At 33.7% G+C, this 57,671-nt stretch carries 44 protein-coding genes (2 of these 44 cut by a window edge); 15 read left to right on the top strand and 29 right to left on the bottom strand.

Annotation, left to right across the window (positions count from 1 at the left end):
* The 3 genes from BMX64_RS08210 to BMX64_RS08220 all read right to left on the bottom strand — a co-directional run.
* A protein-coding gene (locus BMX64_RS08210; RefSeq protein ID WP_167543042.1) for an AbiJ-NTD4 domain-containing protein crosses the window boundary here: on the bottom strand, positions 1 to 126 show its beginning. It extends 729 nt beyond the left edge of the window; 126 of the gene's 855 nt are visible here — the first part of the coding sequence; the start codon lies at positions 124 to 126; the stop codon falls past the left edge of the window.
* A gap of 77 nt (positions 127 to 203) precedes the next feature.
* On the bottom strand, positions 204 to 1,034 hold the full coding sequence (ygiD, locus tag BMX64_RS08215) for a 4,5-DOPA-extradiol-dioxygenase (protein WP_091169940.1): 831 nt from the start codon (positions 1,032 to 1,034) through the stop codon (positions 204 to 206).
* 98 nt (positions 1,035 to 1,132) lie between these two features.
* The gene (locus tag BMX64_RS08220) at positions 1,133 to 2,554 is read right to left on the bottom strand and encodes an ATP-dependent DNA helicase (RefSeq protein WP_091169943.1); all 1,422 of its coding nucleotides are present in this window, start codon (positions 2,552 to 2,554) and stop codon (positions 1,133 to 1,135) included.
* Between the two features lie 164 nt (positions 2,555 to 2,718).
* On the opposite strand from BMX64_RS08220, the gene BMX64_RS08225 reads away from it, so the two are divergent.
* Both BMX64_RS08225 and BMX64_RS08230 read left to right on the top strand, forming a co-directional pair.
* A complete protein-coding gene (locus tag BMX64_RS08225) occupies positions 2,719 to 3,528 on the top strand; it encodes a DUF3822 family protein (protein WP_091169947.1) in 810 nt (269 codons plus the stop codon).
* Positions 3,525 to 4,121: an RsmD family RNA methyltransferase gene (locus BMX64_RS08230; RefSeq protein WP_091169951.1), complete on the top strand. Its 597-nt coding sequence runs from the start codon at positions 3,525 to 3,527 to the stop codon at positions 4,119 to 4,121. The genes BMX64_RS08225 and BMX64_RS08230 overlap by 4 nt, the downstream gene beginning before the upstream one ends.
* Before the next feature lie 74 nt (positions 4,122 to 4,195).
* On the opposite strand, the gene BMX64_RS08235 is transcribed toward BMX64_RS08230, so the two are convergent.
* The 4 genes from BMX64_RS08235 to BMX64_RS08250 all read right to left on the bottom strand — a co-directional run bounded on the left by BMX64_RS08235 (position 4,196) and on the right by BMX64_RS08250 (position 9,276).
* Positions 4,196 to 4,753: a hypothetical protein gene (locus BMX64_RS08235; RefSeq protein WP_091169955.1), complete on the bottom strand. Its 558-nt coding sequence runs from the start codon at positions 4,751 to 4,753 to the stop codon at positions 4,196 to 4,198.
* Between the two features lie 292 nt (positions 4,754 to 5,045).
* Positions 5,046 to 5,666 (bottom strand): L-threonylcarbamoyladenylate synthase, encoded by a 621-nt coding sequence (locus BMX64_RS08240; RefSeq protein WP_091169958.1) that lies wholly within the window; start codon positions 5,664 to 5,666, stop codon positions 5,046 to 5,048.
* A gap of 83 nt (positions 5,667 to 5,749) precedes the next feature.
* Positions 5,750 to 8,086: an ATP-dependent helicase gene (locus BMX64_RS08245; protein WP_091169962.1), complete on the bottom strand. Its 2,337-nt coding sequence runs from the start codon at positions 8,084 to 8,086 to the stop codon at positions 5,750 to 5,752.
* Between the two features lie 422 nt (positions 8,087 to 8,508).
* Complete coding sequence (locus BMX64_RS08250) at positions 8,509 to 9,276, bottom strand: sulfite exporter TauE/SafE family protein (protein WP_091170197.1); 768 nt, start codon at positions 9,274 to 9,276, stop codon at positions 8,509 to 8,511.
* A gap of 131 nt (positions 9,277 to 9,407) precedes the next feature.
* Here BMX64_RS08250 and BMX64_RS08255 point away from each other — a divergent pair, with 131 nt between their 5' ends.
* Positions 9,408 to 9,929, top strand: a complete 522-nt coding sequence (locus tag BMX64_RS08255; RefSeq protein WP_091169967.1) for a DUF7935 family protein — start codon at positions 9,408 to 9,410, stop codon at positions 9,927 to 9,929.
* Positions 9,930 to 10,029: 100 nt separating this feature from the next.
* Here the strand turns inward: BMX64_RS08255 and BMX64_RS08260 are convergent, their stop codons facing one another.
* Complete coding sequence (locus BMX64_RS08260; RefSeq protein WP_091169970.1) at positions 10,030 to 12,093, bottom strand: M1 family metallopeptidase; 2,064 nt, start codon at positions 12,091 to 12,093, stop codon at positions 10,030 to 10,032.
* 102 nt (positions 12,094 to 12,195) lie between these two features.
* Here BMX64_RS08260 and BMX64_RS08265 point away from each other — a divergent pair, with 102 nt between their 5' ends.
* On the top strand, positions 12,196 to 12,933 hold the full coding sequence (locus BMX64_RS08265) for a Dph6-related ATP pyrophosphatase (protein WP_091169974.1): 738 nt from the start codon (positions 12,196 to 12,198) through the stop codon (positions 12,931 to 12,933).
* 20 nt (positions 12,934 to 12,953) lie between these two features.
* Here the strand turns inward: BMX64_RS08265 and BMX64_RS08270 are convergent, their stop codons facing one another.
* The 5 genes from BMX64_RS08270 to BMX64_RS08290 form a co-directional block, all read right to left on the bottom strand.
* Positions 12,954 to 14,174: a sensor histidine kinase gene (locus tag BMX64_RS08270; RefSeq protein WP_091169979.1), complete on the bottom strand. Its 1,221-nt coding sequence runs from the start codon at positions 14,172 to 14,174 to the stop codon at positions 12,954 to 12,956.
* A gap of 288 nt (positions 14,175 to 14,462) precedes the next feature.
* A complete protein-coding gene (locus BMX64_RS08275; RefSeq protein ID WP_091169982.1) occupies positions 14,463 to 15,947 on the bottom strand; it encodes an aminopeptidase P N-terminal domain-containing protein in 1,485 nt (494 codons plus the stop codon).
* Positions 15,948 to 16,196: 249 nt separating this feature from the next.
* Positions 16,197 to 16,622: a hypothetical protein gene (locus BMX64_RS08280; RefSeq protein WP_091169985.1), complete on the bottom strand. Its 426-nt coding sequence runs from the start codon at positions 16,620 to 16,622 to the stop codon at positions 16,197 to 16,199.
* A 208-nt stretch (positions 16,623 to 16,830) separates the two neighbouring features.
* Positions 16,831 to 17,379, bottom strand: coding sequence for a DUF1697 domain-containing protein (locus BMX64_RS08285; RefSeq protein ID WP_091169989.1), 549 nt, complete (start codon positions 17,377 to 17,379; stop codon positions 16,831 to 16,833).
* A gap of 28 nt (positions 17,380 to 17,407) precedes the next feature.
* On the bottom strand, positions 17,408 to 18,295 hold the full coding sequence (locus tag BMX64_RS08290; protein WP_091169992.1) for a hypothetical protein: 888 nt from the start codon (positions 18,293 to 18,295) through the stop codon (positions 17,408 to 17,410).
* 200 nt (positions 18,296 to 18,495) lie between these two features.
* Between BMX64_RS08290 and recG the strand changes: the two genes are divergently transcribed.
* The 6 genes from recG to BMX64_RS08320 all read left to right on the top strand — a co-directional run bounded on the left by recG (position 18,496) and on the right by BMX64_RS08320 (position 28,542).
* Positions 18,496 to 20,601: an ATP-dependent DNA helicase RecG gene (gene recG, locus BMX64_RS08295; protein WP_091169995.1), complete on the top strand. Its 2,106-nt coding sequence runs from the start codon at positions 18,496 to 18,498 to the stop codon at positions 20,599 to 20,601.
* Positions 20,602 to 21,027: 426 nt separating this feature from the next.
* Entirely contained in the window at positions 21,028 to 22,086 is a 1,059-nt protein-coding gene (locus BMX64_RS08300) for an efflux RND transporter periplasmic adaptor subunit (RefSeq protein WP_091169998.1), read from the top strand.
* A 79-nt stretch (positions 22,087 to 22,165) separates the two neighbouring features.
* On the top strand, positions 22,166 to 25,261 hold the full coding sequence (locus tag BMX64_RS08305; RefSeq protein ID WP_091170002.1) for an efflux RND transporter permease subunit: 3,096 nt from the start codon (positions 22,166 to 22,168) through the stop codon (positions 25,259 to 25,261).
* A 77-nt stretch (positions 25,262 to 25,338) separates the two neighbouring features.
* Positions 25,339 to 26,652, top strand: a complete 1,314-nt coding sequence (locus BMX64_RS08310) for a TolC family protein (protein WP_091170005.1) — start codon at positions 25,339 to 25,341, stop codon at positions 26,650 to 26,652.
* 27 nt (positions 26,653 to 26,679) lie between these two features.
* Entirely contained in the window at positions 26,680 to 27,543 is an 864-nt protein-coding gene (locus tag BMX64_RS08315) for a bestrophin family protein (RefSeq protein ID WP_091170009.1), read from the top strand.
* 75 nt (positions 27,544 to 27,618) lie between these two features.
* Positions 27,619 to 28,542 carry an AraC family transcriptional regulator gene (locus BMX64_RS08320; RefSeq protein WP_091170012.1) on the top strand — a complete coding sequence of 308 codons (924 nt, stop codon included), beginning with the start codon at positions 27,619 to 27,621 and terminating at the stop codon, positions 28,540 to 28,542.
* A gap of 6 nt (positions 28,543 to 28,548) precedes the next feature.
* Here the strand turns inward: BMX64_RS08320 and BMX64_RS08325 are convergent, their stop codons facing one another.
* The 3 genes from BMX64_RS08325 to BMX64_RS08335 form a co-directional block, all read right to left on the bottom strand.
* On the bottom strand, positions 28,549 to 28,923 hold the full coding sequence (locus tag BMX64_RS08325) for a DUF779 domain-containing protein (protein ID WP_091170016.1): 375 nt from the start codon (positions 28,921 to 28,923) through the stop codon (positions 28,549 to 28,551).
* Positions 28,924 to 29,002: 79 nt separating this feature from the next.
* A complete protein-coding gene (locus tag BMX64_RS08330; RefSeq protein WP_091170019.1) occupies positions 29,003 to 30,070 on the bottom strand; it encodes a 2,3-butanediol dehydrogenase in 1,068 nt (355 codons plus the stop codon).
* Positions 30,071 to 30,133: 63 nt separating this feature from the next.
* Positions 30,134 to 31,639 (bottom strand): aldehyde dehydrogenase family protein, encoded by a 1,506-nt coding sequence (locus BMX64_RS08335; protein ID WP_091170024.1) that lies wholly within the window; start codon positions 31,637 to 31,639, stop codon positions 30,134 to 30,136.
* 264 nt (positions 31,640 to 31,903) lie between these two features.
* Between BMX64_RS08335 and pheT the strand changes: the two genes are divergently transcribed.
* Positions 31,904 to 34,324 carry a phenylalanine--tRNA ligase subunit beta gene (gene pheT, locus BMX64_RS08340; protein ID WP_091170028.1) on the top strand — a complete coding sequence of 807 codons (2,421 nt, stop codon included), beginning with the start codon at positions 31,904 to 31,906 and terminating at the stop codon, positions 34,322 to 34,324.
* Positions 34,325 to 34,385: 61 nt separating this feature from the next.
* On the opposite strand, the gene BMX64_RS08345 is transcribed toward pheT, so the two are convergent.
* The 9 genes from BMX64_RS08345 to lon all read right to left on the bottom strand — a co-directional run bounded on the left by BMX64_RS08345 (position 34,386) and on the right by lon (position 49,272).
* On the bottom strand, positions 34,386 to 36,515 hold the full coding sequence (locus BMX64_RS08345; RefSeq protein ID WP_091170031.1) for an OmpA family protein: 2,130 nt from the start codon (positions 36,513 to 36,515) through the stop codon (positions 34,386 to 34,388).
* Positions 36,516 to 36,525: 10 nt separating this feature from the next.
* Positions 36,526 to 37,461 carry a PorP/SprF family type IX secretion system membrane protein gene (locus BMX64_RS08350; RefSeq protein ID WP_091170037.1) on the bottom strand — a complete coding sequence of 312 codons (936 nt, stop codon included), beginning with the start codon at positions 37,459 to 37,461 and terminating at the stop codon, positions 36,526 to 36,528.
* 30 nt (positions 37,462 to 37,491) lie between these two features.
* Complete coding sequence (locus tag BMX64_RS08355) at positions 37,492 to 40,146, bottom strand: T9SS type B sorting domain-containing protein (protein WP_091170040.1); 2,655 nt, start codon at positions 40,144 to 40,146, stop codon at positions 37,492 to 37,494.
* A 208-nt stretch (positions 40,147 to 40,354) separates the two neighbouring features.
* Positions 40,355 to 40,909 carry a fasciclin domain-containing protein gene (locus BMX64_RS08360; protein WP_091170044.1) on the bottom strand — a complete coding sequence of 185 codons (555 nt, stop codon included), beginning with the start codon at positions 40,907 to 40,909 and terminating at the stop codon, positions 40,355 to 40,357.
* A gap of 370 nt (positions 40,910 to 41,279) precedes the next feature.
* Entirely contained in the window at positions 41,280 to 43,061 is a 1,782-nt protein-coding gene (gene rpsA / locus BMX64_RS08365) for a 30S ribosomal protein S1 (protein ID WP_091170049.1), read from the bottom strand.
* Between the two features lie 388 nt (positions 43,062 to 43,449).
* On the bottom strand, positions 43,450 to 44,826 hold the full coding sequence (locus tag BMX64_RS08370) for a nucleoside permease (RefSeq protein WP_091170052.1): 1,377 nt from the start codon (positions 44,824 to 44,826) through the stop codon (positions 43,450 to 43,452).
* Between the two features lie 74 nt (positions 44,827 to 44,900).
* Entirely contained in the window at positions 44,901 to 45,596 is a 696-nt protein-coding gene (gene cmk, locus BMX64_RS08375; protein WP_091170056.1) for a (d)CMP kinase, read from the bottom strand.
* Positions 45,597 to 45,633: 37 nt separating this feature from the next.
* Positions 45,634 to 46,653, bottom strand: a complete 1,020-nt coding sequence (gene porQ, locus BMX64_RS08380) for a type IX secretion system protein PorQ (RefSeq protein ID WP_091170060.1) — start codon at positions 46,651 to 46,653, stop codon at positions 45,634 to 45,636.
* A 168-nt stretch (positions 46,654 to 46,821) separates the two neighbouring features.
* Entirely contained in the window at positions 46,822 to 49,272 is a 2,451-nt protein-coding gene (gene lon / locus BMX64_RS08385; protein ID WP_091170063.1) for an endopeptidase La, read from the bottom strand.
* 307 nt (positions 49,273 to 49,579) lie between these two features.
* Between lon and BMX64_RS08390 the strand changes: the two genes are divergently transcribed.
* Genes BMX64_RS08390 through BMX64_RS08405 form a run of 4 tightly spaced genes read left to right on the top strand, consistent with a single transcriptional unit; the run spans position 49,580 to position 52,466 of the window.
* The gene (locus BMX64_RS08390) at positions 49,580 to 50,134 is read left to right on the top strand and encodes an RNA polymerase sigma factor (RefSeq protein WP_091170067.1); all 555 of its coding nucleotides are present in this window, start codon (positions 49,580 to 49,582) and stop codon (positions 50,132 to 50,134) included.
* Positions 50,131 to 50,667 (top strand): anti-sigma factor, encoded by a 537-nt coding sequence (locus BMX64_RS08395; protein ID WP_091170071.1) that lies wholly within the window; start codon positions 50,131 to 50,133, stop codon positions 50,665 to 50,667. The genes BMX64_RS08390 and BMX64_RS08395 overlap by 4 nt, the downstream gene beginning before the upstream one ends.
* Positions 50,651 to 51,715 (top strand): hypothetical protein, encoded by a 1,065-nt coding sequence (locus BMX64_RS08400; protein ID WP_091170074.1) that lies wholly within the window; start codon positions 50,651 to 50,653, stop codon positions 51,713 to 51,715. Before BMX64_RS08395 ends, BMX64_RS08400 begins: the two co-directional genes overlap by 17 nt.
* A gap of 16 nt (positions 51,716 to 51,731) precedes the next feature.
* Positions 51,732 to 52,466 carry a head GIN domain-containing protein gene (locus tag BMX64_RS08405; protein WP_091170077.1) on the top strand — a complete coding sequence of 245 codons (735 nt, stop codon included), beginning with the start codon at positions 51,732 to 51,734 and terminating at the stop codon, positions 52,464 to 52,466.
* Positions 52,467 to 52,500: 34 nt separating this feature from the next.
* Here BMX64_RS08405 and BMX64_RS08410 read toward each other — a convergent pair whose 3' ends face one another.
* The 4 genes from BMX64_RS08410 to glgB form a co-directional block, all read right to left on the bottom strand.
* Positions 52,501 to 53,826: an MFS transporter gene (locus tag BMX64_RS08410; RefSeq protein ID WP_091170081.1), complete on the bottom strand. Its 1,326-nt coding sequence runs from the start codon at positions 53,824 to 53,826 to the stop codon at positions 52,501 to 52,503.
* A 188-nt stretch (positions 53,827 to 54,014) separates the two neighbouring features.
* Positions 54,015 to 54,830 (bottom strand): M48 family metallopeptidase, encoded by an 816-nt coding sequence (locus BMX64_RS08415; RefSeq protein ID WP_091170086.1) that lies wholly within the window; start codon positions 54,828 to 54,830, stop codon positions 54,015 to 54,017.
* Positions 54,831 to 54,918: 88 nt separating this feature from the next.
* The gene (locus BMX64_RS08420; protein WP_091170089.1) at positions 54,919 to 57,318 is read right to left on the bottom strand and encodes a glycoside hydrolase family 31 protein; all 2,400 of its coding nucleotides are present in this window, start codon (positions 57,316 to 57,318) and stop codon (positions 54,919 to 54,921) included.
* A gap of 196 nt (positions 57,319 to 57,514) precedes the next feature.
* Positions 57,515 to 57,671, bottom strand: the 3' portion of a protein-coding gene (glgB, locus tag BMX64_RS08425; RefSeq protein WP_091170093.1) for a 1,4-alpha-glucan branching protein GlgB. 1,751 nt of this gene lie beyond the right edge of the window; 157 of the gene's 1,908 nt are visible here — the last part of the coding sequence; its start codon lies beyond the right edge, outside the window; it ends in the stop codon at positions 57,515 to 57,517.

Below are 57,671 nucleotides of genomic sequence, written 5' to 3' on the forward strand. Positions count from 1 at the left end.
ACCAATTACGTCAAAAAAATTAATTTGAATAGTATTCCAAAGTCTATTTTCTAATTTTTCATCAATTGATTCTATTTGTATGGAATCTCTAACTGAAGTTTTACCTATTCTTTGTGAAAATCTCATTATTTATATGTTTATTTTTTCGTAAACTAAATTCAAAAATTATTTCACAAATATAAGATTTTTTACACAAATCTATCCTACATAATCTTCACTGAAGTCATACTCAACGAACCCGCCAATAACTTATCATTAAACAAACTGAGTTCTTCGGATTTTCCTTTTAGTCCTAAAGTATAAATTAAAGGTAAATAATGTTCTGGCGTAGGAATCGCTAATTGAAACGCCTTGCTTTGTTTTTCAAAATCAATCAATGGTTGAAAATTCCCGTCCAATAAATAATCATTAATTGTTGATCTTGCTTCAATTGCCCAATCATAACCATAATTATCTTTTTCGAAATTGCGATAATCGACCAATCCCAAATTATGAACAATGTTTCCGCTGCCTACAATCAAGATTCCTCTGGTACGCAAAGCACTTAGTTTTTGAGCCAAATCAAAATGGTATTGTCCAGATTTTGTATAATCAATACTCAACTGAATCACGGGAAAATTCGCCTCGGGATATAAATGTTTAATAACACTCCAAGCTCCGTGATCCAAACCCCAATGTTCGTCCAGCTCTACTTCTACCGGAGTCAACAATTGTTTGGTTTCTAATGCTAATTCTGGACTTCCTTTTGCAGGATATTGCACATCGAACAATGCTTGCGGAAAACCGCCGAAGTCGTGAATCGTTCTAGGCATTTCCATTGCGGTAACCTTTGTCCCTTTGGTAAACCAATGCGCCGAAATACACAAAATGGCATTTGGTTGCGGTAACGTTTTAGCCAAATTTCGAAAACCCATCACAAACTGATTTTCTTCTATGGCATTCATCGGGCTTCCGTGTCCCAAAAATAAAACCGGCATTTTTTCAGTATTTGAAAAAGAGCTTGAAATTTTATGTAGGTCATTTAAAGTATTCATAACCAGACTATTTTAAAATTATTGAACCATATAAGTCATATAAGGTCATTTAAGTTTTTCTTTAATTTTAGCTTAAATAACTTATATGTTTATCAAATTTACTCCACAAAATTCTCATCCTTAAATCCTATCAAATATAATTTATTTTTGGCTCGGGTCATTGCAGTATACAACCAGCGAATATAATCTCGATTGATTCCATCAGGCAAATACGGTTGTTCTATAAAAACCGTATTCCATTGACCACCTTGGGACTTATGACAGGTTATTGCATACGAAAATTTAACTTGCAAACCATTGAAATATTCGTTGGCTTTCACTTTTTGGAATTGTTTGAATTTGGTTTCGCCTTCGTAATCTTTCAACACTTCCTGATACAATCGGTTGGATTCTTCATAGGTCAACGATGGTGATTCGCTTTTTATGGTGTCCATTAATAATACCGTTTCAAATGGAATCTGATTGGGGTAATCGATCATTCGAATTTTTACTTTGGCAAACTTAAAACCATACAATTCTTTGATATTGAAAATTTCCAATATTTCTATAATATCACCATTGGCAATAAAACCCGCTTCATCGGAATCTTTCAACCAAAAATAATTGTTCTTCACCACCATCAGAAAATCACCTGTGGACAATTCACTTTCTTTGTCTAGGATTTTGGTTCTGATTTGCTCATTGTATTGATTCGCCCTTTTATTGGAACGAACAATAAAAGCGGTGTCTTCTATACTATAATTACTGTAGGCGGAATTGATGGCATCCTGAATATCGTACCCATCGGTCAACCGAACTATATCTTTGAATTTTTTAAGATCAAATTTGAATTCATCAATAAAGGAATCCTTCAATAATTCCCGAAGCTCCGTTGCATTATGCAAAATCCCTGAATTTTCTTCCTGACGCATCACTTCATCCAACTCAATATGTTCTACTTCCTTATCATAATTCATTCCCAAAGTGCGAATGTCCAGTGCGGGACTAATATCTAAATTCACCGGAGGCAACTGAGCCGTATCTCCCAATAAAATCATTTTGCAATTGGTTCCAGAATATACATATGAAATCAAATCATCTAATAAAGAACCGTTTTCATATAACTTAGAATCAGAGTTAGTATCAGAAATCATAGAAGCTTCATCGACGATGAAAATAGTGTTCTTATGCTTGTTTTGTTGCAACGTAAACGAAACGCCACCACCGGAAGATTTCTTGGGGAAATATATTTTTTTATGAATTGTAAAAGCCGGTTTGTTCGAATAATTGGCAATTACTTTAGCCGCACGACCCGTTGGTGCCAGCAAAACATATTTTTTATTAATGTCTAATAAACTATTTACAATCGTAGAAATCACAGTTGTTTTTCCAGTTCCTGCGTATCCTTTTAAAACAAAAATGGTTCTATTATCGATTTCAGTCAAAAAAATAGCAATTTTTTGAAAAAAAATATCCTGTTTATACGTGGGTTGAAAAGGGAATTTTTTTTGTAAAAGACTATAAAACAGGGAGGAATTCATTTCGTGTTATTTGATTGCAAAGTAAAGAATGTTTTTTCAATTTCAAGGTCAATAGCAATTTCAATTTTCAAATACTGTTATTGTTTTTTTGCCACTGTGAGTGATATTGATAATGAAATTGATTTTTAAATTTGTAAGTTTGCGTTGTTGAAAAAATCAATAGTATGATAAACATAGCCGAAAAAAAATATAAAAAACTTTCCATTCAAGTTTCCTTGACAGGACTTTCTTTTTGTTGTTTTGACACGCTAAATAATACCGTAATTTCATTCAACGAAGTGCATTTTGATACCTTTCACAAGGCTACAAAAATTGAAGATTTGTTTGCTGATGCTTTCAACAATCATCCAGAATTAAAGAATTCCTATGATGAAATTCTAGTGATTCACAATAATAATCTTTCAACATTTGTTCCGGAACCGTTATTTGACGAAAACTTTTTAGGCAGTTATTTGCAATACAACACTAAAGTTTTTGAAACTGATTTTTTCGCTTTTGATGAAATTCCAAACTATCAAATGAATGCGGTTTATATTCCGTATGTGAATATCAATAATTTTTTTATTGACCAATTTGGAGCTTTCGATTACAAACATGCGAATAGTATTTTGGTTTCAAAACTTTTGGTTGCCTCCAAAAATAAGGATGAGAAAAAAATGTTTGTACATATTAATACAGGTCATTTTGAAATCATTGTGGTTCAGAACCAAAATTTATTACTTTTCAATTCTTTCGATTACAACACGCCGGAAGATTTCTTGTATTACATCTTATTCACGGCAGAGCAATTGAACTTAAATCCCGAAAACTTCGCATTGGAATTAATCGGAAATGTTAATACCGAAAGTGATTATTTCAAAATCGCTTACAAATACATTCGTAACGTTTCCCTTATTGATGTGGAAGATTTGCGATGGAACAATTATTTTTCTGAGGCCGAAAACAGAAATCATTTTATACTTTTCAACTCATGAGAATCATTTCAGGAAAATACAAAGGAAGACGCATTTTTCCACCAAAAGGTTTACCCGTTCGTCCCACAACCGATATGTCTAAAGAAGCATTATTCAATGTTTTGAACAACCATTTCAGTTTTGAGGGACTTAAAGTATTAGATTTATTTGCAGGAACAGGAAATATCAGTTACGAGTTTGCATCAAGAGGCTGTACTCCAATCACATCAGTTGATGGTGATTTTGGCTGTGTGAAATTCATCAAGCAAGTCGCAGCCGAATATGATTTTAATATTGCCGCCACAAAAAGTGATGTTTTCACGTATTTAGAAAGATGTAAAACGTCCTACGATATTATTTTTGCAGATCCACCGTATGCTTTGGACCAAAAAACTTTCGAAAAAATTATCTTATTAGTTTTCGAAAAAGAATTGCTTAGTGAAGACGGAATGATGGTAATCGAACATTCGAAATATACCAAACTGGATCACATGATTCACTTTTCGTTCCAGAAAAGTTACGGAGGTTCCATTTTTAGTTTCTTCGAAATTGGAGCTGATGATTCAGAAGATTCTGAAAACGAATCAGACCAAAATGATGGTGAAGAAGAATAATCTTGATAGAATATAAAACAGAAAAGCTCTTGTAATTACAAGGCTTTTCTGTTTTTACTAACCATTTAAAGCAACTATTTGCCAATTACCCAACCCAAAGTAAAGTTTAAAACCGGTACTAAATCACTGTCGTTTTTGTCAAAATTATAACCAACACCTAAATTCAAATCAAGATTAAAATTCCCTTTGTATGTTCGTTGAAAACCCCAAACCGGTGCTAAAGTAATCGATGCATTTTCGGTTGAAAAGTTATCATTTGTAGAAATTGATCTGAAATTATAAAAAGCGGACATAGCAACAAATCCTCCTGAGTTATGGGAAGTAACTTTTCCCTTTTCAGCTCTTTTCTCTAAATTATAGTAATGACGAAACTGTTCATTAATGTAAGGATAAAAGGTCCATGTTTTACCAAAACCATTTGATGTATATCCGTAACCTGAACTCAATTCCGAGTAAAGCGTATTTTTATCGCTTAAACCATGTTCGTAAACAAATCCCGGAAGCAACACATTTATCTTAAATTGACTTTTTGCTACTGCTGGTTTTTCTTGTGCGTTTGAATGTGAAATTGTTATTAAAATAAAAACAGATAAAATAGCTGCTTTACCGTTTTTAAATACTGATAATTGCATGTATAATTATTATTAGGTTGTCGATATATCATTTGATTTATATCCGGAGCAAACATAATAATTAAATTCTAATTTGTCAGAATTTTATCTTTTTTATAATCATTGCTTTTTTTGCATAAAAAAGCAGGTCAATTGACCTGCCCTTTATGTATCCTTAATTTTTCTTTAACAACCAATTAAATATAATTAAGAATAGCATGTGTATATCATTAATAATCAGTAAGTATTTTAATTTTAGGTAAATATAAAAATTAATATTAATTCAGCAAATATTTTGCCAAAAATTTAAATTTTACAAAATATCTAAACTTCCTTTTCCTTCTCTCACTACAATTGGTTCGTCACCCGATAAATCAATAATAGTAGATCCAACATTATTACCATATCCACCGTCAATTACCAAATCAACCAAGTTTTGCCATTTCTCAAAAATAAGTTCCGGATCAGTGGTGTATTCTATCACATCATCATCATCATGAATCGATGTAGAAACAATAGGATTCCCTAGCAACTTTACAATTTCTAAAGCAATAGCATTATCAGGAACCCTTATTCCGACAGTCGTTTTCTTTTTGAATTCCTTAGGTAAGTTATTATTTCCAGGTAAAATAAAGGTATATGGTCCCGGTAATGCTCTTTTTAAGATTTTAAAAGTGGTTGTGTCAATTTGTCTCACATAATCAGAGATATTACTTAAATCATGGCAAACGAAGGAAAAATTAGCTTTATCGAGCTTCACTCCTTTGATCTTTGCAATTCGCTCCAACGCTTTTGTATTGGTAATATCACATCCCAAACCGTACACCGTATCCGTTGGATATATCACCAAACCTCCTTCCTTTAGAACCTTAACCACTTTAGCAATTGCAGCTTCATTGGGTTTGTCTTCGTATATTTTTATAAATTGAGCCATTTTTTTTAGTTTAAAGTTTAAAATGTTTAAGGCTTAAAGTTCTTTTAACTGACAACTTTAATTCTTAAACTTGAAACAAATTTTTATCCTATAATATCCAGTTTCGCAAAACGCAAAAGTAATTTTTTGATTCCGCCAACTTCAAATTTGATTTCGGCTTTTTTATCTGCTCCTACTCCTTCAAGGTTTAAAACTTCGCCTTTACCAAAACGTTCGTGCATTACAATATTCCCGGCAACGAGTTTATTATCAAATAAATTAGCACTTCCTGAAGCAGTATTATTGCTGACAGGCTTCAATTTACGAATATTTATCTCTGCTTTTGGTTCATTATCTGAACTATATTTGGTCGGAGGAGTTCCATTCGCTGGTTTTGCCAGACGCAATTTAGACTTATCTACATCTCCAAAAATATCGCTGTCAATCATCGGTTTGTACCTGTAATTATTTTCAGGAGGTGTCATATATTCCAGATATTGACTGTCGATTTCCTCAATAAAACGGGAAGGTTCACTGTCGGTCAATTTCCCCCAACGGTAGCGTGACTGTGCATACGTTAAATACGCTTGGTGTTCTGCTCGGGTCAAAGCTACATAAAACAAGCGTCGTTCCTCTTCTAATTCACTTCTCGTACTCATACTCATGGCACTTGGGAACAAATCTTCTTCCATTCCCACCACAAAAACATGTGGAAACTCTAATCCTTTAGCCAAGTGAATCGTCATCAATGCCACACGATCTTCATCGCTTGTATCTTTGTCTAAATCCGTTGCCAAAGCCACATCTTCCATAAATTCAGACAAAGCGCCACGAGCTCCATCTACTTCTTTTTGGCCATCGGTGAAATCTTTGATTCCGTTTAATAATTCCTCAATGTTCTGAATTTTAGCCATTCCTTCCGGAGTAGCATCTTTTTTTAATTCCTGAATCAATCCTGTTTTTTTGGCAACATGATCAGCCAGATAAAACGCATCCTGGTTTTCATTTATAGCCTGAAAACTCTGAATCATCGTAACAAAATCGAGGAGTTTTTGCTTGGTTCCTGAATTCAATTTTAAATCAATTCGTTCTATGTTTTGCATGACTTCAAAAATCGATCGCTTGTAGTGATTGGCTGCAATAGTCAGTTTTTCGATAGTTGTATTCCCAATTCCACGTGCCGGATAATTGATTACCCGAACCAAAGCTTCTTCATCTTTTGGATTAATAACCAATCGCAAATAGCACAAAACATCCTTCACTTCTTTTCTTTGGTAAAATGAAAGTCCGCCATAAATTCGGTACGGAATGTCTCTTTTTCTCAACGCATCTTCCATTGCGCGGGATTGTGCATTGGTACGGTACAAAATAGCAAAAGCGCCATTAGGCAACTGACTTTGCATTTTTTGCTCCCAAATAGTACTAGCAACAAAACGGCCTTCTTCATTATCTGTTAAACTGCGGTGGACTTTTATCTTTGGACCAAAATCATTCGCAGTCCAAACTATTTTGTCCAGTTTTACTTTATTTTTATCAATAATCGTGTTTGCAGCTTCAACAATATTCTTTGTAGAACGGTAATTTTGTTCCAATCTAAAGGTTTTTACGCCTTCATAATCTTTCTGAAAATTAAGGATGTTATTGATGTTAGCACCACGAAACGCATAGATACTTTGCGCATCATCACCAACCACACAGATGTTCTGAAATTTATCTGATAATGCTCGAACGATTAAATACTGAGAGTGATTGGTATCTTGGTACTCATCCACCAAAATATAGCGGAAACGGTTTTGATATTTGGCCAGAACTTCAGGAAAGCGAGTAAGTAATTCATTTGTTTTTAATAATAAATCATCAAAATCCATGGCGCCTGCTTTGAAACATCGATCCACATAATTTTGATAAATCTCACCCATTCGAGGCTTTTTAGACATCGCATCCGCTTCTTGTAGCTCCGGATTATTGAAATAGGCTTTTACAGTAATCAAACTGTTTTTGAAATTTGAAATTCGGCTTAAAACCTGTTTTGGTTTGTACACATCTCGATCCAATTGCATTTCTTTGATGATCCCGGAAATGGCACGCAACGAATCCTGAGAATCATATATGGTAAAGTTGGAAGGATATCCAAGATGTTCGGCTTCCGAGCGCAAAATTCGAGCAAAAACCGAGTGAAATGTCCCCATCCAAAGATTTTTTGCTTCACCCGCACCCACGATATCCGAGATACGTTTTTTCATTTCACGAGCCGCCTTGTTGGTAAATGTAAGCGATAGGATACTGAACGCATCGATACCCTGACTCATCAAATAAGCAATTCTAATAGTCAACACCCGCGTTTTTCCGGAACCTGCACCCGCAATAATTATCATGGGTCCGTCTTTTTGGAGAACGGGTTCGCGTTGGGCTTCATTAAGTTGATCGATATATTTGTGCATGGAAATTTTTATAGAATTCTATGCAAAAATAAGCATTAAAGATGTATAATTATACTTTTATATGAAGCTAAAAAACCGTTCTTAATTTGTGGAACCAGATACGGAATATCAGTTCGCTCTAATGCTATTTTAACACTGTATTTTTAAATAAACAGCATTTAATTTTAAACATATAAGTCATATAAGTTAATGAAACTAATTTTTCAAATAATTGATTTAAAAGGGAATATAAGCTGAATATTTCTTCGTAAGGCTATCTGCTTGCCTAAATGAACTATCGGTTTTTACTTGTCTTTATTCAAACTAAAAACTTATATGACTTATATGTTTAACACATATCGCTGTAATATTAAAATTAATCGGACTTTAAAGAAAAAGTAATTAAATAAGAGACAAAATTTAGCTGATAATGTATTAAAAAATTATTTAAAAAATACATCATACGCAAAGCGGATTAAGGTTCCTACAACGACAACCAAAAAGAAAACCCGAATGAAGCTATTTCCTTTATTAATGGCCAATTTTGCACCTATCCAGCCACCCAGCGCATTACTGGCAGCCATTGGCAGTGCTATTGCCCATATAATTTTCCCTTTTAAAATAAACAAACAAATAGAACCAAAATTTGTCGCCAGATTCACCATTTTAGCATTTGCGGAAGCATGCAGAAAATCGAAACCCATAATGGCAATAAAAGCCACTACCAAAAAACTTCCGGTTCCCGGTCCGATAAATCCATCGTATAACCCAACTACAAAACTGATTCCGACAGCATTCCAAATTTGAGTTCTCGGGGAATGATTTTTTTCAATGTGCTGCCCGAAATTTTTTTTAGCGTAGGTATAAATCACTAAAAAAGAAAGAACAACCAGCAATAACGGTTTCATAAAATCATTACTTACATACGTCAACAAAGTTGAACCCAAAAATGCCGAAGGAAATGCCAAAAGCATCATTATCGACAATAGTTTCCAGTTCATATCTACGTTTTTCAGATATTGATATGCAGCAAAGGAAGTACCACTAAAAGCAGGAACTTTCAAAGTTCCAATTACGGTTGAAACAGGAAGATTGGGTAACAAAATCAATCCCATTGGCGTTTGAATCAATCCACCACCGCCCACAATTGCGTCAATAAATCCTGCAGCAAAGGCCGCTAAACAAAGTAAAACCAGAACATAAGTCTCCATTATGATATTCAATTTTAAGTAATGCTGTTACGATGAGCAAAAATACTATTCGGTTTCATTTATTGCTATTAAATAGAAATTGATTTGTACTCAAAAAAGTATATTTTTGCTTTTTAAATTTTAACAACAAAATGGATTCAACAAAAATCATAGAAATTCTGGCCTATACTATACCTTCATTAATTACCGGAGGAGTAGCTTATTATTTGTTCAACTCTTATTTTAAAGACCAACAAAATACCAGACGCTGGTTGTTGCAAAAAGAAGCTCAAAAAGACGCTTTACCACTGCGTTTGCAGGCCTATGAACGCATGGTTTTATTTATGGAACGCATCAATCCTACTAAATTATTGATTCGGATTGCTCCTATTTCTAATGATAAAAATGATTACGAAAATTTGATAATTGCACAAATCGAACAGGAATATGAGCATAATTTAACGCAGCAAATATATATGTCAGACGAATGTTGGACGATCATTGTCACAGCAAAAAATAGCACCATTCAAATGATTCGAAAAGCGAATATGAGTGATCGTGTGGATAATGCCGATTCATTACGTGAAGTACTTTTAAGTGATTTGATGGAAAAACAATCTCCTAGCAATGCGGCTTTAGCTTACATCAAAAATGAAGTGAGCCAAATGTGGTAAGTATATAACGTTACAAAAAAATAAAATTCACTAATTTCTACAAGAATGATCTTTTGAAATTAGTGAATTAGCGGTTATTAAATCTGTATTAATTCAAAACTTATTCTTTCAATAATCGGTTCAATTGAAATTGTTCGGCTTCATTTAAATCCGGGACAATTTTTTCGAAAGAAACTCTCATTTCAGGATTTTTAAGTAGTTTTCTAATGTTATCTCTCCCAAATTTAGTGAATTGCCACATGTGATGCGTGGTAGCATTTACAAGGTTTTTCAAAACAATATGATTTATTATTTTGAAAGCAAGCAATTTTTCTAAAGCATTTTGTCTGGTATTCGCTTCATAATCAATTGATGAATATTGCATTAATTCGGTTTCCAAAGCTTGTTTATCAACCGTATAATTTGGCGTTGAAAGTGCTAAAGACAGCCACAAAGTTCTCAAATTATAATCATTGAAACCCATCCAAGATTTTGATTTTTCAAGGTATTGAATGCGTTGCTCTGGAAAATTACTCCATAAATTATACAGCGCCAGTTCTTGTGTTTGATACGATTTGTCCTCTAATAAAGTTTCATATTGCGTTCTAAAACTCTCCGGAATTTCATTCAATGCTGCTGCAACTGTTTGGCGTAATTGCACATTTTTAGTTTCCAAAGCTAAAATAAAAAGACTCTTTTTATCCTCCCATTTTTCATTTTTCAATTGATTCAGAATAGCTTCTTTTACCGAAAAATAAACGTCAGATTGCATTGTTTTTTCCAAAAAATCTCTTTTCTCTGAAAACGGTTTGTTTTTTAATTTATCGACTTCAAACAGCACGTGAATTGATTTGTTTTTAAGCAATAAACTATTGGCTTGTTGCGTGTTGAAAAAGGCATCTTCAAGCCATACTTTACTAAAATTATCCAAATCATATCTTGATACTTTTCTGATTTCAGCAAAGAAATCGTCCGTATTCACACTCTGAAACGCCTGTTTTTTCAAATACTTTTTAACCGCTTTTTTAAACGCCTTATCACCTATTTCTTCGTGTAAAACAAAAAGTGCCCAAGCGCCTTTTTGATAGAAAGTCAATGAACTGGCTTTGGCATTCAAAACAGGAATCGTATCCGTTCGGGAAGCGTATTTTAATTGTGATGCCGACTCATATAATTTGGAATAAAAATAATCTTCTCCATAAATTTCCTTTTCAGCCAGCAACGCATAATAGGTCGCGAAACCTTCCTGCAACCAATGGTGTTTTCCGCTTTCGGCAGTGACTAAATTCCCAAACCACTGATGCGCTAATTCATGCGCATTGACATTTGTGTAACTTCTGTCCTCAAAACCTGTAGAATCGACCACATAATGCGTGTTGAAAAGCGTTGCTGATGTATTTTCCATTCCGGCGTACAAGAAATCCCGAACTGGCGCTTGTTTGTAAATTCCCCAAGGGTACTTCACTCCTATTTCCTTTTCCAAAAAATCAAACATCCGTTTTGAATCTCTATAGGTTGGTTCAAAATTAGTTGCGTCTTTTAGTTCCAAATACATTTCTAAAGGAATTCCGGATTTAGATTTTTGACTGATTTTTTCAAATTTTCCGATAGCAAGCATCAATAAATATGAACTCATTGGTTTTTGCATTTGGTATTGCCAAACTGAAAGTCCATCAAGTCCTGATTTAAATTTCAAAATTCCATTTGAAATTACCTGATAGTCTTTATTGAATCCTATATTCAAGTTGAAAACCACTTTCTCATTCACATCATCAAAACTCGGAAACCAATGACTGGTATATTTTCCTTGTCCTTGCGTCCAAATCTGTAAATTGTCATTTGCTGCCGAGCCAACGAAATACATTGTTTGTTTTGGCTTAGCCAAATATTTAAAAGTCAGGTTATTTTTTCCTTTTTTAAACGGAAAAACAATTTGTAATTGTTTTTGTGTATTGAGAAATTTAATAGATTTCCCGTTCAATTTCAAATCTGAAAATTCCATATTTTGTGCATCAATTTTAATGGTATCAATGGATTTAAAAACGTCAAAATCATAATCGACATCTCCAGAAACTGTTTTTTCACTTGGATTTACTACAATTTTTCCTAAAACCGATTTAAAATCTACAAATTGGGTTTGTTGGGCAAATGTGAACGTGGAAATAAAAAAGAATAGGTATTTCATTATTAGGGTATTTAATACTGCGATTTCCAAAGTTACAAAGGTTTCCCAAACTAATCCGACTAATTTTGTAAGTTTACCTCCAGAAATTACAAGAAAATTACATTGAAAAAGAAAGCGTTATTTAACTGGAGCAGCGGCAAAGATTCTGCGCTTGCCTTATATAAAACATTACAAAATTCTGAATTCGAAATTAACTGTTTACTTACGAGTGTAAACCAACAGTATCAGCGCATTTCGATGCATGGCGTACGAGTAGAATTATTGCAACAACAAGCAGAAAGCATTGGCTTAACGCTTGAAATCATGCAAATTCCCGAAATGCCCACGATGGAAGTCTATGAAAATGTGATGCGCAAAACATTGGATAAACTAAAAAACCAAGGCGTAACACATTCTATTTTTGGTGATATTTTTCTGGAAGATTTACGTAAATACCGTGAAGATAAATTGGCCGAAATAGGTTTTGAAGGTATTTTTCCGCTTTGGAAAATCCCAACTCACGAAATCATTCAAGAATTCCTAGCTTTAGGTTTTAAAACAATTGTAGTTTGCGTAAACGAACGATTCTTGGATAAAAGCTTTGTAGGTCGTGTGATTGACCAAAATTTCATCAATGATTTACCTGAAAATATAGATGTTTGTGGCGAAAACGGTGAATTTCACACCTTCACATTTGACGGACCCATTTTTTCAAAACCAATTGATTTTGAAATCGGCGAAATCGTGTACCGAAAATACGAAAAACCAGAAAAAGAAGATTCCTCAGATACCGCCTGCGATACAAGTTCTTCATATGCCTTTGATTTCGGATTTTGGTATTGTGATTTGGTATCAAAATAGTTTCTCTAAAAAGAAAACACTTAGACCACTAGTTCTATTTCTCGAGCTAGCGTGAATATAAATTTTGATCCTTTTCCCATTTCAGACTCGATATCGATAGTACCGTCTAAAGCTTCCACTATCTTTTTTACCGTAGCTAGACCTATTCCGTTTCCTTTTAAACCGTATCGATCTAATGTTGAACCAACTTCGAATATTTCAAAAATAACTTTATGATATTCTTTTGAAATTCCCGGCCCATTATCGCTAACAGCAATTTTATAAAAGCCATTTTCTTCAATTATTTCAATTTCAATCTCAATATTTTCTTTATCGTTATACTTTATAGCATTTGTAACGAGATTAATCAATATTTGCTCAATCGCAGTTTTATTGGTGTACACAGAACTTACATTCGATTTGAAAGTAATAGAACAGTTATTTTTGAAAATAAAAAGATTGGACAGTTCTTTTTCTAATACTGAAAGGCTGATTTTGGTATTATTTTCTTTTTTTGTCACACTCGATTTACTATAAGATAACAGGCTGTCAATCATATCTCTTAACTTAGACGAAGAACTTTTAATTAAATTAATAATCTCTTTTCCCTCCTCATCAATTGTTTCATTATAATTGTCAATAAAAAAATCGGTTAACCCAGATATATTAGCCAAAGGAGATTTTAAATCGTGCGCAGCGATGTAAGCAAATCGTTCCAGCTCCAGATTCTTTTTTTCCAAGGCTTCCATTGTTTTTTCTAATTGAATTTTATTCAATCTCAATTCCAATAATTTCATCGTCTGTTCAGAAAGTGCTTTTAATGAACGAATTTGAGCAGGAGACAAAACTTTTGGTTTGTGATCAATTACACATATGGTTCCAAGTGGCAGCCCTTCTTCATTTGTCAAAGGTACACCGGCATAAAAAATTACGTTGGGTTTGCCGGCAACTACAGGATTATCATGAAAACGAATATCATTTCTGGCATCCGGAATGATGAAAACATTTTTGGGGTCATTAATTGCATAAGCACAAAAAGAATAATCTCTGGGAGTTTCTGAAATATCTAATCCTGCATGCGATTTAAACCATTGACGTTCTTCATCAACAAAAGTGATAAGAGCAATTGGGGTTCCGCAAATTTGTGATGCAATCAAGGTCAAATTATCATAGTCTGCTTCTGGAAGGGTGTCTAAAATAGAATAGGATTCCAATGATTTAATTCTTTTCTGTTCATGGATATACTTTTCTGGTACAATCATTTTTGGGGTCTTTTTTATGCTTATTAACTCAATACTTTATTCAACATCCTGTTCATCCAGTCTTAAAACGTATTGATCTATATACTTATAGAGTACAAAATTACCTATTTTACTAATTTTTATTTGATAGAGACCTAGATTTTATATAAATTTTAATACAAAAAGAAAAATTGCTCTAAGTTAATTTATGATTATTAACTTAGAACGATTCCTTGTGTATTCAAATCTACCGCTGTTAAATAGTAAAAAGCAATAGAAAATTAGTATAACTATCTAAAAATAAAATTACTAATCTAAACTAGGTACAGAGAAAGTATCTAAAACACTTTTTTCATTCATAAGTACTTCAATTTCATTTGATTTTCTTGGTGCTTCCACAGATAAATTTACCGGTCCATTTGTTGTAATTAAAATATCATCTTCAATTCGCACCGCAATTCCCCACCATTTTTTATCACAATCACTACCAATTGGAATATAAATTCCCGGCTCAACAGTAACGACCATATCAGCTTCAAAAGCATTGTACAAACCCGGATCGTGAACATCTAGCCCAATATGATGCGAAGTTCCGTGCGGAAAATATTTTCGGGATTCTTGTTCTGTTTTTATAATTCCTAATTTCACTAAACCGACACTGATTATTTTACGTGCTGCAGCATCAGGAGCATTAAAACTATTTCCAATTTTTGCGGCGGCAATTCCTACTTCTTGAGCTTCATACACTAAATCATAAATCTGTTTTTGCTCTAGGGAAAATTTTCCGTTAGCAGGAATTGTTCGCGTTACATCAGCCGTGTACCCATGATATTCAGCCCCTAAATCCATTAAAACCAAATCATTTTCGACTTTCATTTTGCTATTTTCAATATAATGCAATACACAACCGTTGTTTCCAGCGCCCACGATTGATGGATAACCCTCAAACTCGCTGCCATACTTTTTATAAACAAATTCATGAATTCCCTGTATTTCCGTTTCAGACATTCCCGGATGCATTGCTTTCATGATTTCACGTTGTCCCATTGCCGAAATCCGAACGGCTTTGGTCAACAAAACCAACTCTTCCTTTGATTTTTTCTCCCGCAAACTCGCCATAAACGTCAATATCGATTTGGTATTTATAGTTGCCTTTTTTGAAGTGACACTTTTTTTAGCATTAATTTCGTTTTGCACATTCAAATCCATTTGAGGCTTCACTTTTTCGTTGTAACCAATTTCGGATTTAAACGCTCCAATTAATTTGTATAAATCCGCTTTTTCATTTTTCGAATTTCGGGTGTCATCTTCCAATTCCTTAAAGAACAAAGTGCCAAAACTGGCATAATCAATCTCAGAATTTAAAAACGCTGCTCCATTGAAAGCATTTTCAAAACCCAACTCTTTTTTGGCGCCTTCTGTTCCTAAACGCACGCCTGTCCATTGCTCCTCTCTTGGATTTTTTTCCTGAACGTACAATAATTCATGGAATGATTTCCCGTCTTTATTGGTTTGATTGTTCGAAAAAATTACCAAAACTGAATTCGGCTCTTTGTATCCTGTCAAATAATAAAAATCGGGATCTTGATGGTAGATGAAATCTACATCATTGGCTCGGTTCCGAATGGGATTACTAAAAAACACTGCAACACTATTGTTAGGCATTTTAGCCCGTAAAGCTTCTCTTTTTTCTTTATGAAATTGAGCGGATAAATAATCGTTTGGATTTCCGTTTTGTGCTATAGAAACACCTACAAAAAAGATAGTGAAAACAAAAGAAAGTTTAAAATTCATAGCGCTACATTTTAGAGTTTTGCAAAATAAATACAAGATTTTAACAGCATTAATTAGTACGTAAATATAATTTTTTTGTGCGTACCAACTACAATTTTTATCTAAAGGCTGATTTAGAAATACGCTTGAAAATAGAAAAAGAGCATCAAAAGTTTTTCAACTTCTGAGTACTCTTTAGCAAAAGTGCTTCATAATCCTAAAATTAACCAAAACTAAACCTTATGAAAATGTTTAATAAGCACTTATAATTTATTTTCTATATTTTAAACTTGGACCATCACAAAAATTCCAAGTGTTAGACAAGGAATTATTGGCAGTCAAAAGCAATATTTCTTTTTTATTTCCAAAACAGCTACCTATAATTTCGCTGTCATTTGGATAAGTTAGTTCAAAAGATGTTCCGTCTGATTGAATTGTAGTCGTGTAGGTTCCAGAAATGGAAGTTTTAACCGAATTACTTTCTCTAGATTTTGTAAATGTTCCGTTAGTATTGAAAAAATAAAATTCCTGCCATTCCATTGCTGCGCCTGTAGTTTCAGAATTAGGAATAGAACCCGACATCGCAACCAAAGTCCATTTTCCGTAATAACCAGTGCTATCTGTTGTTACACTATCATCCTTTGAACAGGAATTAAGAACAGTAAGAAAAATAAAGATAATGATTGGTGTTTTCATGCGGCAAATTTTGTTGCTATGGATTAGACGCAATTTCTTGCAAAAGGTTGCGTCAAATTAGAATTATTTTTTTCTAAAGTTAAAAAAGTTAAAAATAGATTCCGAAACATCCTTATTTTGACTCTAAAAACACCGCTAATTCCCAAATTTCAAATGGATAGTACCATTTAAAAATTAGTGAATTAGCGGTTGAACTAGACTTAAAGTCTTATTCTCTTTCCTCGTAAATTTTAAGCAATTGCGTAACCGTATTCCAATTGCGGATTGTTGCAATAACATTCAGTTTTTTCTCGATGTATTTTTGGTCGAATCTGGTCTTTCCGGCGCCAACAGCATATTTTATAAAAATTCTGTTGCCATCAATATTGGCTTCATCCGGTTTGAATTGGCTAATTTTCAAATCGTTCATGCTGGTGCTTTGCAACGTGGTCGAAATAAAAGCCACATATAACTTCTTAGTATCAATATCTTTTTCCTTCAAGAAAGGATTGTTCTTGAAACACGCTTCTAAATCTGCGGAACCAATTACTACAACAGGTACTTCATGACCAAAAGCCTTAAAAATTTCCTGCTTTATTTTGAAACCAACAGCAGCAGGATTTTCCTCCTCCGTATCCACAAAAACATTTCCAGATTGAATATAGGTTTGTACATTTTGAAAACCAATGGCTTCCAAAGTTGTTTTGAGTGCCTCCATTTTTATCATACTGTGACCGGAAACATTAATGCCACGAAGCAATGCGAGATGAGTTGTCATTTTTTAAGCTTTTTATTTTTTTAGGAACTTAAGATAGTTTGAAATTAGGATTTTCATAATCAAAATCTTGCAATTTTAGTGAGCAATCAAGAACAAAATCAATTAAAAATTGACAATCTTCAGAACAAATTTCTTCAAAATATTTTTGATTGTGAATTACATAATTACCTGTTGAAATCTCTTTATAAAGTTCTGGCGTAATCATTGTAAATTTAGAATATTTTCTAAAATCTATTCCCAAAGAAATAACTTCCAAAGTATTTTCTATTTCACTAAATTTATTATTCATTTGTTTAACTACATCTATTAGTTGACCTTCATTGTTATTTGGATTTCTATCTAATCTAATACTTTTTGAAAAATTGAATAATGTTCTTTTTCTATAATCTAATTTATTCTCCTTATACTCTGAAAGAAGTTCTTGAAAACTCACCGCTACATCAAATATGCAATTTTCTATTTCACTAGAAATTAATTTTTTTTGAGCAGAAATAAGCAGGTTCTTAGTTTTCTTGAACTTAATTAATTCAAAAAGGGAAATTTCTGAAAAATTTAAACCAAAAATTGACAATGTATTTTGTTCAAAAAAATCTGACGCATTAACTCTTGATGTCTCAATTTCAATTTTTGCAGGAAGAAGGCCTCTATGTTTTAAATTAACTCTTCTGGAATTTAAATTATTCATTGATTCTTTTAACGTTAGTGGTAAATGATTCCAATATTCAATAAAAGAAAATTTATCTGATTTTACACCTTTATGTTCCGACGCAAGTTTTAAAAACATTTCAATACTATCATGGAAAGTTAATATTGAAAAGAAAGAGATAGATTCAGATTGTTTCGATTGTTCTAAACCAGTTTTATACAGTAACTTTACAATTGAAAGTCTTTTTATTAATATTTCTTTATCTATCATTATAATGTTGATTTTAGTTTTAAAACAAACTCAATTGTAATCAATCTTCCAAATATACATATTTTCCTACTCCATTTCCAAACATTCTCATTTCCAAATTTCCAAACAAAAAACTATCTTCGCTTCATCAAACTAAAAATCCGTTTTAATCTGGGTTTTGCTTTTGCAAATCCGTTTTATCTGTATCCAAAAAAATCTAAATGCAAAACCTCCTACTCACTCCCATCGAATACCTGAAAGGCGTTGGTCCCAATCGGGGCGAATTGCTGCGTAGGGAATTGGGAATTTATAAGTACTTGGATTTGGTTAATTTTTTTCCAAACAGATACATTGACCGAACGCGGTATTACAAGATTAACGAACTGCAAAACAACATTGCCGAGGTTCAAATCATCGGTAAAATCATCAACATCAAAACCGTTGAATTTGGTCGCAATCAAAAACGATTGGTAGCAACTTTTGTGGATGATACAGGCCAAATGGAACTCGTTTGGTTTCAAGGTCACAAATGGATTCGGGAGAGTTTGAAGCTGAATGAAATGTGTGTGATTTTTGGGAAATGCACGTCTTTTGGAAGTACTTTCAATATGGCGCATCCGGAAATTGAATTGATGAGCGAGCATGAAAAAAGTCTGCGTTCAGCCATGCAACCCGTTTATCCTTCGACAGAAACCTTGACAAATCGCGGGATTTCAAATCGAGTAATTAACAAAATGATGCAACAATTGTTTCTGGAAACGCAAGCATTATTCACAGAAACTTTGCCAGATTATTTAATCAACGAGTTAAAACTGATTCCTAAAAAAGCGGCTTTATTCAACATCCATTTTCCAAAAAGTACCGAAGTTTTGGCAAAAGCCAAATTCCGACTAATATTTGAGGAATTGTTCTTTATTCAATTGCAATTAATCACAAAGAATCTCATTCGGAAACATAAAATAAAAGGACATCCGTTTGCAACGGTAGGCGAAAATTTCAATAATTTTTATCAGCATCATTTGCCTTTTCAATTGACCAATGCACAAAAAAGAGTTATCAAAGAAATCCGAACGGATATGGGAAGCAACGCCCAAATGAACCGATTGCTGCAAGGTGATGTAGGTTCCGGAAAAACCATTGTGGCTTTTATGAGCATGCTTTTGGCACTTGATAATGGATTCCAAGCGTGCTTGATGGCGCCCACGGAAATCTTGGCAAACCAGCACTTTGTTGGTTTGTACGAATTAGCCGAAACCTTAAATATAAATATCAGAATCCTAACGGGTTCTACCAAAATAGCACAACGCAGGATTATCCATGAAGAACTGGAAAACGGTACGTTACATATTCTCATCGGAACGCATGCTTTACTTGAAGACAAAGTAAAATTCAAGAATTTAGGACTGGCTGTGATTGATGAACAGCATCGTTTTGGTGTAGAACAACGCTCTAAATTGTGGAAGAAAAATGTGATTCCGCCACACGTTTTAGTGATGACCGCCACGCCTATTCCACGAACTTTGGCAATGAGTTTGTATGGGGATTTAGACATTTCAGTGATTGATGAATTGCCTCCGGGACGAAAACCGATTCAAACCGTACATCGTTTTGACAGCAACCGTTTGAAGGTTTGGAAATTCCTTCGGGACGAAATTGCTTTGGGTCGCCAAATCTATATTGTCTATCCGTTAATCCAAGAATCGGAAAAAATGGATTTCAAGGATTTAATGGATGGTTACGAAAGTGTTTCCAGAGATTTTCCATTGCCACAATATTCGATTTCAATCCTTCACGGAAAGATGAAACCAGCGGAAAAAGATACCGAAATGAAACGTTTTTCGGAAGGGAAAACCAATATTATGGTGGCCACAACCGTAATTGAGGTCGGTGTGAATGTTCCGAACGCCAGTGTGATGATTATTGAAAGTGCGGAACGTTTTGGATTATCGCAACTGCATCAGCTTCGCGGTCGTGTGGGTCGTGGTGCCGAGCAAAGTTATTGCATCCTGATGACGAGTCATAAATTGAGTTCCGACAGTAAAACCCGAATGGAAACGATGGTACAAACCAACGATGGTTTCGAAATTGCCGAAGTCGACTTGAAGCTTCGTGGTCCAGGAGATTTAATGGGAACGCAACAAAGCGGTGTTTTAAATCTTCAAATTGCCGATTTGGTTCGAGACCGAGACACTTTGGCATTAGCCAGAAATTATGCTTTAAAACTTCTGAAAGATGATGCCGGAATGCAAAAACCGGAACATGCTGCTTTGAGAGCTGTTTTTATCGAAATGACCAAAAAGAAAAATATTTGGAATTATATTAGTTAAGCGGCATTACAAATGTTTTTTTTAACCATATAAGGCATGTAAGTTTCAAGATACTGCTTCGTTATAACTTCATTTATTAATTTAAAATTATATAAATCAGTAATTTATATGTTTTAACAATTTTTAATTCAATAATAATTATTATAAAACTTACATGTCTTACATGTTTCAAAAAGATGCTGTTTAACTTATTTCCTTAAAAATATCATTTTTTCAATTCTGGATTAAACCATTTTCGTTTTTAGAAGTCTTAAAATCTAATTATATTGGGTTTTATGCATTTGTACGTGAATCGCTCATCAATTGTTAATATTTGTATGTACAAACGTTAAATAAAAATTAACAAGATCATAATTCCCGTTTCTAAAACCTAAATTTGTTTTTAACTAAAATTACTGAAACCTAATCCTACTTTATATCACACCTATGAAAATTAAATACGTAGTTTATGCCTTGCTAACCATTGGAATTATTGGCTTTATTGGATACAGAATCACAGAAAATAAAGGCGAAAACGCAGATTCAAAAGATCCAAAAGGAAAAGGCAAATCGATGAGCGTAAACGGAATTGTAGCAACACCACAAACTTTTGACAATAATTTATCACTTTCCGGCTCTATTGAAGCCAATGAGCAAGTAGAAATCCGCAGTGAAGTTTCTGGAATTGTGGAAGGAATTTATTTTCAGGAAGGAAGTAATGTGAGCAAAGGCCAAGTACTTTTTAAAGTAAATGATTTAGAGTTAAGAGCTCAATTGAGACAAACATCAACCAGAGAAGGATTGGCTTCAGAAAATGAACGACGAGCCAAATTATTATTGCAAAAAGAAGCCATCAGTCAAGAAGAATATGATTTGGCCAGAGCTGATTTAAAATCGGCACAAGCCCAAAGTCAATTGATAAAAGCGCAAATCGCCAAAACATCCGTTAGAGCGCCATTCTCAGGGAGAATCGGATTGCGTTCTATTTCGCCCGGTACTTACATCACACCAGTGATTTTGGTAGCAAAATTAGTGAACACGGGAAAATTAAAAATCACTTTTTCGATTCCTGAAAAATACGCCAGCCAAGTAAAAACAAACACCTATATAACCTTCAAAGTTGCAGGTTCTGATGATAAATATACCGCTAAAGTTTATGCCATAGAGCCTGAAGTAGCAGTAGCAACAAGAACTTTACAGGTTCGTGCAATTGCCGAAAATAGCAGCGGAAAATTATTACCGGGAACATTTGCAGATGTCGAATTACCTTTAGACATTATAAAAGACGCTATCGTAGTCCCAACAGAAGCTGTAATTCCAGTTCAAAACGGTAAAAAAGTTTTTATCTCCAGCAATGGTCAAGCCAAAGAAGTAATGATAGAAACCGCCACACGAACAGATGCTTCTATTCTGGTACTTTCTGGTTTGAAACCCGGCGATACTGTAATTACAAGTGGTGTTATGTCCTTAAAAAACGAAACTCCTGTAAAAGTTCTAATAAAATAATTTTAAAAGTTATAAATTATGAATTATGAGTTTACACAGTACTCATAATTCATAATTTATAACTCATAATTCAAAAAAAATGAGTTTATCCACAACAAGTATTAGAAGACCCGTATTCACCATAGTAATCAATTTAGCCATCGTTTTGTTTGGATTAATTGGTTATACTTTTCTGGGTGTTCGAGAGTTTCCTTCGATTGATCCCGCACAAGTTTCCATTCGTACGAATTATGCTGGTGCAAATGCCGATATCATCGAATCCCAAATTACGGAACCGCTTGAAAAAGCAATCAATTCCATTGACGGAATTAGAAATGTAACTTCCTCCAGTGCGCAAGGAAGCAGCAATATTACTATTGAGTTTAATTTGGATAAAAACCTAGAAGATGCTGCCAATGATGTCCGTGATAAAGTATCGCAAGCAGTTAGAAACCTGCCTCAGGATATCGATTCTCCGCCGGTAGTTTCTAAAGCTGATGCAAATGGTGATGCCATCATTTCGATGACTGTGCAAAGTGATACGAGAAATGCATTAGAACTGAGTGATTATGCTGAAAATGTGATTTCACAACGTCTGGAGACTATTCCCGGCGTAAGTGGTGTTCAAATTTGGGGACAAAAAAGATACGCGATGCGTTTGTGGATTGATCCGGTTAAATTGGCCTCTTACGGCTGTACGGTATCGGAAGTGAGAGATGCATTGAACAAACAAAATGTGGAATTACCTTCGGGGAAACTAACTGGTGACAATACCGAATTGACCGTAAAAACAGTAGGAAACCTATCGACACCTGAAGAATTCAATAATATCATTATTCGTTCTGAAGGGGAAAAAGTAGTTCGTTTTAGCGATGTAGGAAAAGCGAGTCTTGGACCTGAAAACACAGAAACTAAAATGACACAATCCGGAACGCCATTAGTTGGTGTCGCCATTGTGCCACTTCCAGGAGCCAATTATTTAGATATATCAAGTGCTTTTTATGAGGAATTCGAAAAATTAAAGAAGGATTTACCAAAAGATATTAAACTGAATATTGCTATTGACAATACTATTTTTGTAAAAAAATCGGTTATTGAAGTAGCGGAAACATTAGGGATTTCTATTGTTTTAGTAATTTTGATTATCTATTTATTCTTTAGGGATTGGGCGATTGCTTTTAGACCATTGATTGATATTCCTGTTTCGTTAATCGCTACGTTCTTTATCATGTGGCTTTTTGGTTTCTCTATAAATGTATTGACATTATTGGCAATCGTTCTGGCAACTGGACTTGTAGTCGATGATGGAATTGTGGTCACCGAGAATATTTTCAAAAAAGTAGAAGAAGGGATGACGCCAATTGAGGCAGCTATCAAAGGATCTAACGAAATATTCTTTGCGGTAATTTCGATTTCGATAACCTTAGCAGCTGTATTTCTTCCAGTAATTTTCCTCGAAGGATTTGTCGGGCGACTGTTTAGGGAATTTGGCGTCGTCATTGGCGCAGCCGTACTGATTTCGGCATTTGTATCGTTGACATTGACCCCAATGTTGAACGCTTATTTAATGAAAGGTGGCGAACAAAAAAAATCAAAATTCTACATTCGAACTGAACCTTATTTTCAACAATTAAACAGTGGCTATGCGAGTGCATTAAGTCGTTTTATGAAGAAAAAATGGTTGAGTTTCCCTATCCTAATTGCTTGTTTTGGATTAATTTATTTATTTTTCAACCTTTTGCAAAAAGAAACGGCACCTTATGATGACCGAAGTGGTTTTGTTTTAAGAATGACAACACCTGAAGGTTCTTCCTATGAATATACGGATCGCTTTATGCAGGAAGTGTCAAAATTAGTTGATGACTCGATTCCGGGCAAAAAAGTGGCCTTGGTAATTACATCGCCGGGTTTCGGATCTTCATCGGTAAACAGCGGTTTTATTCGGGTATCATTGGTTCAACCAAATGAAAGAACCGATTCTCAAAAAGAAATTGCAGAAAAATTAACCAAATGGACGAAGCAATATCCGGATGCAAAAACATCTGTAATTGAGCAACCAACTATCGCCGTAAACCGACGTGGTGGTTTGCCGATTCAATACATTATTCAAGCACCAAACTTTAAAAAACTGGAAGAAAAAATTCCTGTTTTCATGGATGAAGTTGCTAAAAACCCAACTTTTGCGGTCAGTGATGTGAATTTAAAATTCAACAAACCAGAAGTTAATGTCACCATTGACAGAGAAAAAGCGGAAAGTCTAGGAATTTCAGTGATTGATATTGCACAAACGTTACAGCTTTCATTAAGCGGACAACGTTTTGGTTATTTCATGAGAAATGGAAAACAGTATCAGGTTATTGGGCAATTTGACCAAAAAGACCGTTCAAAACCACTGGATTTAACCTCAATGTTTGTCAAAAATAATATGGGACAATTAATTCAAATGGATAACGTGGTGACCATCGAAGAAAAAAGTAATCCCCCACAATTGTACCACAACAACAGGTATATGGCGGCCACTGTTTCTGCTGGACTTGCTCCGGGCAAAAGTATCAGCGATGGAATTGATGCGATGAACGAAATAAAAGCCAAAGTTCTTGACGACACCTTTACTACTGATTTAGGTGGAGAATCCAGGGATTTTGTCGAAAGTAGTTCGAATACTGCTTTTGCATTTGGATTGGCTTTACTGTTGATATTTTTAATTTTGGCGGCACAATTTGAAAGTTTTATTGATCCTTTCATTATTATTCTGACCGTACCAATGGCTGTTGCAGGTGCTTTATTCTCCTTGTGGTTGTTCGACCAAACGTGGAATATTTTCAGCCAAATTGGAACCGTAATGCTTATTGGTTTGGTAACCAAAAACGGAATCTTGATTGTCGAGTTTGCGAATCAGCTGCGGGAACAAGGCAAACCAAAATTAGAAGCCATATTAGAAGCTTCTGAAGCACGATTACGACCAATTTTAATGACGAGTTTGGCTATTTCACTTGGAGCATTGCCAATTGCACTGTCACTTGGAGCGGCTTCAACGAGTCGAATTGGGATGGGAGTTGTAATTGTAGGTGGAACTATTTTCTCATTGGTATTAACATTATTCGTTATTCCAGCGATGTATTTGATGTGGTCCAAAGCGAGAAAACACTATCCTGAATTTGATCATATTGAAGAATATGAAAAAGATTTCAACTAATTTTAAAGGAACGCTGATGATTTGGGTTAAAAATATTCATTTGAATAAATAGTGATCCGAGTCAAAAAAATATAATTATGACATATACTAAAATACTTTTTCAAAGCTTTATACTAATCTTGTTCTGCGCTGCAACAGCAAATGCACAGGAAGTACTGACCTTAGAAAGCGCTGTTAAAATAGCTTTGGAAAACAATTACGAAATAAAGATTGCTACCAATAATTTGACCATTCAAAAAACAAATGTTGCTATCGGAAACGCTGGAATGTTACCGACAGTGACCGCTAATGTAGTTGATAATAACAGTATTCAGAATAGTTCACAAACACGTCAGGACGGAACTGAAACTGAATTAGACAATGCCAAAAACAATAGTTTGACCTATGGCGTTGGACTGGATTGGACCATTTTTGATGGTATGCGCATGTTTGCCAGAATGGATCAGTTGAAAGAGTTGCAAAAACTGGGTGAAGCACAATTAAAGTTGACATTGATAACAAGAATCAGCGATGTGAATGCTGCTTATTACGATTTGGTTCAACAGCGACAACAATTAGCGGCATTGGATACGACAATCGTTATTTCAAACCAGCGATTGACATTGGCACAAAACAGATTTACCATTGGAAAAGCATCTAAATTAGAAGTTTTGAATGCACAAGTAGATTTGAATACAGATCAGGTAGCGTTGTTAAGACAAAAGGAATTGTACGCCAACAGTAAAATTTTATTAAATCAACTATTGGCCAGAGATGTTGCATCGGATTTTAAAGTAATCGATGTTCTGAAAGTAGATTCCTTGTTATTACTGCAAGAACTAAAAGCCTTAGCCGAAAAACAAAATCCACAATTAGAAGCGCAAATTATCAATAAAAGAGTGGCTGAATTAGAATTAAAGCAAATTAAAGCGGCACGTTATCCTACCGTTCGCGTGAATACCTCCTATAATTTTTCAGAAAGTCAATCCAGTCTTGGATTTGTGGCAGAATCGCAATCCAGAGGTTTGAACTATGGCTTTAGCGCTTCACTTAATATCTTTGATGGTTTTGCACAGAACCGAAATGAGAAAATCGCCAAGATTCAAATTGAAAATTCGAAGTTAAATATAGATCAGCAAAATTTGGTTTTAAACTCACAGCTAGCGACTTCTTATCAAACCTATTTGACGAATTTAGAATTGATTGCTTTGGAAGAAAAAAATGAATCGATTGCCAAACAAAATCTAAACATAACGTTAGACAAATTCAGAATTGGAACGATAACTACTTTAGAATTTAGGACTGCACAACTGAATTATGTGAATGCTAAAGTGCGTTACAGCAATGCACAATTTCAAGGGAAATTATCTGAAATTGCACTTCGAGAATTGGCAGGAAATCTTATTTTTTAATTTAATTTTGCGAACAAAAAATTACGGATGACCTCATACAACCCCAAAGACTGGATTAGTTTTATTTTTAATATTGGTAAAGCAGATACCTTCCGGAAATTAATGCCAATGATGTTGATTATTGGACTTTATTCCGCTGCGATTGCTTATTTAGAAATTGAGTATTGGGATTTACCTGATGACAGTCACGTAAAAAACATTTCCATCATGCATGGGATGTTAGGTTTTGTGATTTCATTATTATTGGCTTACAGAACTAATACCGCCTATGATCGCTGGTGGGAAGGACGAAAAATGTGGGGAGGTTTAGTAAATAGCAGCCGAAATCTTAGTATCAAATTATCCGTGATTTTACAGGATGAAAAAGACCGAATTTATTTTCGGAAAATCATACCGAGTTATGCCTCCATTCTGCACAAACATTTAAATGACACGGATACCAGCAAGCAATTATTTGATGACGTGGATTTAGAAATTGACCATCACAAACACAAACCCAATCAAGTCGCCAAAATGTTGTTTCAAAAGATCAATGACTTGTATGTTTCTAAGAAAATAACCGGTGACCAATTGATCATTTTGAATTCTGAAGTACAATCTTTTACTGATATTTGTGGTGCTTGTGAGCGTATCAAAAATACCCCTATTCCCTATTCTTACAGCGCATTTATAAAAAAATTTATTTTTATTTATGTTCTTACTCTACCGTTTGGATATGTGTTTAATTTGGGATATTTTGTAATTCCGGTGGTCGTTTTTATTTTTTATGTTTTGGCGAGTTTGGAATTAATTGCTGAGGAAATTGAAGACCCTTTTGGAACGGATGCTAATGATTTACCAACAAAAAAAATGGCTGAGAACATCAAAAAACAGGTTGAAGAATTAATTTAATTTTTGTTAAACAATGTTCCCGTTACAATTATTTTCATTAAATTTAAGCTTTGCCTTCCTTATAAGTTTAAAACTATGAACAGTAATCGCGCTTTTATAAATCCACCTCATTTATCAAACGAGAAATCGTTGAAAACATTAGTTGAAAACAGAACCGTTTATTCCCTGAACCACTGCGAGCTTAATCTTTTTGAGACTTATGAATCTTCCGCATTAGTTCCTTTAAAATTTAATGATTTTGTGGTGACTAGTATGTTACGTGGCAAAAAAGTAATGCATCTTTTTGATGATCCCGAATTTGTGTACTTACCCGGAGAAACCGTTGTGATTCCTTCAAATGTGGAAATGAAAATCGATTTTCCGGAGGCTTCAAAAAATAATCCTACACAGTGTTTGGCTTTGGCGATAGACCAAATTAAAATCACGGATACATTACAGTTTTTGAATGAACATTATCCAAAAGAAGGAAACGACCAATTCTGGCAATTGAACTACCAAAATTATTTTTTTTATAATAATATCGAATTAGCCACGACAATTAATAAATTGATAAAAGAATGCATGAGCACGTCAATTACAAAAGATGCTTTAGCTGATTTAACTTTACAGGAACTATTAATTCGTATTATTCAGACACAAACTGCCAAAGCAATAGATGACGGTTTATTTACGGATCCAAAAAATCCTATTACACAAGTGGTCGAATTCATTCGGTCGAATTTAAAGGAAAATTTCAGCATGAAACATTTGAGCGAAAAAGCATGTATGAGCACTACTTCCTTTTATCGTTTCTTCAAAAGAGAATTAGGAATGAGTCCAATAGAATTTGTAATTGGTGAAAAAATGAGATGTGCCAAACAATTACTCAAAAATCCTTCGATACAAATTAATGAAGTTTGTTACTTATCCGGATTTGAAGATTGTAATTACTTTATTCGTTTGTTTAAAAAACACGAAGGAATTACACCTAAACAATACCAGCTATTATATTATACGTAAACTAACTTATTCAATGTAAGTTACAGGCTCAAGCGAAAGTTCTTCTTCAGGTGTAAAAATTCGATATTCTATTCGGAATGTTTTTTTCAAAGGTGTTTCCAAAGAAAATCCTCCAACACCAAACGCATCAATCACATCCAAAGTAAAATGAGCGTGTTTCCAATATTCGAATAAATCCTTGTCTACCCAAAACTCCGTATTTTCTATTGAACCAATACAAACATCACCCAATCTTTGGTAGAAACCTCCTTTTTCAAAACATTGTGGTTGTGTTCCTTCGCAGCATCCTCCAGCTTGATAAAACATTAAATCACCATGTTTTTCCTGCAATATTTTGATTAATTCTATTGCTTTTTCTGTGGCATCAATTCTTTTTATCATAGTTTTTACTTTAAAAATACAACCATAATTAGGGAGAATTATGGCTGTATACTTTTATTAAATTAATAACGGATTTATGCTATCCGTTAATATCAATCAAAATTTTAACCTGAGATGGATTGGAAACCAAAACTTCAAAACCTTCGGTTACAATCTCGTCTAAAGTAATTCTTTTAGTTACTAATTTTTCAACCGGCATGCGTCCAAGGTCAATCAATTTTATCACTTGAGGAAATATATTTCTATAGGCAATAATTCCTTTGATTGTAATTTCGCGAACTACCTGATCAAAAGCATCGTGTGTGACCGGTTTTCCAAATAAGGCCACTAAAACAGCTGTTCCACCATTTTTTAAACTGGCAATTCCTCCATCAAATGAGGCTTGAACACCAGCCGCATCAAGAAAAACATCAACGCCACCAGTAATCAATTCTTTAATTTGTTGTGGAATATTTTCACTTTTACCGTTGATGATAGTTGTTGCTCCAATTTCTTTGGCTTTTTCCAAACGTTTTTCAGCGATATCAACAACAATAATTTCTGCGGCTCCGGCAGCAATAGCAGCCTGAACACATAAAAGTCCAATAGGTCCAGCACCATAAATCAAACAGGATTGTCCCATTTTTAAACCGCTTTGCAAAACAGCATAAACAGCAACTGCCGCAGGTTCTACCAAAGCACCTTGTTCAAAACTCATCGAATCCGGAATTTTATGTACCATATAATCTTCGACAACCGTATATTTTGCAAAACCACCATTAGAAGTCAACCCAATAAAACCAAGTGGTTCAGACAGATTATATTCTCCGCTGGTAATAAATGGACTATCGGGGTTTTTGAAAAGCGGTTCTACCACCACTCTGTCTCCTATTTTTAGATGTTTCACCTCTTCGCCAATTTCACTAATAATCCCTGCAAATTCATGCCCTAAAGTAGTGACACCTTGATGACCATTTAAGGGATACGGTTTCTCAACAGGAATCAACATGGGGCCGTGCGTGTATTCATGGAGATCTGAACCACAAATTCCTGCAAACTGTACTTCAATCTTAACTTGTTTTGAACCTGTTGTTGGGATTTCAGTTTCCTCAACTCTAATATCTTTTGCAGCATGCCAACGGGCAGCCTTCATTGTTTTTGATGACATAATATTTTGTTTATAAAAAAAGGTAAGTTGTACAACTTACCTTTTTTGATTTTTAATTTATTTCTAAAAGAAACCTAATTTCTTTTTATCGTAAGAAATCAACATATTTTTTGTCTGACGGTAGTGACCTAACATCATTTTGTGATTTTCACGACCAATTCCGGATTGTTTGTACCCTCCAAAAGGTGCTCCGGCAGGATAAGAATGGTATTGATTGATCCAAACACGACCGGACTGAATCGCTCTTGGTACCTGATAAATCTCGTGTGCATCACGTGTCCAAAGTCCGGCTCCCAAACCATACATCGTATCGTTTGCAATAGCAATCGCTTCTTCTGTCGTTTTAAAAGTAGTTACAGCCAAAACAGGTCCAAAAATTTCTTCTTGAAAAATACGCATTTTGTTATGCCCTTTGAAAAGGGTTGGTTTGATATAATAACCTCCAGCTAAATTTCCCTCTAAATGATTCTCTTCACCTCCAGTTAGAACTTCGGCACCTTCTTCTTTTCCTAATTTTATGTACGATAGAATTTTCTCTTTTTGAACCAAAGATGTTTGCGCTCCCATCATTGTTGTTCTGTCCAATGGATTTCCCATTTTTATCGCTTCCGTTCTTTCAATTACGCGGGCGATAAATTTATCATAAATATCCTCGTGAACTAATAATCGTGAAGGACAAGTACAAATTTCACCTTGGTTTAGAGCAAACATTACCGCTCCTTCAATCGCTTTATCGAAGAAATCATCGTCAGCATCACCAACGGATTTCATAAAAATATTCGGAGATTTTCCACCTAATTCTAATGTTACCGGAATAATGTTTTCAGTAGCATATTGCATGACCAAGCGACCAGTTGGCGTTGAACCTGTAAAAGCTGCTTTTGACACTTTTTTATTAGTTACCAAAGCTCTTCCTAGCTCTGCTCCAAAACCATTGACAATATTTATAACTCCAGGAGGAAGGATATCGCCAATTAATCCCATCAAAACTAAAATGGAAATTGGAGTGCTTTCTGCTGGTTTTAAAACTACAGTATTTCCTGCCGCTAATGCAGGAGCAAGTTTCCAAACAGCCATTAAGATTGGAAAATTCCAAGGAATAATTTGAGCAATAACCCCTAAAGGCTCACTTAAAGCAATGGAAACCGTTTGAGAATCCAATTCTGTGATGGAACTTTCTTCAGCACGAATTACTCCTGCAAAATACCTGAAGTGATCAACCACTAAAGGCATATCTGCTGCTAAAGTCTCTCTAATAGCTTTTCCGTTATCAATAGTCTCAACAGTTGCAAGATATTCTAAATTATCTTCAATAACCTGAGCAATTTTATTCAATAAATTGCTACGCTCCGTAACAGATGTTTTCCCCCAAGTTTGAAAGGCTTCATATGCTTTATCAACGGCAATATCTAAATCCTCTTTGCTTGAATGTGCCGCTTGTGTAAATACTTTTCCATCAATTGGAGAAACTACATCAAAGTATTCACCTTTGACTGGTGCAACGAATTTTCCTCCAATATAATTATCATATTTTGCCTTAAATTCAGGTCTTTGCACTACGTTATCCATATCGTTATCTTTTTTATTTTATCAAATTTAGCTTCCTATTTCTCATAAGAATAGCACAATTCATCCAACTAATAGCATTAAATTTTCATTTGTGTTTTTTTAACCTAATTTTATTATTTAATTCACATTTATTTATATTTAATATTATTGATTTAATATTTCTCATGAACACTTAATATCCCAAATCAGTGATAAAAAACAAAAAAAATTGTTTCTTACTCCAACCTGCAATCCTTATATTTGCAATCTCATTAAAATTAACAGATGAAAATATCTTACAACTGGTTAAAACAATTCATTAAAATAGACTGGAAATCCGAAGAAACAGCAGCATTGCTAACCGATTTAGGTCTGGAAGTTGAAATTGTTGAAAAATACCAATCGGTGAAAGGCGGATTAGAAGGCATCGTTGTAGGACATGTACTTACTTGCATTCAACATCCAGATGCCGACAGATTAAAAATAACTACAGTAGATTTGGGTACTGGAGTACCTGTCCAAATTGTATGTGGCGCCAATAATGTTGCTGCAGGACAAAAAGTTCCGGTAGCTACTATTGGAACTACATTATATGACAAAGAAGGAGTCGCCTTTTCAATAAAAAAAGGAAAAATTCGCGGACAGGAAAGTCACGGAATGATTTGTGCCGAAGATGAATTAGGCCTTGGTGAAAGCCATGACGGAATTATGATTTTAGACGATTCTTTAGCACCGGGAACTCCTGCTGCAACCGTTTTCAAAATAGAGAATGATGAAGTATTCGAAATTGGATTAACACCTAATCGAGCTGATGCGATGAGTCATTTGGGAACTGCCCGTGATTTAAGAGCGGGAATGTTACAAAGCGGCGTTAGTGTTGAATTGATTACGCCATCCGTAAGCAATTTCAGAGTGGACAAAAGAACTTTGAAAATTGATATCGATTTAAAAGAACCAAAACTTGCTCCCCGATATTGCGGTGTAACTATTTCTGGAATAGAAGTAAAACCATCTCCTGCTTGGCTACAAAACAGATTGAAAGCCATTGGATTAAATCCAAAAAATAATATTGTTGATGTTACCAATTATGTTTTACATGAATTAGGTCAGCCGCTCCACGCTTTTGATGCTGCAAAAATCAACGGAAAAATAGTAGTGCAAACTCTTCCTGCGGGAACTAAATTTGTTACTCTGGACGATATTGAAAGAACCTTACACGAAGAAGATTTAATGATTTGTGATGAAAAAGGTCCTTTGTGTATTGCTGGTGTTTTTGGCGGAAAAAAGTCAGGAGTTTCTGAACATACCAATTCTATTTTCTTGGAAAGTGCCTATTTTAATCCTGTTAGCATCAGAAAAACGGCTAAAAGACATCAATTGAATACGGATGCCTCATTTCGTTTTGAAAGAGGAATTGACCCAACTATCACGGAATATGCTTTGAAACGTGCCGCCTTATTGATTCAAGAAGTGGCAGGTGGAGAAATCACATCGGATTTAATCAATGTTTATCCAAAAAAAATAGAAGATTTTAATGTGTTTTTAAATTTTAGTAATGTTGACAAGATTATCGGTCAGCAGTTACCAAAAGATATTATCAAGAAAATTTTAGTTTCATTAGACATTAAAGTAAATAGTGTTTCTGATGCAGGACTTGGATTGACAATTCCTTCTTATCGTGTGGATGTTCAACGAGAAATTGATGTTATTGAAGAAATATTAAGAGTATATGGTTACAATAATATTAATTTTTCAAAAAAACTTAATGCTACTGTTTTCAATGCGCCAAGAAATGAAGACTATAAAGTTCAAAACACAATTGCTTCTCAATTGAATTCACAAGGATTTCATGAAATGATGGCAAATTCACTGACTACGGCTTCCTATGTACAACTTTCAGATGTATTAAATGAAGAGTATAATGTGACAATACTTAATCCTTTGAGTGCTGATTTATCAACAATGCGTCAGTCTTTATTATTTTCAGGATTAGAAGCAGTGTCTTACAATATCAATCGTAAAAATGCCGATTTAAAATTATTTGAATTTGGAAAAACGTATCATAACTATCTTGCCGGTTACGAGGAAAAAAAGCACATGAGCTTATTTCTTTCTGGAAACAGAAATCAAGAAAACTGGACTAGCGTACAAAAAACGTCTGATTTCTTTTTATTCAAAGGATATGTATCTGGAATACTTTCAAGATTAGGTATTGAAAAGACACAAAACACACCGGTAACATCTGATGTGTTTTCAGAAGGAATAGCTATTGAAATTGGTAATGAAACGATTGTTGAATTAGGAGTAGTAAAAAAATCTATTTTAAAACATTTTGGAATAAAGCAAGAAGTTTTTTATGCTGATTTTGATTGGGATTTAATTTTAAAGAAAATTTCTACGAAAATTAAATACGCTGAGATTCCGAAATACCCTGAAGTTCGCAGAGATTTAGCCTTGCTAGTAGATCAAAATGTTACGTACGAAAGTATTTATAATATTGCCCGTCAAACCGAAAAATCATTACTAAAAGATATCGATTTATTTGATGTATACGAAGGACAGAATCTTCCCGAAGGTAAAAAATCTTATGCATTGAGTTTCACTATACAAGACAACTCAAAAACGTTGACAGATGTTCAAATCGACAAAATTATGAGCAAACTGCAAAAGAATTTTGAAACTGAACTTGGAGCAAGTTTAAGATAATTTCTATTTTTTTTCTATTATATAAAATCCCGATTCTAAAATTAGAATCGGGATTTTGTTTTTATATATTTTTAATTACAAATTCGCTACGCCTGTTTAACTCATGTTGCTCTTCAGTACAAGAATCCTCAGGAATACATTTTATGTTTTGGACAGTTTCTCCATATCCTTTAGCAAGAATTCGTTTGGAAGGGATTCCTTGTTCCAGAAAGTAAGTTCTTGTTGCTTGCGCTCTTCTGGATGACAAATTCATATTAAACGTATTATTACCTCTGCTATCTGTATGCGAACCAATTTCAACAACCATTTCAGGATATTTTTTCATTAATTCAACAACTCTGTTTAAAATAGGTTTTGAATCCTTCCTGATATACCACAAATTATAGTCAAAATAGATCGGATCTGTTTTAATAATTAATCTGTTTTTTTCTTTTACTACATCTTTTTCATTTGCTACAATTGCTTCTATTTTTTCTTTCTTCTTAGCTTCGGCTAAATCTTTGTCTTTTTTGGCAGCTATTACAAGATCTTTTTTGTTTTGCTCCTGTGCTAAAACTGCTTCTTTTTTCTTCAAGGCTATGGCAGCTAATTCTGTTTTATTCTGTTCATCAAGAATCAATTGCGCTGCTCTTTTTATTTCTTCCATGGATTTTAATTCCATTGAGGCATCATTCATTTTATTTCTTTCTTTGCTAAGAGCAACTATCTTGAAACTGTTGGTATAATTTTCTTTGGATGCATTTACTTTAAATTCTGTTTCACAAGAAACTGTAAAATTAAATGTACCGTCTGCAGAGGTTACAATTCTTTGCAATTCTATTGCATCAGAATTTTGTAAAACAACTACAGTATTCTCTAATGGTAATTTTGTATCTATATCTGAAATGATACCGGAAATAAATTGCTTACAATCCTCTATTAGTAATTTTTTTACTTCTTTTAAAGAATAAATATCATCACTACCCTTTCCTCCTAATCGATTGGATGAAAAATAACCTTCATTATACTCTGAATCTATGTAAAAAGCAAAATCATCATATCCAGAATTCAGAGGCAAACCTACATTTTCTGCTTTTAAGAATACGTCATTTTGCAACTGCGAAACAAAAACATCCAACGATCCATATCCTTCATGTCCATTGGACGAAAAATATAATTTATTGTCTTTTGAAATAAAAGGAAATTGTTCTTTTTTGGAAGTATTAATTAGATTACCTAAATTTTGGGGAGTACCATATGCATCACCACTTATTGATACTGAAAAAATGTCAAAAGATCCTAGTGATCCTGGCATGTCGGATGCAAAGTATAAAGTTTTCTCATCAGTACTCAATGCCGGATGTTCTGTAGAATAATTTTCACTGTTAAATGGTAGCGAAATTATGTTTGTCCATTTATCATTAACATATTGAGCCTTAAAAATTTGAAGGTTTGAAATTTTGTCTTTATTCTTACCTCTTCTTCCTTTTTTATAATTATTTCTGGTGAAATAGATTGTCTTTCCATCTTTGGTGAATACAGCGTTAGATTCGTGCATGGAAGTATTTATTTCTTTAGAAAAATAATTTACAATTGAATCACTGGAATTTATATTTTTCAAAGGAATTGAAACTAAATTCAAATACGTTTCACCATTCCATTTATACATTTTATCAAATAAACCTGCTTTCTTTTTTACTCCCGAAAAGACTAAATTCCCTCTCTCTGACACTGCTCCAAACTCAGAATTTGGTGTATTTATCCCTAAATTTTTTATTTCGAATCGATTACCGATAGCAGAAACATTTTCTAGATTGACTAGCTCTTTTTCAAAGTCAATCAAAAATTTTTGATCCGTTAATGAAGAAAAATAGTTTCTCATAACTGAATTTGCAGCTTTATAATTTCCAGTAGCTTTTAAAGTTTGGGAATATTTAAAATAATATCCTTCTTCTAAATCTTTATTATAATTATTTATCAATAGTTTATAATAGCGCTGTGCATTTGTAAAATCATTCGTGAAATAATAACTATCAGCCAAGTTCTTAATAACCGTTACTGAACTATTTTCTCGAATAATGGATTCATACAATGGAATAGCTACATTATAAAAAGTTCTATCAAAAAAACGATTGGCTCTTTTTAAATCTTGTTCTTGGGCGTTTATTAATTGTATTGAAAATACGATTAAAATCAGTACTATTTTTTTCATATTTTATATGTTAGAAAAATCTTGGCGATTTATCATATCCTTTACTAGATAAATCCAAATTAAACAATACAAAAATTTCATGTGTTCCAGAATTGAATTGCCCCAGATTAGACGTATTGTAATCATAGGCATATCCAACTCTGATGTTAGGCGTTGCTTTTACATTCATCATACCACTTACGGAATCTCCAAATCTATATGCAGCTCCAAATTCAAATTGGTCATTGTACAGAACGTTAGCAGAAAGGTCTAGCGAAATTGGTGCACCTTTAACATATTTTGACATAAAAGATGGTTTAAATTTGAATGAATGCGAGATATCAAAAACATAACCTCCAGTTAGAAATACATGAATATTTTCTGAACCAAATGAGTTAATTCCTGAACGTTCCTCAATGTGTTTTGTAGCAAGCAAATTAGGTGCTGATAAACCAACATAGTACTCTTCCGTGAAGTAAAATGCTCCGATACCAATATTTGGCATGACATCATTAATATTTTCAGAAAATGCTAAATCTGTTGCAGCGTTGCCACTTTCAAAAACAAACCCATTAAAATTAGTTGTTAAGGACGTGAAACCCGCTTTTAATCCTAGAGATAATTTATGATTATTATTGAATTCTAACAAATAAGCAAAATCCGCAAAAAAGTTATTCTCTTTTTTAGCACCGTCTCCAATATCATCCGAAATTAATGAGAAACCAACTTCAACTTTTTTATTTACTGGCATATGGGCAAAAAGAGTCAATGTTTTTGGGGCGCCAACAGCTCCTACCCATTGCGTTCTATATAAAGCTCCAAGATTTAATGTGGATTCAACTCCTGTGGCATACGCAGGATTTAGCACACTCATATTGTACATATATTGTGTGTATTGTGGATCCTGTTGTGCTGATGCTTTAATTATAATTAAGAAAAAACTTAAAAATAGTAGTGTTTTTTTCATTTAAAATTTGTTTTAAATTGTAAAGAACCATTAACGATTTAAATAAAGTCGTCCTTGTTTTGGTGAAGTGTTACCTTTATTAAAATTGATAACATAAAAATAAACTCCATTTGGTGCTTTTCCATTGATGTCAGTACTAGAATCCGATGCTGTCCCGTCCCAATCCGGTTTGTTTTTATTTACGGTGTACATCAAATTTCCATATCGATTGAAAATTTCCAATGTATAATTCGGATATAAAAAATCAATATCTGGAATGCTAAATGTTTCATTTACGCCATCCCCATTTGGTGAAAATCCATCGGGTATAAAGAAATCAGCCGTAACATTACAATTTGTAAGGGATACAGTAACTTGTAATGGATTTGTTGACAAACAACTATTAGCGGTCGTAGAATCAAATCCGTAGTAGATACCGTTATCTTGAAGCAATGTAGTGGCAGAAAATTGATTTCCACTTACTGCGGCATCAAACCAAACTAAAGTACCGTTAGTAGCAACATTATCTGATAAATTTTGAATTGTAGGATTATCTAATCCACAAAAGTTTTCACCATCTTGATTTAAAATTGGTGTTGGCAATCCATTTATTACAATTGCTACCATTTCTAGCCCGGATTCACATCCTGTAACAGAATTTATTTCTTTTACATAATAATTACCTGATACCAAAAGTGAACTACTATTTAGAGCAGTCGTACTTGTCAATGAATTATACCATCGGTATTGCGAACCATTTGGAACTAAGTTGGCAACAGTAGCATTTTCAACTTTACAAAATTCCTGATTCGTAACTGTTGGATTGTTTGGTATTACATTTATTAAAAAGCTCTTAGAATTTGGATTTATTATTGCTGAGCAACCATTATTTACATTAGTAAGGTCAGTAATCGTAAATGAAGTATTACCTGTGTTAGGAAGATCAGTTACAGGCAGTACAAAACTAGCTTTTCCGGAATTCACTACTAAGGTTACCATTTGCAAAGCACTGTTATTAGCCCCTGAAAGAGTATAGCTTAAAAAAATAGATGTTAAATTCCCTAATCCTGAGAGTTCCACAGTGACAGGTTGATTTTGGCAAACATCTTTAATAGTAACTACTAAATTGGTTACATCTGGCAATGCTTTAACAACAAAATCTTTAGACAAGGTTGCCATATTGGTACAGCCGGTAGTGAGGTTTCTGATATTTGTAATTGCAATTGTTGTTGTACCAATATTTGGAATTAAACCTGCTGGTATAAAAAATGAAGTGAGTCCACCAGTAACGTTAATAATAGTCGATTGTGCCATGGCTACATTACTTCCAGATAAATTATAAACAATAGTATAATTTCCATCAGTAAGATTGGAAGTCCTAGAAAATTCTACTATGGCGTCAGAAGTTTGACAAACTGGAGCAATAGTAAGTGTAGCGTTATTGATTTTAGGAATTGGGTTAATTTCAATCACTCCCGAAATTAAGGGAATTATATTATCACAAATATTAAGTGATGTGCTACTGACAATATTAGTAACCGTGATAGTGTAATTTCCGGGAACAGAAAAATTATTAGAAGCAATTGGAAAAGTCAAAACATTATTTGAAAAATTTTGAATAGTTGTTATTGGCGATCCAATACTTGATATAGTATACGTAACGCTATAGCTTCCATCTGGAATATTCACAACATCTTTCAAAGTGGCTGAAAAAGCCGTTACTGCAATTTCATTTTCACAAATGGGTGCATTGACTATTAAAGTTGCTCCTGTATAATCGAGTTGTTTTTCAATGGTAATATCTACACTTGATGACTGATCGTCACAAACATTATTATCCGTGAATACTGTATAAGTAAAACGATATGTCCCAGGTCCTTTAGTATTATAAATATCTTGGATGTTAATAGTGGAATCAGTATCATCGTTATTGTCGATTTCATCTGTTATCGTTTCAGTCCAAATCCCGTTAATGTCCTCCCCTATTAATTGATCGTTTAAATTTAAATTGGTGTAAGCACTTAGTTCATTGGAACACAAATTCAAATCATAAGGAGTTCCAGGTTGTGGCGAACGATAAATTGTTACAAAAATTTTAACCTCTGGAGGTGCTGCACAAGAACCAATAGCGGGTATTGAATATGTATATTCGTAAGTACTACCAGGATTTAAATTTGTAGCATCTAGTATATTATTATTTAAGCCTACATTACTTGTATTTCCAACCCAAGTACCACCAAGTTGAGGAGCTAGAAAATCACCATTAAAAGCTTCAAATAAATTATAAGCTCGTTTGGTATTACAAATTGAAGCATTGGCACCCGGCACTCCTGTATATCCACCAATTGTTATGGTTATAACCGCCGTATCAGTACATCCTAATCCATCCGAAACAGTATATGTGTATTTATAGACACCACTTTTCTTAATTAACTGCGCATTAAGAATTCCCGTCGTTCTATTTAATCCTCCTGATCTATCATCATCTTTCCAAGTTCCGCCAGTAATATGCGAACCTAATTGCAAATTCAAATCTATAGTTGTACTAGATACGTTTGTAATATCGCAAATATTTAAGCTATTATCATCATTTCCAGCAATTCCGGAACATTGTGCATAGGCATCATTAGTACAAAAAAGAAAAAGAAAAAAAGAAAAAAAACAATAAAAGTCTTTAACTCTAATAAAGGGTAGTTTTATAATCATAAATGTTTCATTTTACCAAAAATAAACATTTTCATACAATTTTACATACTTTTTTTAAAAATTAAAATCCCTTAAATTTTTGAATAATAAGCACATTACATAAAATCCCGATTCAAAAATTAGAATAGGGATTTTACGTAATACAAAAGAGCCCTGTAAATAATTACAGGGCCCTTAAGATCAACAAATTTCAACCTCTATAAAAAAATTATTTTTTGGGCAATACAACAGCATCTATAACATGAATAACTCCGTTTGATTGGTTCACATCAGCAATTGTAACTTTAGATTTCCCACCATTTTCATCCGTAATATATAAATCTTTTCCTTTCATCCAAGCGGTCAAAGTTCCACCGCTAACTGTTTTTAGAGTCGCTTTTCCATTGCCCATTTTAATAGCTTTGGCGATATTCGAAGCATTCATTTTTCCGGCTACAACATGATAGGTAAGAATTGTTTGTAACATTTTCATGTTTTCTGGCATCAATAATGTTTCCACTGTTCCTTTAGGTAATTTATCAAACGCGGCATTTGTTGGGGCAAAAACGGTGAATGGTCCTTTACTTTGTAATGTTTCTACTAATCCAGCTGCTTTTACAGCTGCAACTAATGTGGTATGGTCTTTTGAATTTACTGCATTTTCAACAATATTTTTAGTTGGATACATTGCAGCTCCACCAACCATTACACTTTTTTGAGCGAAAGAAGTTGCTCCAAATACTAATGCAAATAATGCAATCGATAAAAATTTTTTAGTTTTCATAAAATCTATTATTAAAGTTATATAGATGCATTTACGCAGTTAGTTTGCTTTTGGTTTTAAAAAAACAGAACTATTTCACAAAGACCTGACAATCAATTTTATAAATATTTAATTTAATATGAATTTGTTATACTAAAAGTCTTGAATAGCCCCGATGGCAGGAAGTATCCTTTTTAGGGCTGCAGAACAAATACACAGTAGTAATTCAAAAGTAGTTCCGCACTAAAAAGATACTCCGTACAGCGGGAGGATTAGTTTTTATAAGTTGCAAGTTCTGCTCCAAAAAAATGAAACAAAAAGAGATTGTTCTTTTTTAAACAAAAAAAGCTCCGCAAATTGCGGAGCTTTCTATATTCAAAAAATCAAGAAATTATTTTTTCTCAGACTTTTCCATTTTAGCTTTCAATGCTGCTAATACATCATTATTGTCACCTAAAGTTGCTGCCGAAGCATTATTTGTAGATGCTGAAGATGAAGTATTTTCAGTAGCTGTTTTCACATTTTTCTCTTCTTCTTCACGGAAGATAGCAGTGTGAGATGCAACTACTCTTTTGAATTCTTTATTGAATTCGATTACTTTGAAATCAGCAGATTCACCTTTTTTCAATTTCTTACCGTCTTCTTTTTCAAGGTGACGAGTAGGAATGAAAGCAACGATATCATCTCCGAATTCTACAGTAGCTCCTTTGTCAACGATTTCAGAAATCTCACCGTTATGGATAGTTCCAACTGCGAAAGAATCTTCATACTGATCCCAAGGATTAGCAGTAGTTTGTTTGTGACCTAAAGATAATTTACGTCCTTCAACATCTAATTCTAATACTACTACGTCAAGTTTTTCACCAACGTTTACAAATTCAGATGGATGTTTGATTTTCTTAGTCCAAGATAAGTCAGAGATGTAAATTAATCCATCAATTCCTTCTTCTAATTCTACGAAAATTCCAAAGTTTGTAAAGTTTCTAACGATACCTGTATGTTTAGAACCTACTGGGTATTTAGAAGTAATATCAGTCCAAGGATCTTGAGACAATTGTTTGATACCTAATGACATTTTACGGTCATCTCTATCTAATGTTAAGATAACAGCTTCAACAACATCTCCTACTTTTACGAAATCTTGAGCAGAACGTAAATGAGTAGACCAAGACATTTCAGAAACGTGGATTAAACCTTCAACACCTTCAGCAACTTCGATAAATGCACCGTAATCAGCGATTACAACTACTTTACCTTTTACTTTGTCTCCAATAGCTAATTTAGCATCTAGAGCATCCCAAGGGTGAGCGTTTAATTGTTTCAATCCTAATTGTATTCTTGTTTTTTCGTCATCGAAATCAAGAATTACAACATTTAATTTTTGATCTAATTCAAGAACTTCAGATGGGTGGTTGATTCTTGACCAAGAAAGGTCAGTAATGTGAATCAATCCATCAACTCCACCTAAGTCAATAAAGACACCATATGAAGTAATGTTTTTAACAACACCTTCTAATACTTGTCCTTTTTGTAATTGACCAATGATTTCTTTTTTCTGGATTTCGATATCCGCTTCAATAAGCGCTTTATGAGAAACAACAACATTTTTGAATTCGTGGTTAATTTTTACCACTTTGAATTCCATCATTTTGTTTACATATACATCGTAGTCTCTAATTGGCTTAACATCAATTTGAGATCCTGGTAAGAAAGCTTCAATTCCGAAAACGTCAACGATCATACCACCTTTAGTTCTGCATTTTACAAAACCATTAACGATTTCTCCTGTTTCGTTAGCCGAAATAACTCTATCCCATGATTTGATAGTACGTGCTTTTCTGTGAGATAATACTAATTGACCAGTTTTATCCTCACGGATGTCAATTAATACTTCAACAGTATCACCTACTTTTAATGCTGGGTTGTAACGGAATTCGTTCAATGAAATAACACCTTCCGATTTTGCGTTGATATCAACGATAACGTCTCTATCTGTAATTCTTACAACTGTACCATCAACCACTTCTTCTTGATCCGTAGCGATAAATGTTTTTGAAACTAGTTCTTCGAATTCTTGTAAGTTTTTTTGATCAACTGCATCAATACCTTCTTCAAAGTTGTGCCAGTTAAAATTTGCTAAAAACTCTTCTTGTGATTTTACTTGTTCAGACATGCTGATTAAAAATTTGTATTCTGTATTCTCTCGAGTTTCTTAATGTGCTAGAAAACAACAGAAGTTGTTTGTATAATTAGTTGAACCCTAAAGGAAACTCTTATTCACCAAAAGGACTGCAAAAGTAACACATTTATCTTAAATAGCAAAATTTTACAGACAAGATAATCTATTGAGAATCAGGAGCGAAATAATTGGCTTTTTTTGCAGGTAAAGTTCTCGCTTTCCGCTATATTTTTTACACAGCTTCCAGCCTTCAAAAAGCTGGAAGCTATATAAAAGGATGCCGCTTCACTCGGGGCTAATTAATGTCAATTGGTTTTTCAACACAAAAAAAAACCGATAACTATTTTTCAGTTATCGGTTTTTTTTATTTTCATGCCACTTTTTAATGACTTATATTTTCAACATCTAAAGGATTATGTTTGTGCTTGAACAAAACTGCAAATGCAACCGCAATTATCAACGCGTAAATTGCAAAAGCCAGCCAAATCGTATGCCAGTCTTTCATTAAAATCACTTTACTGAACAATCCATCAGCTCCTATTGAATTCCCTTGACCAGTAACAAACTCTAACATTTTTGAATTTGTCGTTTCTGTTTCCAGAAAACCAGCTAACTCAGTTGTATTGTTAAATGATTTTGTGAAATATTTATCAATTGCCCATCCGGAAGTAAAACTTCCTAAAACCGCACCAAAACCATTGGTCATCATCATGAACAAACCTTGTGCTGAAGAACGATTTTTTGGATCCGTATTTGTCTCCACAAATAATGATCCTGAGATATTAAAGAAATCAAATGCCATCCCGTACACCACGCAAGACATAATAATCATCCATAACCCGCTTGTAGGATTTCCATAAGCAAACAATCCAAAACGCAATACCCAAGCCAACATACTAATCAACATCACTTGTTTGATTCCAAAACGTCTTAAAAAGAAAGGAATTGCAAGAATAAACAAAGTCTCCGATATTTGAGAAATTGACATGATAATCGTTGAATATTCCACAACGAATGAATCTGCATATTTTGGAAAATGCTTAAATTCATCCAAGAAAACATCTCCGTACGCATTTGTCAATTGCAAAGCGCCTCCTAAAAACATGGAGAAAACAAAAAACAAAGCCATTTTATAATCAGCAAATAACTTGAAAGATTCTAAACCTAATGTTTCCATTACAGAAGCATTCTCTTTAGACAAGCGTTGCGGTTTACATTTTGGTAACGTAAAAGAATAAATTCCCAAAAGTACCGCTGCTAAACCTGCTATATAAAATTGATACTCCGTCGCTTTATTTCCTGTTAAATTGGTAATCCACATCGCAACAATAAAACCTATCGTTCCCCAAACCCGAATAGGCGGAAAATCTTTAATAACATCTTTATTGTTTAGTTTGAGTGCCGTGTAGGAAATAGAATTACTCAAGGCAATTGTTGGCATATAAAAACACATTGCTAAAAGCATAATGTAAATAAAGGTTTCCGGAGTGGAAACTTGTGGAATATAAAATAGAACAGCAGCATATAAAATATGAAGAATTCCGTATAGTTTTTCAGCATTTACCCATCTGTCAGCGATAATTCCGGTCAGTGTTGGCATAAATAAAGAAGCAATTCCCATTGTTCCAAAAACCAACCCAAACTGAGTTCCTTCCCAGTTTTTTGTTCCAAACCAGTAATTTGCAATGGTAATCAACCAAGCTCCCCAAACAAAAAACTGAAGAAAACTCATTATTACCAATCTATTTTTAATTCCCATGAGATGAATTGTTTTTTTATTTTAAAAAATTTACAAGGCGTAAATCTACTATTAAAAATGAAATCTGCAAATAATTATATCGTTTTAGTAATTTCATTTACCAATTCTAAAACAAGCTCGAATTGTTCCTCACGATTCAAATGTGAATTATCAATTTCTACCGCATCTTCAGCCATGACTAAAGGAGAATCTTCGCGGTGCGTATCTATGTAATCGCGCTCTTCTACATTTGCCAAAACTTCTTCAAATGTCACTGTATCGCCTTTTGCAACCAATTCATCGTAACGTCTTTGCGCTCTTGTGGTTGCGCTGGCGGTCATGAATATTTTTAACTCCGCATCTGGAAAAACAACGGTGCCAATATCTCTGCCATCCATTACGATTCCTTTGTCTTTTCCCATTTCTTTTTGCTGTTCCACTAATTTGGCACGAACCTCAGAAACTTCGGCAACTTTACTCACAAAACTGGAAACTTCAATCGTTCTGATTTCGGTTTCAACATTCACTTCATTTAAATACATTTCTGCAAAACCCAAATCAGCATTGAATTTGAATTGCAATTTTATATCTGGCAAACTAGTAATCAAGGTTTGTTTATCAAAAGATTCCGCATTTATGTAACCATTTTGCATGGCAAAAAACGTCACGGCACGATACATCGCTCCCGTATCCACATAAATATATCCTAAATGATTTGCAAGTTGTTTAGCCAATGTACTTTTTCCTGTAGAAGAGAAACCATCAATGGCGATAGTAATTTTTTTATCCAAAATTTTAAATTTAAAGTTCTATGTTATATCAAAATCATTATTGAAAATTAATTGTCAATCCAAAAAGGCTTGTATTTCCGGCTAATGTATATCTGGAATACGAATAATTGAATTTCAATTTATTTAATTTGAGTCCGAAACCCAAAGAAACTCCGGAGAAATTCCTTTGTTCTACAAGGCGTAATTCCTCTGCTCTTCTAAAATTATATCCCACTCGCAGGTTAAATGCTTTTTTCGGAAAAAGTTCAACACCCACAATTACGTGTCGTAAAGCATTATTTATAAATGACACTTTTTCTTCAGTGGATTCACCATCAAAAGAGGATTCTGCTCTGGCTGGATTTGAAAAGGCAATATTCCATTGTTGCAAATTTTCTAATGTAAGATGCCACCGAATAGGAACGTTTTCCAATTCTTGTGATACTCCCGCAATGATTTCAAGCGGCAGTTTCTCATTTGTACCATTATAAGCTGAAAACTGAGTTCCAATATTTCGAATAGCCAACGCCAAATTTACATCGTTTCTTTCATCAATAAATAAAGCCCCAATATCAAGCGCTCCGCCAAAAGAATGATAGGTTTCCAAACTGGAAGAAATCAGTTTTGCACTCGCTCCTATATGAATATCAGTGTAGGGAATATTGTAAGCATACCCAAAAGAAAGGGCTATTTCGCTTCCTGTAAACTCTGATGTGGGCTGACCATTTTCGTCAAAGCCTTCAAAATTACCATAATTGACATAATTTACACCAGCCTGAAAAGTTTGCAAATGCCGGTCGTATGTATAGGCGTAAGAAGCCGTTCCATAAGTAACTTCTTTATAATAACTGCCATAATTCAAAGCCAGGTGGTTGTCCATTTCTGCATTTATGGTTGCCGGATTAAAATGAACCTGATTGACGTCATCATCATAAATCGTGATTACTTTTCCTCCCAAAGCTGCTTGTCTTGGCGAAGTAACCAAATTCAAAAACTGATAGGTATACTTCCCTCCTATTTGACTGTAAGAAACAGCACAAATAATAAGGAAACAGTATAGTAGAAGTTTTTTTAACATGCTTTAAATTGCAGTTGGTGTAAAATAAAAACGCAACTGCGAAGATAAAATTATAAATACAATAAATGGCAACTTTGAAACTCGTAATTGCAAATAAAAAATCCAAATTCCATCTCTTGAAAATCAAGTTTTGAAATTTGGATTTTTTGTATTTAGAAGTTGTATTTATTACAAATCCTTAGCGTTTTTTACTTTCTGATCGGTCAAAGCAAATTTTAATACTTCGCTCATTTCTTTCACATAATGAAAAGAAAGTCCTTCCAGATATTCAGGTTTTATTTCATCAATATCACTCTTATTTTCATGACACAGAATAATTTCTTTGATATTCGCTCTTTTGGCTGCCAAGATTTTTTCTTTGATTCCGCCCACTGGCAAAACTTTTCCACGCAACGTGATTTCTCCTGTCATCGCCAAGTTTTTCTTCACTCGTTTTTGTGTAAACAAAGAAACCAAAGAAGTTAACATCGCAATTCCGGCACTTGGTCCATCTTTTGGCGTAGCTCCTTCCGGAACGTGCAAGTGAATATTATATTTAGAAAGTATTTCTGAATCCAATCCTAAAAGTTTTGCATTCGCTTTAATGTATTCCAAAGCAATTGTTGCTGATTCTTTCATTACAGTACCTAAGTTTCCGGTAATAGTCATGGTACCTTTTCCTGGAGAAAGCAACGATTCTATAAACAGAATGTCACCGCCAACGGATGTCCAAGCCAAACCGGTCACCACACCGGCAACATCATTATTCTCGTATTTATCTCTTTCTAATCTGGGAACACCAAGTGTTTTTATAATATCTTCATCTGTAACTTTCTTGTTATACTCCTCTTCCATCGCAACAGATTTGGCTGCGTTACGGATTACTTGAGCAATTTTAGCTTCTAAACCACGAACTCCAGATTCACGGGTATATCCTTCGACGATTTTCTCCAATTGTTTTTTTCCAATGGTTAAATCTTTAGTTGTTAAACCGTGTTCTTTCAATTGTCTTGGAAATAAATGCTGACGCGCAATTTCTACCTTTTCTTCAATTGTGTAACCTGACATTTTGATGATTTCCATTCTGTCTTTCAACGCAGGTTGAATCGCAGCCATATTATTAGAAGTCGCAATGAACATCACTTTCGATAAATCATATCCCATTTCAAGGAAATTATCATAAAACGAATTGTTTTGCTCCGGATCTAAAACTTCCAATAAAGCCGAAGATGGATCTCCTTGATTGCTGTTGGATAGTTTATCGATTTCATCCAAAACAAAAACTGGATTTGATGTTCCCGCTTTTTTCAAACTTTGAATAATTCGTCCTGGCATGGCACCAATGTAGGTTTTTCTGTGTCCGCGAATCTCCGCTTCATCACGTAAACCACCAAGAGAAATTCTAACATATTTTCTACCTAATGCTTCTGCAATGGAGCGTCCAATTGAAGTTTTACCAACTCCTGGAGGTCCTGTCAAACAAATAATTGGGGATTTCATATCATTTCGCAATTTTAAAACTGCCAAATGTTCTATCATTCTTTTCTTAACATCTTCAAGACCAAAATGATCTCTGTCCAATATTTTTTGGGCTCTTTTTAAATCAAAATTATCTTTTGAATATTCGTTCCAAGGCAATTCTAAAAACAACTCTAAATAGTTTCTTTGAATTCCAAAATCAGGTGCTTGCGGATTCATGCGTCGCATTTTAGACAATTCTTTATCGAAATGTGTTTTGGTTTTCTCATCCCATTTTTTGGTCAAAGACTTTTGCAACATTTCGTCCATTTCCTCTTCCTGAGAAACGCCACCCAATTCTTCCTGAATGGTTTTCATTTGTTGGTGCAGGAAATATTCACGTTGTTGTTGATCTAAATCAAAACGAACTTTAGACTGAATATCATTTTTCAATTCGAGTTTTTGCAACTCAATATTCATATAACGAAGCGTCTCTAAAGCTCTTTCTTTCAATTCATTAATAGCCAACAAGTCTTGTTTCTCTTTAACAGAAAGATTCATATTAGAAGTCACAAAATTGACTAAAAATGATTGGCTTTCAATATTCTTGATGGCAAAAGTAGCTTCACTGGGAATGTTTGGACTTTCTTTGATAATCTGAATGGCTAATTCTTTGATTGAATCCAGAATCGCTACAAATTCAGTATCATTTTTCTTAGGTCTTTTTTCAGGAACTTCCTTGATTTTCGCAGTGATATAGGGCGTTTCATCAATAACAGCATCAATTTCGAAACGTTTTTTACCTTGAAGAATTACCGTTACATTCCCATCAGGCATTTTTAGCACGCGCAAAATACGGGCAACAGTACCTATTTTATGAATATCATCTTTGGTTGGATCTTCATCTTCTTCATTGATTTGAGCAACAACTCCTATCGTTTTACCGGCAGCATTAGCGTCATTGATCAATTTGATTGATTTATCACGTCCCGCAGTAATTGGTATCACAACTCCAGGAAATAAAACCATATTTCGCAAAGGTAAAATAGCCAATAATTCCGGTAATGCCTCATTATTCATTTCCTCCTCGTCCTCGGGAGTCAAAAGTGGAATTAAATCTGCTTCCGAATCAAATTCCTGAAGTGACAGATTGTCAATAGTAAGTATTTTATGATTTGACATATTTTATTTAAGTCTTTTTGTCATTAAAAAATTCATTATTTAAGCAAATATAAGGTTTCAAAATAGTCTTTTTATATAAAATCTAAGTTTAATCCTCATTATTAGCATAACGGTAAAAGAGTCAATCTCTGTGCCAAAATATAATCTTTTATCCTAATTTTCCATTAGAAAGAGATATTTTAGACACAACAAATAATAGCCAAATAAAACAATTCAGAACACATCATAAGAAAAAATATAGTTTAATTTTAAAAACTGTAACAAATGCAAAAATATCAAGTCCTTATAATAAACTAAAATCAGCTGTTTGAGTTTAACCAACTATAATATCGAAGAATTAATCTTGCTTTGCAGGCAAAAAAATCAAAAAGCACAGTGTGAGGTTTACAATCGCTATGCAAAAGCGATGTATAATGTGTCGTTTAGGATTGTCAAAGATGTCCATTTTGCTGAAGATGTAATGCAAGAAGGTTTTTTAAAAGCATTCACTAAAATAAACGACTATAAACAAGAAGTTGCTTTTGGCGCTTGGTTAAAAAGAATTGTGGTGAACTGTAGTATTGATTTTTACAAAAAAAATAATCAATTCAAACCAGAAGATTTTGATGCCACACTTTATAAAATTGAAGAAAAGGAATCCGCTATAACTGAAATTACAAATTTCAATGAGTTAAAAGTAAAACAAATTTTAGAGGTCATCAACTCTTTGAAATACAATTACAGAATGGTTTTAACTTTATTTTTTATTGAAGGTTATGACCAAGAAGAAATTAGCGAAATACTTAATATAAGTTATGCCAATTGCAGAACTACACTGAGCAGAGCCAAAGATTGTTTAAGAAAAAAACTAGAGGAAATATGAAAAAGGAAAATAAAAAACTAGAAAAATTATTTGACAAATTTGAAAATCAATGGGACATCCAGACTCTTGATTGCAATCATGAGGAACGGTTTTTACAAAAATTAAAATCCAAAAAATCGAATTGGAAACATTTCGTGTCTATTGGTATTGCTGCTTCTATCGTAGTTATGTTAGGACTTTCATTATTCAATACTACTCCTAAAAAAACAGAAGAGTTGCGATTTGCATCAAGAGAAACTAAACAAACAGATTCTATTTTTACCGTTTTAATTGAAAATGAATTAGAAAAAATAAAAGAAAAAAAATCATCTGAAAATGAAAAAATAATTTCCGATGCGCTCAAGCAAATGAGAACATTAGATAATGATTATGAAAAAATAATTAAGGAATTAGAAACAAATGGAGAAAGTAAGCAAATTATTAATGCGATGATCAGCAATCTTCAAACGCGAATTTCTTTTTTACAAAATGTACTGTTACACATTGAAAACAATGAAAAATTAAAAAATATTTCTGATGAAAAAACAATTTAAACTACTCTTATTAGTCGTTTTAATTCCATTTTTAGGATTTTCCAATGATCCTGATTACATTCATACCAAACAAAAAATCATAAAAAAAGCCTATTTCGTCAATTCAGATGCGGGTCTTTATATCGATAACTCATACGGTAATATTTCAGTTACGACTTGGGATGAAGATAAAACCGAATTGGATATTGTCATAAAAGTGAGCGGTGATAACGAAAAATGGGTGAACCAACGCATCAACGATATTGATGTTGATATAATAGCGCTGAAAGGAATGATTACTGCAAAAACCATTCTGGGAAACTCCAGTTATAAGAGTAATGGTAAAAACAATAGTTTTCAGATCAATTATACACTCAAAATTCCAAAAAACGGAAGTGTAAAACTTCATAATAAATACGGAAATATCAATACTTCAGACTTATTCGCTGAAGCTGAAATTAAATGTAAATACGGCAAAATAGCATTAGGTCGATTATCCGGAAACTCCAGTAACATACAAGCTGAATATTGCTCTAACTCGACTATTTCATTTTTAAAGAATGCAATCATTACAGCAAAGTATTCAAATTTGAAAATTGGAGAAGTCACAAAACTAGATTTGGCTTCAGATTATACGGATGTCGATATTCAAGAAAGTGATGTCGTTAAATACATCAGTAAATACGGAAATATTAAAATTCAGAATGTAAAATCGTTAGATGCAACCGGTAATTATTTAACCCTTAAAGTTGGTGAATTATCCAATACTTTAAAACTGTCTACAAAATACAGCAATGTAACTATTGGAACTATAAATGCGAAAGCCAATACTGTAACTATTGCTGCCGGTTACACCGGATTAAACATTGGATTTGATGCTAATTATGCTTTTGATTTTAATGTGACTGTAAAATATGCTAATTTTAAATATGACAATGAATTAGAGATAAACTCTAAAGAAGACTCAAACAACTTGAAAAAATACAGTGGTTTCTACAAGAAAAAAGGAGTCAACAATGTCTCTATAATTTCAGATTACGGAAATGTAATACTAGTAAAAAAACAATAATCTTAAATCTTTACTTATGAAAAATTCAATCAAATTATTTGTTAGTTGTTCAATATTACTAACTACAATGGCTAATGCACAATGGTCATCCAATCAAAAAATAAAAGGAAACGGCAAAGTAATCTCTGAAAAAAGAGCGACAACTTCTTATGATGGAATTGCAATAACTGGATTTTTTGACGTCGAATTAGTTTCGGGAAAAGAAGGAAACATTACTATAAAAGGGGAAGAAAATTTATTGCCTTATATTAAAGTTGAAGTTGTCGATCAAGTATTAAAAATTTCTACTGAAAAGAACAAATATATCAGTACCAGCAAAGGAAGTCAAATTATCATAATTGTCCCTTTCGAAAGCATTAATCAAGTTTCTTTGACTGGTTCAGGCGATGTGATAACTAAAAACAGCATTAAATCGAAATCATTTTCAGCTAAATTAACGGGTTCAGGTGATATGAATTTAGATGTTGAAGCAAATGACTTTGATGTTAACTTAAGTGGTTCAGGAGATATAGTTCTAACAGGGAAAACGGAAAATTTCAATAGTAATTTAAATGGTTCTGGTGATATTGATGCCGGTAATTTGAAAGCTAAAAACGCAAAGATTACCGTTTCCGGTTCAGGAGACAGTAAAGTTTTTTGCAATGAAAGTCTTCACGCCAGAGTTTCTGGTTCAGGAGATATTGAATACACGGGGAATCCAAAGAAAAAGGATACGAAAGTAAATGGCTCAGGAGCAATCTCGAAAGCTTAATTTTTAAAAGTAAATTAGAAGAAAAGGTGTTTTATTAATTTAAAACGCCTTTTTTTGGAACTCTTTTCAACAAAATAATACCAATTACAAAAAAGATTGCCAAAAACACAGTCGCAAATCTTGGACTCCCCGTAATTTGATCTATGACTCCGTAGAAGCACATCCCAATAACAATTCCCACTTTTTCGGCAACATCATAAAAACTAAAAAATGAAGCAGTGTCTTCGGTTTCAGGCAATAATTTAGAGTAGGTAGAACGGGACAAAGCCTGAATTCCTCCCATTACTAATCCTGCAAAACCTGCCATAATATAAAACTGTATAGGCGAAACAATAATATAAGCTACAATACATAAAATAACCCAAAAACAATTAATTACTATTAACGTAGGGATATTTCCAAATTTCTCGGAAGCTTTGGAGGTTAGAACTGCACCAATAATTGCCACCAACTGGATTAACAATATACAAACGATTAGCCCCGTTGTGCTTTCGCTTTTAGATTCCCAAGCAATTTCTTGTGCTCCAAAATAGGTAGCAACTAGCATTACTGTTTGTACAGCCATACTATAAACAAAAAAACTAAGCAAGTATTTCTTTAAGATAATATTTTCATCAAGCAAACCCCATACTTTTTTTAATTCTCTAAAACCATTAAAAATAACGTGGTGTGTCACTTTTTGGTTTGCATTGACATTCCCTTTTGGCAAAAAATAATAGGTGTATTGACTAAATATAATCCACCAGATTCCAACCATAACAAAAGAATAACGCATGGCTTTCATGGCTGCTTCCCCTTTGGTTCCCGATATCCCAAAATATTCTGGCATCATAATCATTGCCAGATTAATAATCAATAAAATAACGCTTCCTGCATAACCAAGAGAATATCCTTTGGCACTAACTTCATCTTGTTGTTCAGCAAAAGCAATATCTGGCAAATAGGAGTTATAAAACACCAAACTCCCCCAAAAACCTATTAATCCTAAAAAATAAAAGAGTAAACTGATATATATATTTTCTAAACTAAACCAATATAAACCTATACAAGATAAAGCACCCAAATAACAAAAAAATTTCATAAATGATTTTTTATTGCCTACATAATCTGCAATACCAGATAATAAAGGAGAAATTAATGCTACTGCCAAAAATGCCGTCGCTGTAACAAAACTAATTAAAGCAGAATTTTTAAAACTAAAACCCAAAAAATCAATATAATGATCTCGCTCAGAAAATAAGGCTTCATAAAAAATAGGAAAAACTGCGGAGGTAATCACCAGGGGATAAACTGAATTTGCCCAATCATAAAAAGCCCAAGCATTTAATAATTTTTTACTCCCTTTAGATAAATCTGCCATGTTTAATTTTTTATGGTGCGAATTTATTTATTTTTTGCTTAGAATTATTCAAAATTTAAATAATTCGACATTAACAAATCATTAACTACTAAGAATCATTCGCTTGAAAAAAAATTAATAAAAAAAGGACTACTCTCTTTTGAGAATAGCCCTATTAAATGTTATAAAAATGTAATAATTTTAAAACGTTATCTTCTAATGATCCCAACTTTAGCAGCTAATGCTTTTGCTTCTGGAATCAATGCTTTTAAATTTGCAATTCTGGTAACATCAGATGGATGCGTACTTAAGAATTCTGGTGGCGCTTGTCCTGAAGATTGTGCCGCCATTCTTTGCCAAAAAATAATAGATTCATCAGGATTATAACCCGCAATTGCCATTAAAGTAAGTCCAATTTTATCAGCTTCAGTTTCGTGATTTCTACTAAAAGGAAGCATAGCGCCATATTGTGTTGTTACACCATAAGCTTGTTGCCATATTTGTTGATTTTCAGCACTTTTACCACCTGTAGCAACTGCAACACCTACAGCACCTAATTGCTGCAACTGAGCTGCACTCATACGTTGCGCGCCATGATTCGCCAATGCATGAGAAACTTCATGCCCCATTACAGTAGCTAAACCTGAATCATCTTTAGTGATTGGTAAAATTCCTGAATAAACAACAATTTTTCCTCCAGGCATACACCATGCATTCACCTCTTTATTGTCTATTAATTTATATTCCCAACGATAATCCTGTAAATATTGTGATTGACCCAAATAGGTTAAATATTTTTCAGCCGCAGCTTTAATTCGTAGTCCAACTGTTTCTACTTTTTTAGCATCAGCAGTTCCAGTAATCACTTTATTTTCCTTCAAAAAAGTACCATATTGTTGAAACGATGTTGGGAACAACTCACTATTAGAAACAAAATTCAAACTTTTTTTTCCTGTCAGTGGATTAGTAGCACAGGAATAAACCAATCCTGCCGCAAAAATCCCTACTAATAAATGCTTTTTCATAATTATAGATTTTAAATATTAGACAAAAATACTATTATTATCCATTTTTTTATTTACATAATTAAATGTAAATGTATCAATTTTTTTGTTATTCCCCCATTATATACAAAGACGTAAACTCCTTATTAACAATTAAATAACTATATTTTTCTAAGTTATTTTTATCAAATGATACTTCCACATTATCAATTTCAATCATTTTAACTTTAAATGGTAATCCGATAAGATTTATTTTATATTTCGAATAATTCGTATCGTATTTTCCTTCTTTATGAAGCTGGATAATCAATTCTTTCTCTTTACCGGTTGTTTGAAACGATAAGAAGCTGTATCTCCCTTTTTTGTAATCATATCCATCTTGCGCATCTTCATAAACTACTGATTTTTCTTTTCCTTCTTTGTAGTAAATATCTAATGTTAACTCCTCAAATTCTAACTCACCAACATATTGTTGAACAGGATACTTTGGAATTACGGCTCCCGCTTTTATAAAAATTGGAATCTGATCAAATTTAGTGTCGACCCAAATTTCTTTTCCTCCTTTAATTTCTTCGTTGGTCCAATAATTATACCATTGTCCACGAGGAATATACATTCTTCTGCCTACAGCATTTGGCTCTAAAATTGGACAAACTAATATTTGATTTCCAAAAATGAATTCATCATTTCTATAATGCGTTTGAATATCTTCTTGGTCATAATATACTAATGGTTTCAGCATAGGAATTCCTTCCTCAATATATTGCCAAAACATGGTGTATAAATACGGTAATAATTGATATCTCAAATTGACGAACTTTCTGGTGATATCAATAACTTCTTCGTCAAAAGCCCATGGTTCCTGATTGCCGTGATCTCCAGAAGAGTGTGTTCTGCAAAAAGGATGGAAAACACCCAATTGAATCCAACGTGCGTATAATTCCCCCGAAGGCTGTTCCGCAAACCCACCTATATCAGAGCCTGTGAAACCCATTCCAGAAATTGACATGCGTTGCACTTGAATATTTGCAATCCACAAATGTTCCCAAGTGGCAACATTATCCCCTGTCCAGGAAGAGGTGTAGCGTTGTGCTCCCGCGTAGGCTGATCTTGTTATTACAAAAGGTCTTTTGGGATACGCAAATCGTTTCACACCATGATACGTTGCTCTCGCCATTTGTGTACCGTAAATATTGTGTGCTTTTCTATGGCTACAAGGATTTCCATCATAATCGTGACGTACATCCATAGGAAACGTTTTATTTGGAACCTCCATAACTGCAGGCTCATTCATATCGTTCCACACGCCTTTTACTCCAATATCTGAAATCAATTCTTTGAATAATCCTGCCCACCATTCTCTTACTGCGGGATTAGTATAATCAGGAAAATTACATTCTCCTGGCCAAACTTTCCCTTTCATGTATGGACCGTCAGCTCTTTTGCAGAAATAATCTTTTTCTAAAGCTTCTTTGTATATCGAGTATTCTTTGTCAATTTTTATTCCCGGATCAATAATTACCACTGTTTTAAAACCGTCTTCGGCTAATTCAGCGACCATCCTTTTTGGATCTGGAAAATACTCTTTGTTCCAAGTGAAACATCGAAAACCTTCCATATAATCAATATCCAAATATAGTGCATCGCACGGAATCTTCAACTCTCTAAATTTGGCGGCAACTTCTTTTAAATTGCTTTCCGGATAGTAACTCCATTTAGATTGGTGGTAGCCAAGTGCCCAAAGTGGCGGCAATTCAGGTTTTCCTGTTAAATCAGTATATGTGGTAACAACATCTTGCATTTGTGGTCCGTAAATGAAATAGTAATTCATTTCTCCACCTTCAGCCCAATAACTGGTTACGTTTCTTCTTTCGTGACAAAAATCAAAATAGGTTCTAAAAGTATTATCAAAGAAAATACCGTAAGACTGCTTGTTTTGTAATCCAATATAAAATGGAACTACTTTATACAACGGTTCCTGATCTTTTTGAAAAGCATATTGGTCTGTGGCAAAATTCTCCAGCCTCTTGCCTTTCAAATTCATCTGGGTTGCTTTATCGCCAAGTCCGTAAAAACATTCCCCATCTTTTGAAGCCTTACTCATTTTTACGATATTTCCCCCGTATTCATAGCTTTCTTCCCAATGGAAACCCAATTCATCTTCTAGAATAATAGTGTCTTCTAAATCAAAAATAGATAATCTCATATCTATTTTTTGAATTCTACATTTTACTTTACTAGTTTTTATCTGATAACAATCTTCCTCTTCAGAAACCTCAAGAAAATTATATCCATGAGAATGATTTTTATCAACTGCATAAGAAAAATCATTGCTGAAATACCCTTTTGTTGTAAATCGAAACCGGATTAAACTATCTCTTAATACAGTTACTTTTAATATGACACTATTATCGGTATGAAAAAATATGGAATCTACTTCATGCTCAAAAGAAACTATTTTTGTTGGATATAAATCGCCTTTAAATTCTAATTCTGTATTTGTAATCATGTTTTATGGTATTAATTTTAATCTTTTTCAAGAACTCAAACTTACAAAAATGCTTTGTAAACTGTTAAATATGTGAGTTTTATTCACGATAACGTTATAGTGTATTTCAATGTAGCAGTCAACTTTATATAATAATGGTTTCCATTATAAATGAAAACCATTAATTATACTTATTTTAAAAAAATCAGTTTTATACTTATGAAATTTTAAAAACGGTAACACTTAATGGAGGTAAAAGCAACTCCGCAGAATAATCTCTTCCATCATAAGGCATAGCTTCAATTGCAATATTTTTAGCGTTAGAAACTCCGCTTCCTCCATAATTTAAAGCATCACTATTAAAAATTTCTATC

The sequence above is a fragment of the Flavobacterium sinopsychrotolerans genome (assembly GCF_900110375.1).
GTDB classification, from domain to species: Bacteria; Bacteroidota; Bacteroidia; order Flavobacteriales; family Flavobacteriaceae; genus Flavobacterium; species Flavobacterium sinopsychrotolerans.

Coding starts and splice junctions, on each gene's coding strand:
- BMX64_RS08260 (WP_091169970.1), bottom strand. CDS start 12,093: ATGAAATACCTATTCTTTTTTATTTCCACGTTCACATTTGCCCAACAA.
- BMX64_RS08355 (WP_091170040.1), bottom strand. CDS start 40,146: ATGATTATAAAACTACCCTTTATTAGAGTTAAAGACTTTTATTGTTTT.
- BMX64_RS08255 (WP_091169967.1), top strand. CDS start 9,408: ATGGATTCAACAAAAATCATAGAAATTCTGGCCTATACTATACCTTCA.
- BMX64_RS08245 (WP_091169962.1), bottom strand. CDS start 8,086: ATGCACAAATATATCGATCAACTTAATGAAGCCCAACGCGAACCCGTT.
- BMX64_RS08305 (WP_091170002.1), top strand. CDS start 22,166: ATGAGTTTATCCACAACAAGTATTAGAAGACCCGTATTCACCATAGTA.
- BMX64_RS08285 (WP_091169989.1), bottom strand. CDS start 17,379: ATGACAACTCATCTCGCATTGCTTCGTGGCATTAATGTTTCCGGTCAC.
- BMX64_RS08335 (WP_091170024.1), bottom strand. CDS start 31,639: ATGGATAACGTAGTGCAAAGACCTGAATTTAAGGCAAAATATGATAAT.
- lon (WP_091170063.1), bottom strand. CDS start 49,272: ATGTCAAATCATAAAATACTTACTATTGACAATCTGTCACTTCAGGAA.
- BMX64_RS08275 (WP_091169982.1), bottom strand. CDS start 15,947: ATGAATTTTAAACTTTCTTTTGTTTTCACTATCTTTTTTGTAGGTGTT.
- rpsA (WP_091170049.1), bottom strand. CDS start 43,061: ATGTCTGAACAAGTAAAATCACAAGAAGAGTTTTTAGCAAATTTTAAC.
- BMX64_RS08315 (WP_091170009.1), top strand. CDS start 26,680: ATGACCTCATACAACCCCAAAGACTGGATTAGTTTTATTTTTAATATT.
- BMX64_RS08395 (WP_091170071.1), top strand. CDS start 50,131: ATGAAAAAGGAAAATAAAAAACTAGAAAAATTATTTGACAAATTTGAA.
- BMX64_RS08270 (WP_091169979.1), bottom strand. CDS start 14,174: ATGATTGTACCAGAAAAGTATATCCATGAACAGAAAAGAATTAAATCA.
- BMX64_RS08330 (WP_091170019.1), bottom strand. CDS start 30,070: ATGTCATCAAAAACAATGAAGGCTGCCCGTTGGCATGCTGCAAAAGAT.
- pheT (WP_091170028.1), top strand. CDS start 31,904: ATGAAAATATCTTACAACTGGTTAAAACAATTCATTAAAATAGACTGG.
- BMX64_RS08410 (WP_091170081.1), bottom strand. CDS start 53,826: ATGGCAGATTTATCTAAAGGGAGTAAAAAATTATTAAATGCTTGGGCT.
- BMX64_RS08400 (WP_091170074.1), top strand. CDS start 50,651: ATGAAAAAACAATTTAAACTACTCTTATTAGTCGTTTTAATTCCATTT.
- BMX64_RS08320 (WP_091170012.1), top strand. CDS start 27,619: ATGAACAGTAATCGCGCTTTTATAAATCCACCTCATTTATCAAACGAG.
- BMX64_RS08280 (WP_091169985.1), bottom strand. CDS start 16,622: ATGAAAACACCAATCATTATCTTTATTTTTCTTACTGTTCTTAATTCC.
- BMX64_RS08370 (WP_091170052.1), bottom strand. CDS start 44,826: ATGGGAATTAAAAATAGATTGGTAATAATGAGTTTTCTTCAGTTTTTT.
- BMX64_RS08250 (WP_091170197.1), bottom strand. CDS start 9,276: ATGGAGACTTATGTTCTGGTTTTACTTTGTTTAGCGGCCTTTGCTGCA.
- BMX64_RS08290 (WP_091169992.1), bottom strand. CDS start 18,295: ATGATAGATAAAGAAATATTAATAAAAAGACTTTCAATTGTAAAGTTA.
- BMX64_RS08360 (WP_091170044.1), bottom strand. CDS start 40,909: ATGAAAACTAAAAAATTTTTATCGATTGCATTATTTGCATTAGTATTT.
- BMX64_RS08300 (WP_091169998.1), top strand. CDS start 21,028: ATGAAAATTAAATACGTAGTTTATGCCTTGCTAACCATTGGAATTATT.
- recG (WP_091169995.1), top strand. CDS start 18,496: ATGCAAAACCTCCTACTCACTCCCATCGAATACCTGAAAGGCGTTGGT.
- BMX64_RS08325 (WP_091170016.1), bottom strand. CDS start 28,923: ATGATAAAAAGAATTGATGCCACAGAAAAAGCAATAGAATTAATCAAA.
- porQ (WP_091170060.1), bottom strand. CDS start 46,653: ATGTTAAAAAAACTTCTACTATACTGTTTCCTTATTATTTGTGCTGTT.
- ygiD (WP_091169940.1), bottom strand. CDS start 1,034: ATGAATACTTTAAATGACCTACATAAAATTTCAAGCTCTTTTTCAAAT.
- BMX64_RS08415 (WP_091170086.1), bottom strand. CDS start 54,830: ATGAAAAAGCATTTATTAGTAGGGATTTTTGCGGCAGGATTGGTTTAT.
- BMX64_RS08420 (WP_091170089.1), bottom strand. CDS start 57,318: ATGATTACAAATACAGAATTAGAATTTAAAGGCGATTTATATCCAACA.
- BMX64_RS08240 (WP_091169958.1), bottom strand. CDS start 5,666: ATGGCTCAATTTATAAAAATATACGAAGACAAACCCAATGAAGCTGCA.
- BMX64_RS08220 (WP_091169943.1), bottom strand. CDS start 2,554: ATGAATTCCTCCCTGTTTTATAGTCTTTTACAAAAAAAATTCCCTTTT.
- BMX64_RS08350 (WP_091170037.1), bottom strand. CDS start 37,461: ATGAAAAAAACACTACTATTTTTAAGTTTTTTCTTAATTATAATTAAA.
- BMX64_RS08345 (WP_091170031.1), bottom strand. CDS start 36,515: ATGAAAAAAATAGTACTGATTTTAATCGTATTTTCAATACAATTAATA.
- BMX64_RS08230 (WP_091169951.1), top strand. CDS start 3,525: ATGAGAATCATTTCAGGAAAATACAAAGGAAGACGCATTTTTCCACCA.
- BMX64_RS08405 (WP_091170077.1), top strand. CDS start 51,732: ATGAAAAATTCAATCAAATTATTTGTTAGTTGTTCAATATTACTAACT.
- BMX64_RS08310 (WP_091170005.1), top strand. CDS start 25,339: ATGACATATACTAAAATACTTTTTCAAAGCTTTATACTAATCTTGTTC.
- BMX64_RS08235 (WP_091169955.1), bottom strand. CDS start 4,753: ATGCAATTATCAGTATTTAAAAACGGTAAAGCAGCTATTTTATCTGTT.
- BMX64_RS08225 (WP_091169947.1), top strand. CDS start 2,719: ATGATAAACATAGCCGAAAAAAAATATAAAAAACTTTCCATTCAAGTT.